Below are 57,671 nucleotides of genomic sequence, written 5' to 3' on the forward strand. Positions count from 1 at the left end.
ACCGGGTAGCCCGCCGCGAGCAGCCGCCGGGCCATGCCCGCGCCCATGGCGCCGAGGCCGAGGAACCCGATCCGGGTGGTCATCGGGCACCGGCGGGCGGGCCGCCCGCGGGCTTGAGGACGCCGATCTCGATCAGGATGCGCGGGAAGTCGTCGCTGATCCACGACTCGACGACCTTGCCGTCCACCACGCGGTGCATGTCGACGCCGGAGACCCGGAAGGTCCTACCGCTCGGCGGCATCTCGCCGAGCTGTCCGGTGTGCGTGCCGGTGGTGCTGAACCGGTGCGCCACGTAGTCGCCGTCGGCGATCATGTGCTCGATCGTGCAGTGGAAGTCGGGGAACGAGCGCCGCCAGAACTCCACCGCCGTCCGGAACGCCCCCGGCCCCGGCGGCAGGTCCAGGTCGCGCGCGTGCACGACGTAGTCCGGGGCGAACACCTCGTCGACGAAGCCGACGTCCCCCTCGTTGAGCCCGCGCTCGGTGATGAAGCGCACGAGCTTCATGTTGTCCTCGGCCGACATCGCACCTCCCGGTACCGGTTTCAGCTGCCGAGCCGATCGTCGCGGCGGCACCGTCACCGCGTCGTGGGCCTGCCGTCCCGCCCGGCCGGGCAACGGGCCCGGTCGACAGAACTGTGAAAGATTTCAGGGAGCACGCGACCGGGCGGCGCACAATCGAGGCATGGACCAGGACAACACCCCCGCCCGTCGGCGCATCCTCGCCTCCACCGACGAGCGCGAGCGGGTGGTCGCGGCCGTCAACCAGGCGGTCGGTGAGGGGCGGCTGACCGTCGCGGAGGCCGACGAACGCACCACCGCCATCTACGCGGTCCGCTACCGCGACGAACTCCTGGCCCACGTCTCCGACCTGCCCGACCAGCTCCTGCGCGGCCTTCCCGGCGCCCCCGACCCGCGCCCGGCCCCGCGCGCGCCGATGCCGTACCGGCGCGGTGTGCCGACCCCGCTGATCGTGCACGCGGCCATCGTGGCCTTCGTCGCGGTCAACATCATCGCCCGCTGGGCGGCCTCGCCGGAGCCGTTCTTCTGGCCCGCGTTCCCGCTGTTCTGGCTGGTCGGCAGCCTCATCGTGCACGCCCGCATCCGCCGCCGCCGCTTCCAGCGCTGACGGGCCGCATTCCTGCCGCCACGGGACGGCGGTCCCACGACGCGGGGATACGGCGCGCTGGACGCTCGGGTCAGCAACCCGCGCCGAGGAGGGCACATGTCCGACCCCCAGCTGTCCGAGATCACCCCGTTCTGCCTGACCCCCACCGAGGGCCGCGCGGTCTGGCACATGGGCGCCCTGATGATCTTCAAGGCCACCAGCGCCGACACCGGCAACCAGTTCTGGCTCGCCGAACAGACCTCGCACCAGGGCTACGCCTCGCCGATCCACCTGCACACCCGCGAGGACGAGACCTTCCACGTCCTGGAAGGCGAACTCAGCATCGAGATCGACGGCGTCATGCACCGGCCGGGTCCTGGTGGGACGGTGTTCGCGCCGCGCGGGCTGGCGCACTCGTACAAAGTGGAGTCCGCCGAGGCGCGGTGGTTGGTGATGGGGACACCCGGGGGGTTCGACGGGTGGTTCTTCGACACGGGGAAGCCGGCGGAGCGGCTGGAGGTGCCCGCGTTCGACCCGGCGGACTTCCCGGACTTCGGCGCGGTGATCGCCTCGGTGGAGGCGTATGGGGGGAAGGTGCTTGGCCCGCCTCGGGCGTGACGTGGTCGAAGGGCCAGGGCTGGTGCCCTGGCCCTTTTTCGTTGTGCGGATTTCGGTTGCGACGGTGTTCATCTCGCTGTCGATTGGTCGGCATTCCGTGCTTTGTCGCTCTGTTCGCCATCAGGACCGCGTACCGTCGCCGGTCGTGGCACTTGATCTGGTGCGTTTGCTGTGGGGATGCGAAGTGGCGGGCGACGGGAATCCGATCGAGGGTGGCGCGACGGTTTCCACGGTCGTATTGGTGCACGGCGGGCTTTGGGAGGAGATGACTGGGGACTGGTTCTGGAAGACGCCGGGGATCGTGAGCGGGCTTCGGCGAGAGGGGTTCGTGGTGTTCGCGCCGGATCGTCTGCGGCGGGCGGTGAGCTGGGGGGATGAGGTCGAGCACCTGGTCGCGAGGCTGCCTGCGGGGCCGGTGACGGTGGTGGCCGGGTCGAACGGGTGCTCGGTGGCTGTTCGGCTCGCGTTGGCTGTGCCCAGGGTCGAGAAACTGGTGTTGGCTTGGCCTGCGACGGCGTCGGATCCGGTTGTGGATGCGCGTGTCCGGGCCGGGATGGTGGTGCGCGGGGCGGCGGAGTGCGAGATTCGTGCCTTGCTGGCTGGCCGGACTCTTCGTGGTGTGACTGATGATGAACTGGGTGCGTTGACTGTGCCGGTTGGTGTGGTTCCGTCGGTGTCGGACAATCCTTTTCACCAGCGGCGTACTGTCGATGCCCTTCTTGAGGGTCTGCCATGTGGTGAGGAGCTGCCAGGGTGTCCGGAGCCGTCTCGGCCTGACTTTCCCGGCTATTTGGAGGGGTTCGTCGCGTCGGTCGCGAAGTTCGTGCGGGGCTGAGTCTTGGCCCTGAGGGTAGGCCGGTGTGGTGCGCGGTTGTTCTCCGAACTGCCGTTTCCAACACAGTCCTGCGCGATTTGCTACGCGCGTTAGGGTCATGTGGGTGACCATGTCGCACTCGCACTCGCACTCGCGCTTGCCGGTGGAGGTCGAGGTCTTCACCGTATCCGTTGTCCGTTTGATCGAGGTCGCCCCACCGGTTGTCCCCGATGAGCACGTGCTGGAGAGGGACCGGTTGTGGGCTGAGACGGCGGGGGCCAACCCGGCATTGTTCGACGGTCCGGTCGTGGCGTGTGCGGACCTGCGGGTGCACGAGGCCGGTGAGGTGGTCGTGTCGTGGGCGCGAGTGACCTATCGGCATTTCGCCTTGCGATGGGTGGTGGGTGCGCGGGCGTGGGGATCGGTGTTCGTGTCGGTCGCACAGCCGACGACGCGTGGCGGCGTGGTGGTAGATCGGATGTCGTCGTCGACCGCGGCGGCCGGGCGGTGGCAGTTTTCCGGCGGTTCGGCCGAGCAACCCGCCGTAGGTGTGGTGTTGGAAGAGGCGCACTTGCGGGCGCACGCGGCTCGGGAGCTGGCCGAGGAGGTCGGGGTGGTCGTCGATCCGAGTGCGCTCAGACTGTGGGTGCTGACTCGTGGCGAGCATGGCAACATCGGTGTCTTCTACCTGGCTCCGCCGCTGCCTTTCGCCGAGATCACAGCCCGATTCGAGGCCACTGTGGCGAGCGAGCGGGCCGCGGGACGCGAGCCGGAGTTCGCGGAGATCAGCACGGTCGATTCGCCGACCGAACTCGCGGAGTTGCCCGGTCGCCGGGTCGACTATCTGGGACCTTTGGTGGACAGGCTTTCGTCGGAGTGATCGGCGTCATTGCGTTCCGGTGATGAGGATGCCGCGGACGCGGTCGTCGAGTTCGACAGCGGCGGGGAGTCCTCTGGCGCGATAGTGCGCGATGTCCATGCGCATTCGGGTGAGGGCTTTGCGGGTGCGGCGAGAGCGGACCCCGTCAAGATGGTCGAGACCGCGGTGCCAGGTGGCGCAGGCTTGTTCGACGGCTCCTCGCTTGAGGTGGTTGGTGCCGCTGGAGATCAGGTCGAGGGTGATGATGCGGGCGTAGGTGTGGTTGGGGCGGGCGGTGGCGGCGCGGGCGTAGTGCTCGGCCGCGGTCCGATGGTCGCCCAGCGTTGGGCCGCGCCGTGCTGATTCGCGTCGTAGTGCTTCCAGCCCAACAGGTGCACGCCGCGGCGGCGACGGAGTAGGCGGTGGTGGTGAGGAAGCGGCGGCGGTCGAGTTCGCCTTGCCACAACGGCATCAACGCGTCCAGCGGGTCGGCAGTGAGGTCGAGCCCGGCGCGTTCGTCGTCGATGTCGGCGGGCAGCCCGAGGTCTCCGGGGGTGAGCAGACGCCTGAGCCGTCGGGAGAGTGCCACGGTGAGGAAGCGGCCGGTCTCGCCACGCGGTGTGGCCCCGGAGATCCGGTGTTCGATGGCGGACTTGTTGGTGCGCAGGGAGCTTCCGCACTCGGCGGCCACGTCGCGGACCGCTTTGGCCAGCGCCGGATAGGTCAAGCCCGACTCGGTGACGAGGTCACGCAGGCGCTGGTTCGGTACGCGTTCAGCCATGGCCACAGCCTCCTCGTATACCCGATATACCGCTCGGCACCCCGCGAACCGGCCACAGGCGCGCGGGTCGTGGGCCACAAGGTGGGCTTGACCTTGAAGGCCATGCAGGAGCTGGCACGGGTGGACACGCCTGATTCGGGCGTGTTGCTCGACGGGATGGTGCTGCCCGATGGCGGCCGGTTGTCGATGGGCGAGTTGATGTGCTCGCGGGTGGAGGCCGAGATCGGGTTCCGATTCGACCGGGACCTGGTCGGTGCGCGGGTCACCGCGCGGGACGTGCGGAACGCGGTGACGGAGGTGATGTTGGCGTTGGAGGTCATCGATACCCGGTTCGAGGATTGGAGGATCGGTTTGGTCGACAGCATCGTCGACAACGCTTCCTCGGCGCGGGTCGTCACAGGGCCCGCGGTCGCGTTCGCGCCCGGTTGGGATCTGGCCGCCGAACGGGTGGGTGTCTCGGTGGACGGTGTGCCGGTCGCCGAGGGGCCGGACCAGGTCCGGGCTTCCAGGACGCTGGTCCGGATGTTCTGATTGCCTTCGCGGCGTCCGTGCTGCGGCTGTGGGAACGCAGGTTTGCCGCTACTGAGGCGACAGCGGCCGCTCGCGTGTGGGCGCGGTATTGAGGTTCCCTCGTATTCGTGTGGTGCGCGGGGCGACTCAGGGGAGTGCTTGGTCCAGTGGTGCGACCCAGAACGTCGACCATGTCTCGACCCGCCCACGACGTGCCTGGCGGCACCGCCGGAAACGACCAAGTACATCCAGTACGAGGCCGTTCCGGCGGCACCGCCGGCCACGCCGTGGACACGCCGATACACGGCCGACGTTCTGGGTCGCACCACTAGGAGGTGGCCCGCGCCACGCTTTCGTTCAACTGGGCCAGTCTGGCGGTGATTCGGGTTGATCTGACGTCGGCGAGTGCCTTGCTTGCACGGCGTGCGAGTGAACGTGCCTGTTCGGGCTCGCCTGTTGTCGCGTGGACCTCGGCCAGGTCGATCATTCGTCCAGCGCGGCCGCGTAGGCGGTCGGTGCCGATGCGGGGGAGGAGGTCTTCGAATCGTCGGATCGCTTCGGTGTGTTCACCGGCTGCTGCCAGTGCTTGGGTGGTGATGGAGTCGAGGTGGTCTGCGGTGAGGAATCCCGCCCACTCGGGGATGTTGCCGCCGCGAGCTGCGAGGGTTTCGGCCTCGCGGATGTGGCGCAACGCTCGTGACCTCTCGCCGGACTTGGCGAGGTGTCCGGCCAGTCCGGCGTGCAGGTTCGCACGTACCAGCGTGCACACTCGGCGGTCGGATAGGGCTGCGTCGACCAGACCGGCGGCTTCGGAGGGGAGTGCTTCGCCGACTTGTGCGGCGACGTTCAGGAGGACGTGCGCACGTAGGTCGGGGTCTACCCCCTCGTCTGCGGTGCGTAGCGCGAGGGTGGAGAGTTGGCGTGCGGAGTAGGTCCGTCCGGCGTCGAAGTGGATCCAGGCGGTCCGGTCCGCGAGCGCCCCGACGGCCGCGCTGAGTGCTATGCGGGTGTCGTCTTGCATGGGCGCGTCCAAGAGGCTCACAGCCCATCGGAGGGCGCCGGTGGAGAGATCGGCGGCGACCGCGCCGCCGAACCGGAGATCCATCGTCGTGTAGACCGCTGTGGCCTGCTGGACGGCCTCGACCTCGGACCTACCGACGTGCCCAGGGTGGTCGCTCGTCGTCAGGCCGTCCAGGAGCCGGGCGAGCGGGTCCGGGGTGTGGCTGCCTGTCAGCATTGCCGCAGCTGCCGCGAGTAGCTCTCGTCGGTTCACATCCTCACCCAACCCTTGAACGCCCAGCGTTCGTTCGTACGCGGCTATCAGGTCCGGCGTCGCTGTCCGCCGCCCGGTCTCCACCATGCCAAGGGTCGACTTGCCGTAGTGAACCCGGCTCGCCATCGTCGCCAGACTGAGCCCGGCACTCTCCCGCGCCGCTCTCAGCACCCGCCCCGTCTCGTGCACGCGGACCGCTCCCCTGGGTTGTGGACGGCTGTGGACGCCAGAGTTCTTCCGATGACACTCCGCGACGGTCACGCTACTACCGAGGCGCAAGCCTTCCGGAAGGGTTGGGGATGACAATCCCCTCAATGTCGTCCCCAACCTATCCGGTTGCCAGCGCATCCATATCCGACATATACAGAAACTCAAGGGAGAGCTATGGCACTCGCTATCGTGCGCAACCCAGCGGATTTGATCGCGCGAGGTCTCCACGATCGTGTGGTGGCGCAACTGATCCGCGAGCACGCCGGGATGACCGGAGACGAAGCAGTTCGTATCGTGGACGCCACCATCGCGTTCTTGACCATCTGTGCCGAGAACCCCGACCAGCAGTTTCGTCCGAGCAAGCGCGTGGACCTGGGGTGGCATATGTTCATCCTCAACACCCGCGACTACGCTGCGTTTTGCACGCGGGTGCCGGGTTTCTCCACCACGTGCCCGACGAGTTCGTCCGCCCGAAGACCACGCGGACCGACATGCGTGTGGCGTTGGCGCCTACGGTGGAGGCGCTGGTCGCTGCCGGGTTCGAGGTGGACGTGGAGTTGTGGGCGACGGGTACGGGTGACTGTTCGCAGTGCCATGCCGGGTGCACTGATTGCGGCCAGGGTGGGGGCGACGGCGGTCTCTGTCGGTAGAGCGAGGGATGTGGATGACGACCCGTCGTGAGTGGGGTGAGCTGCCTGAGCAGGTGAGGGGTGCGGTGGAAAGTCGCACCGGTCCCGTCGTCAAGGCGGAGTCCGCGAGCTCTGGTCGCAACTCGGAGTTTGCCGCCACGTTGTGGACTTCGCAGGCGGTGGTCTTCTGCAAGGGAATCACGACGGCGTCGTCGTTGTCCGTCATGCATCACAATGAGATCAGCATAAGCCCATTCCTTCCCAGGGAACTCGCGCCGCGCTTGTTGTGGCATGTCGAAGAAGAGGGGTGGCTGCTGCTCGGTTTCGAGCACGTGACCGGGCGGCATGCCGATCTGTCCCCAGGGTCGAGTGATATCCCGCTGGTGACCGATGCGGTGAATGTCATCGCCCGTACACCTGTGTCGACGAATCGGCGTGCGATGGCCGTGCAGTGGGCGAGAGTGCTCAAGGCCGAGATCCATGCCGATCCACCTGACCAGGCATCTCCGTGGTCCGTCGAAAACGTGGGTGAGCTCACTGCTTGGGCCGGACGGGCACCGGAGCACATGGATGGCTCGGCGCTCATTCATACCGATCTGAACCCGGCCAACTTCCTCATCTCGGATACGGCGCAGGTGGTCGATTGGGCGTGGTGGCGAACCGGTGCCGCGTGGATAGATCCGGCCTTCGTGCTCATCCGGCTCATCGCCGCAGGACACTCGCCTGCCCAGGCGGAACAATGGGCCAACCGGATTTCGGGCTTTCGGGACGCCGATTCTGATGCGCTGACTGCCTTCGCGGCGTCCGTGCTGCGGCTGTGGGAACGCAGGTTTGCCGCTACTGAGGCCACGGCGGCCGCTCGCGTGTGGGCGCGGTATCGGCTCGGGGAGTCGTAGGCTGGGCTTTGGCGGAAATGCACAAGCGCCTGGCCGGGAAGGCTCAGGCGCTTGTGTGGGTGAAGGTCAGGCGAAGCGGTACTCCGTCAGGTCCTGGACGTGGTGGTAGCCGACCTTCTCCACCACCGCCTGCATCTGCGCGTACTCCAGGTAGTGGATGCACGTGCACGCGTCCGCCCCGTCTTCCAGCGCGCGTGCCGTCGTCTCGCCCAGGAGAGCTGCCGCGTAGCCGCCGGAGCGGTGGTCGGGGTGGACGAAGACGCCGGAGGGGCGGACGACGCCGCCGATGGGGCGGGCTCGGCCTGCGGCGCCGACGATGGTGTCCTTGTCTTCCCAGAGGATGAGGCGGGTGCCTTCGACCTGGTCGGCGACCATGTGGTGCATGTAGCGGAGGATGTCGTCGGGGGACATGCCGGAGTCGCGCATGGTGGTGGAGAACCAGGTGGCGACCTGGTCCACCTCGTCCGCCCGGCCAAGGCGGGGGGAGCCGGGGATCTGCGGGATGCGGTTGGCGTTGGTGCACACCATCAGCCACTGGTCGCGTTCCCGCTTCGCCGTCCTACCCGTCACCTCCGCCCAGCGTCCGGCGAAGGCCGTGGCCGCCTCGGTCGGGCCGTTGACGCCCGGGAGCCAGGTTTCCTGCTTGGCCAGCTCCTCCGCGAGCGCGAGCGCGGCCGGGGTGGGCATGTCGGTGATGGTGGGGCGGTAGGGGGCGTGCACCCAGGCCGCGCCGACGACCTCGTCCGTGCTGTCGACCACCCAGCGCGGGTGGGCGGGGGAGTCGCCGGGGAGGGCGCCGGAGGGGTCGTAGGTGTGGTAGAGCAGGACGTTGTTCTCCACCGGTTTGCGCAGCAGCCACGGGCCGACTTCCGCCCGGAACCGGTCGATGTCCGTGGTCGAGCGCACCCGCATGTTTCCTCCCGGGACCGTCCTCAGTGCTGTCCCGCCCGACGGTATGGACGCCGCGCCGGGGCCCGCAATGGTTCCCGGACCTGGGCTTTCCCAGGATGTCAGGGGTAGGTTCCCAGCCCGTTCGGGACCGTCGGCCGATTCGCCGGGGATGGTCGCGGCGCGAGTCTTGGACGGTCGAGAGGGGGTGCGGACCGTGGAGCCGATCGCGATCACCGGCATGAGCTGCAGGCTGCCCGGACCGGTCGACTCCCCGGACGACCTGTGGCGGTTCCTGCTCGCGGGCGGCGACGCGGTCGGGGAGGTGTCTGCGGATCGGTGGACCGACGCCCCGGGTGTGCCGACGGCGGGCGGGTTCCGGGCGGACGTGCACGGTTTCGACGCGCAGTTCTTCGGTCTGTCGCCGCGTGAGGCCGCGATCATGGACCCGCAGCAGCGGATTGTGCTGGAACTGGCTTGGGAAGCCTTGGTGGACGCGGGTATTCGGCCGTCGACAGTGGCCGCTTCGGATGCTGGTGTCTACATCGGAGTCAACAGCGACGATCATGGTCGCGAGCTGCTCGCCGATCTGTCCGGCATCGAGGCATACTCCGGTATCGGCTCGTCGCTGTGTGCGATCCCGAACCGGGTGTCGCACGCCCTGGACCTGCGCGGCCCCAGCATCGCCGTCGACACCGCCTGTTCGGCCTCGCTGGCCGCCATCCACCTCGCCTGCCAGGCGTTACGTGCGGACGAGGTGCCGTTGGCGGTCGCGGGCGGGGTCATGCTCATGATCGGCCCGGGTCTGACGGCCGTGATGGCGGCTGCGGGTGCGTTGTCGCCCAGTGGCCGCAGCAGGCCGTTCGCCGCGAGTGCCGACGGGTATGCCCGGGGCGAGGGTGCGGGTCTGTTGGTCCTCAAGCGACTGTCCGATGCGGAACGCGATGGCGATCGGGTGCACGCGGTCATCCGGGGCAGCGCGGTCCGGCAGGACGGTCGCACCGACGGCATCATGGCACCCAGCCGTGAAGCGCAGGCCCACCTGCTCCGCGCCGCCCTCGCCGCCGCCGCGTTGGAGCCCGCCGACATCACCTACGTGGAGGCCCACGGCACCGGTACCCGTGTCGGCGACCCGACCGAGGCCGCGGCGCTGGCCGAGGTCTACGGGGACTGCCTGATCGGCTCGGTGAAGAGCAACATCGGCCACCTGGAGGCCGCCTCCGGCGTCGCGGGCGTGATCAAGACCGTGCTGGCCCTCCGGCACGGCGTCATCCCGCCCACGCTGCATTTCGACGCCCCCAACCCGGAGATCCCCCCGGGCCTGCGCGTGGTGGACCGCCGCACCGACTGGCCGGACGGCCCACGCCGCGCGGGTGTCTCGGGCTACGGCTACGGCGGCACCATCGCCCACCTCGTCCTCGAACAGACCCCCGAGCGCTCCACGAGCCGCGTGTCCGACCAGCTGGCCACCTGGTCGGACATCTCCGCCATCCCGCTCGTCGCCCCGACTTCACCCGTGGCCCGGCCGATACCGCTTCGCCCGGTTCGTCGAGCGAGTGTGCGGCCGCCACGGCTCTACCCGCTTTCCGGCGCCTCGCCCGACGCCGTCCTGGCCGAGGCCGAGCGTCTGGCAACCTGGCTGGGCACGTCCGACGCGCCCCTGGCGGATGTCGCGCACACATTGGCCCACCGCCGGGATCACCTGGCGTGGCGGGCGACCGTGCCCGCGATGGACCGGGACGACCTGATCGCCCGCCTGGCCTATGTCGAGCCGGTGCGCGCACGGGCGGCGAAGCCGGTGTTCGTGTTCTCCGGCCATGGCTCGCAGTGGGTGGGCATGGGGGCCGGGATGCTGGCCACCGAACCTGTCTTCGTCGCGACCCTGGAGCGCCTGGACGCGGTGTTCGCGACCGAGGGAGTCCGCCACCCGGTCGATCTGTTGCAGGGCGGCGACACCCCGGACGCCCAGATCGCCATCTTCGCCGTCCAGATCGGACTCGCCGCCGTCTGGGCCCGGTACGGGGTCGAGCCTGCCGCGATCATCGGGCACTCGGTGGGGGAGATCGCGGCGGCCGTCGTCGCGGGCGCGCTGACCGAAGCGGACGGAGCACGCCTGATCTGCCGACGGTCGGCGCTGCTGCGAGAGGTCGCCGGCACCGGCGCCATGGCCGTCGTCCCACTGTCCTTCGAGGACGCCGCGCTTCCGGGAGTCACTCCGGCGATCGCTGCAGGCCCCAAATCCACTGTGGTCTCGGGAACTCCCGAAGTCATCGAACGATTGGTTGCCGAGGGCCGCGCGCGTCGGGTCGCCACGGATATCGCGTTCCACAGCCCGCACGTGCACCCGCTCCTCGATCGCCTCGCCGCGACCACCCTCAACCCTCGATCCCGGCGAATCCCGCTCTACAGCACCACATCCGACGACCCCCGCGACCCAGGCCCCCGCGACGGCGCGTACTGGGCCGCCAACCTGGGCAACCCGGTCCGCTTCACACACGCCATCGAGGCCGCCATCGCCGATGGCCACGGCCTGTTCCTGGAAGTCTCCCCGCACCCGGTCGTCACCCACGCCATCACCGAGACCGACCGCTCGGCCACCACCGCCCATACCCTGCGGCGCAACCGACCCGAGCGCCTCACCCTCCTGGACAACCTGGGCAGACTCCACAGCGCGGGCGTCCCCGTCGACTGGCACACGATCCAGCCCGACGGCACCCTCACCACCCTGCCCCCCACCGCCTGGCAGCACCAACACCTCCGTGTCGACTTCGCCCCCGCGCGCGAGCAGCACACCCACAACCCCGCCACCCACGACCTCCTGGGCCACCGGACCGTCGTGCACGGCCCCACCCCCACCACGCTCTGGCGCACCCGCCTGGACCTGGACACCCGCCCCTATCCCGGCCGCCACCCGGTCCTCGGCGTCGAGATCGTCCCCGCCGCGGTCCTGCTCGCCACCTTCCTCCGCGCCGCCGACACCCGAACCCTGACCGACGTCACCCTCAAGACCCCGGTCCCGGTGGCGGCAGGCCGCGAGATCCAGATTCTGCACACCGCCACCACCCTCCGCCTCAGCAGCGGCGACAAGGACGACTGGGTCACCCACACCACCGCGTCCACGGCCACCACCCCGGAACTCGAAGAACACCAGGTCTCCCCGCTCGCCGAACGGCTCGACCCGGACTACGTGACCACCACGCTCGCCGAGGTCGGCGTCGCCGCCATGGGATTCCCCTGGCGCATCAGCGAACTCTCCCGCCAGGGCGACCGCATGCTGGCCCAGGTCACCCTCGACCCCACGACCCCGCTCGTCTCCGCCCTGGACGCCGCCCTCTCGCTCGCCGCCACGCACGCGTCCGAGGGCCAAGGCCTGCGCATGCCCGCGCACATCCGTGGCGTCACCGTCGCCGACGAGCACTTCCCCGAGCACGTCACCATCGCCGTCCACGGCCAAGACCTGCGCATCCTCCACGACACCACCACCCTCGCCACCCTCACCGGCATCGACTACGGCGCCGTCGACACCACCCCCCGGTCCCGCGACCTGGTCCACCGTCTCGATTGGACGCCCACGGTCCTCACCGGCACCAGGACCGTGACCCGGATCGTCGTCCTGCACGGCGAGACCCCGCCCCCGCGCATCGGGTTCGACGTCCCCACCCGCTGGGTGACCCACCCCGAAGACCTCACCGACCTCACCCCCGACACCGTCGTCCTCGTCGCCCCCGGCCACGGCCCGCACGTCGGCGTCAGCGCCTTCCAGTCCTCCTGGCTCCTGCTCCGCGCCGCCGCCCACCTCGCCCGCAGGCCCCCGGAGCGCCGGCCGACCCTGTGGTGCCTGACCAGGGGCGTCCTCGAAGCCACCGCGCTCGACCACTCCTCCCTCTGGGGCGTCGCACGCGTGCTCGCCGGGGAGCACCCCGACTTCTGGGGCGGCCTCGTCGACCTCCACCCCGACGCCGACGCCGCCCAGCTCCTCGACGTCTTCCGTGCAGGACCCGCCCCCGACATCCTCACCATCCGCGACGGTGAGACCCGCACCCCGCGCCTCATCACGGTCACCACCCCGGCCCGCCCGCTCGTCTGCCGCCCCGACGGCACCTACCTGGTCACCGGCGGTCTCGGTGCCCTCGGACGCGAGGTGGCCCACTGGCTCGCCGACCGGGGCGCGCGCAGGCTCGTCCTGGTCGGCAGGCGTGGCCTGCCGCCGCGCGAACTCTGGGACGACGTGACGGACCGGGAGGAACGGGCCCGCGTCGACTGTGTCCGGGAGCTGGAGTCCGCGGGCGTCACCGTCCGCGCGGTCGCCATGGACCTCACCGACCGGCTCCAGGCCAAGCTGCTCACCGGAAGCGAGCTGGGCCTGCCCCCGATCCGCGGTGTCGTGCACGCGGCGGGCGTGCTGGACACCGGGTTCGCCGTGGACGTCGACGCGCTCTCGCTGATCCGGGTCATGCGCCCCAAGATCGCGGGCGCGCTCGTGCTGCACGAGATGTTCCCCCCCGGCACGCTCGACTTCCTCACCCTGTTCTCCTCCGCGGGCCCCCTGCTCGGCCTGCCCGGCCAGGCCGCCTACGCCGCCGCCAACGCCTTCCTCGACGCGCTGGCCACGCACCGCGGGCACGACACCGTCAGCCTCGCCTGGACGTCCTGGCGCGGTCTGGGCATGTCCACCACGTCGGAGTCCGTCGACGCCGAACTCCGCGCCCGCGGCACCGGCGACATCACCGCCGCCGAGGCCTTCGCCGCCTGGGACCAGGCCAACGGAACCGACACCGCCAACCTGGCCATCCTCCGCACGATCCCGGACGTCCCCGGCACGCACCGCCCCCCGCTGCTCGCCGGACTGACAGCCCCCGAGACCACGACCGGACCCGACATCCCCGACGACATCCCCGCGGCGGTCGCCGAGGTCGTCGCGGCCGAGCTGCGCGTCGAGCGCGTCGACCAGGGCGGCGCGCTCGCCGAGGCGGGCGTGGACTCCGTGCTGGCCCAGGCCATCCGGGTCGCGCTGGAGCGCCGGTTCGGCGTGAGCCTGCCCGCGACCCTGTTCTGGGACCGGCCCTCGGTCCGCGCCGTCGCCGCACACCTGGACGCCCTGCTGCACCCCGAGCCGGAAGGAGAGCGATGACCAGCCCCGGCACCCGACGCAAGGGCACCGTCCCGTGGCCGGAGGAGGCCGTGCGCCGCTACGTGCGCGCGGGCCACTGGCGCGGGCGGCCACTCGGCGACTACGTGTGGGACTGGGCCGCCGCGCACGGCGACCGGGTCGCCGTGGTCGACGGCGAGACCCGCTGGACCTACCGCGCGCTGGCCGAACGCGTGGACGCGCTGGCCGACCGACTGCTCGGCCTCGGCCTGGCCGACGGCGACAACGTGCTGGCGCAGCTGCCGAACACGGCCGAGTCGGTGGTGTTCTTCCTGGCCTGCCTGCGGATCGGCGTCGCCCCCGTGCTCGCCCTGCCCGCGCACCGCGAGCACGAGCTGGGCTACCTCGCCGACCTCGCCGAGGTCAAGGCGATCGCCACCCCCGACCGGCTGGGCGACTTCGCCCACCAGGTCCTCGCCGCCGAGCTGGCGAAGGCACGCAAGCGGATCGTGCTCGTCCTCGGCGACGAAGTCCACAAGGGACACCACGGCGTGCGCGGGCTGATGGCGGTCGACGGGGACGCGGCCGCGCGCAGGCACCGGCTGGACCGGCTCGGCGTCGGCTCCCGCGAGGTCGCGCTGTTCCTGCTCTCCGGCGGCACCACCGGCGTGCCGAAGATCATCCCCCGGACGCACGACGACTACGAGTACAACGCCCGCCGCAGCGGTGAGGTCTGCGGGTTCGGCCCGGACACCGTGTTCCTGGTGACCCTGCCGGTGGCGCACAACTTCCCGCTCGGCTCGCCCGGCCTGCTCGCCACGCTGATGGTGGGCGGCCGTGTGGTGCTGACCCGATCGCCGCGCCCGGAGGTGGCGTTCGCCATCATCGAACGGCAGCGGGTCACCACCTGCCCGCTGGTCCCGGCGATCGGCCAGCGCTGGGCCGAGGCCGCCCGGACCACCGGGCACGACCTGTCCAGCCTCCGCACAGTCCAAATCGGAGGGTCGGTGCTGCCCGCGGGCTTCGCGACCACGCTCGCCGACGCGCTGGGCTGCCGGGTGCAACAGGTCTACGGCATGGCCGAGGGCCTGCTCAACTACACCCGCCTCGACGACCCGCCGCAGGTCGCCGCCACCACCCAGGGCCGCCCGATCAGCGCCGACGACGAATGCCGCGTCGTCGACGACGAGGGTCGCGACGTCCCCGCCGGTGCCGCGGGCGAGCTGCTGACCCGGGGCCCCTACACGCCACGCGGCTACTTCCGCGCCCCGGAACACAATCTACGCGCGTTCACCCCCGACGGTTGGTATCGCACGGGCGACATCGTCCGGGTCGGCGCAGGCGGCAACTTCGTCGTCCTGTCCCGGATCAAGGACCTGGTGAACCGGGGCGGCGAGAAGGTCTCCGCGCCCGAGGTCGAGGACCTGGCGCTGGAGCTGCCCGCCGTGCGGCAGGCCGCCGTGATCCCGATCCCGGACCCGGAGCTGGGCGAGCGCGTCGGTCTGTGCGTGGTGCTGCACGCGGATCAGGAACTCACGCTTGAGCAGCTCAGGTTGGCGTTCGAGGCGCGCGGCGTGGCCAAGTACAAGATCCCGGAACGGCTGGACGTGCTGGCGGAGCTCCCGCTCACCGCCGTCGGGAAGGTCGACAAGAAGCAGCTGCGCCGCCAGGTGGTCGACGGCGCTGCCCCGGTGCGGGCGTGAAGGCGGAGGAGGACGCGATGACCGAGACGGTGGCCGCGCGGCCGGGTGGGCTCGCCCCCTGGCAGGTGCGGACCGTGCTGGTGGTGCTGCTGTCCGGGCAGCTGCTGTCGGCGCTCGACCAGACGATCGTGGGCACCGTGCTGCCCACGATCGTCGGGCAGCTGGGCTCGCTGGACGACTTCGCGCTGGTCGTGACCGCGTACCTGCTGACGTCCACAGTGTCCACTGCGCTGTACGGAAAACTCGCGGACCTGTACGGGCCCAAGCCGATGTACCTGGTGGCGATCGGCGTGTTCACGGTCGGCTCGCTGGCCGTGGGGCTGAGCCAGGACATGACGCAGATGGTCGCCTTCCGCGCGCTGCAAGGACTCGGCGCGGGTGGGCTCGTGGTGCTGGCGTTCACGATCAGCTCCAGTGTCGTGCCGCCCCGGCAGATCGGGCGGGTACAGGGCATGGTCGGCGCGATGTACGCGCTCGCCTCGCTCGCCGGGCCGCTGATCGGCGGCGCGTTCACCGCGTACGTGTCGTGGCGGTGGGCATTCCTGGTGAACGTGCCCATCGGCGTGCTCGCGCTGGTGGCCGTGGCGACCTCGCTCAAGCTGCCGGTGGTTCGGCGCGAGCACACCGTGGACTACCTCGGCGCGGTACTGCTCGGCGCCGGAGTGTCCACTTTGGTGCTCGCGACCGTGCGCGGCGACTGGACCTCGACCACGACGATCGCCCTGCTGGCCGCGACGGCGGTGTTGACCGTGGCGTTCATCCTGCGGCAACGCAGCGCGCCGGAACCCTTGGTGCCGTTGGACCTGTTGCGTGGCCGGGAAGTCGGCATCGCCATGGTGGTGACCTTCCTCGTCGGCGTCGCCATCATCGGCGGCTACTTCTTCCTGCCCATCTACCTGCAGGTCGTGCGCGGCCAGGACCCGGTGGACGCGGGCCTGAACCTCCTCCCGCTGATGATCGCGGTCATGATCGGCTCCGGCCTCAGCGGCTGGCTGATCTCCTCGGTGCTGGGCCGAATGAAGCCGGTCGTGGTGGCGGGCTGCGCGATCATGACGGTGAGCCTGTACCTGTTCTCCACGTTGGACGCGCACAGCGGGGTATGGTCGGTGTGGGGCGCGGAGGCGGTGCTGGGCGTCGGCATGGGCATGGTCATCTCCAAGCTGATCGTGGCCGTGCAGAACGCCGTCCCGCGCGAGCACATGGGCACGATCACCGCGCAGGCCGCGTTCTTCCGCACCATCGGCTCGTCCATCGGCGCGGCCGTCTTCGGTGCCCTGGTGGCGTCCCGGGTCAGCGGCGCCGACCGGGTCGTCTACACCGACCCGCGCGCCCTGCCCACCGGTCTGGCCGAACGCTTCGCCGACGCGCTGCGCGTCGTGTTCTGGGCGGGCGTCCCGGTGATGCTGGCCGCCGTGCTGCTGACGTTGCTGCTGCCCAACACCCGGCTCCGCGCCGATGTCAGTCCCTGGGGCGAGGAGGGACAGCAATCCGAGCAAGAGGAAGCGAAGGAGAAGGGGATCCGATGAGCGTCTTCACCTGGGGTGACAACTCCAACGGCCAACTGGGCGACGGCGGCCCGGGCAGCCGTGCCACGCCAACCGGGATCGCGGCGCCCGACGACATCCGCCAGGTCGAGGCGGGCAGCGGCCACGTCCTCGTCGTGCTGGACGACGGTTCCGCGCTGTCCTGGGGCCGCAACATCTTCGGCCAGACCGCCACCGGCGGTACCGACAACCGCGACCGCCCGGCACCCGTCCGCGGCCTGCCCGCCCCGATCCGCTCCGTCTCCCTGGGCGGTGGCCACACCCTGTACCTGTTGGCAGACGGCACGGTCTGGGCCTCCGGCGCCGGTTTCTTCGGCTGCCTCGGCGACTCCGCCCACCAGATCAGCCCCGTCCCGATCCCCGTCGAGGGCCTCCCCGGCCCGGCCACCCAGGTCGTCGCGGGCGGCGGCCACAGCCTGGCACTGCTGGCGGACGGTTCGGTGTGGACCTGGGGCCGGGACGACTACGGCCAGCTCGGCGACGCGGGTGAGCTGAAGCCCGGACACGCCACCCAGGAACACATGGGCAAGTCCTACCCGGTCCGCTTCATTCCCGCCCGCGTCGAAGGCCTTCCCGAGGTGGCGTCGCTGTACGCGGGCGGCGGCCAGAGCCTCGCCCTCCTGGCCGACGGCTCCGTACTCGCCTGGGGCTTCAACGACTGTGGCCAGCTCGGCGACGGCACGACGACCCACCGCGCCGCCCCGGCCAAGATCGACGCGCTGAGCGGTGTCCGCGCCCTGGCGGGCGCCTACCACCACACGCTCGCCCTGCTGGAGGACGGCACGGTCCGCGCCTTCGGCCTCAACGACCGTGGCCAGCTCGGCAACGGCAGGACCACCAACAGTTCCACCCCCGTCGCCACCCTGAATCTCACCGACATCACCGCCATAGCCGCTGTGGGCGGCGGTTCCGACGCCGAGCCCGGGAACGCGGGCCACAGCGTCGCCCTCCGCGCCGACGGAACCGTCTGGTCCTGGGGCTGCAACGACAACGGCGAACTCGGCGACGGCACCACGGAAAGCCGCGCGACCCCGGTCCAGGCGGCAGGCTTGTCCGGCGTCCGCCACATCACCGTGGGCGGCGAAGTGCCCCAGTTCCGCGAGAACCCCGGCGGCGGCTACACCGTCGCCCTGGCCTGAGGGAGCCCGTTCATGACCACGGTGACCGGCAATACCCAGGCCGTCGCGTCCTGGCTCACCGCCAACGCCCATCCACTGCCCGGAACCAACGCTTCGCAAGCCCGGCCCGCGTTGTCGCCGCTGCGGGACGTCGTGGGTGACGCCCGGATCGTGGGTATCGGCGGGTCGGTGTATGGCTCCCACGAGCAGTTCACCCTCACCACGGCCGTGATCCAGTACCTGATCGAGGAACTCGGCTTCCGCACGGTCGCGACCGAGGAGGACTGGGACGTCGCGCTCCCCATCGACGAGTACGTCGGTGGTGGTACAGGCGATGTGGACGCCCTGGTCGCCGATTCGGGGATGCCCTGGCGCACGCGGGAGACCCGCGAGCTGCTGGAGTGGTTGCGGGACTACAACTCCCGTGCCACCGAGCGAGTCCGGTTCGTGGGTGCCGGGGTGATCGACACCCGGGCCGAGGTCTACGACCTGGTATCCGACCACGTGGGCCGCGTCGCCCCTGAGCGGGCTGCGGATCTGGCCGCGCACTTCGGTCCGATCCGGCCGACCGGGCCCGACCACGTGGGGTGGTTCTTCACGCAGGCACAGGACAAGGACGCATTGGTGGCGCACGCGCGAGCCGCGCTGGAGCTGGTGGAGTCACTGCCTCGTACCGCGGGGGACCAGACACACGAACTGGCTGTGCAGCACACGCGGCAGATCGTGGGCTTCTACGAGCACTACACCCATCACGTGGTGGAGGATGGGTATCGAGACCGGTTCATGGCGGACAACCTCGCTTGGTGGCATGAACACACCGGACACCGGATCGCCTACTGGTCCACCACGGCGCACAGCTTCCGGGCCGATGAGCTCGCCATTGCCATTCCACCCAAGGGGACCATCCGATTCCGGCCCACCGGGCGGCATCTCCGGGATCGGTTCGGGGACGGGTATGCGTCATTGGCGTTGAGCTATGGCGAGGGGGAGGTCGTCTCCGGTTGGGGGCTGCCGCCGTTCCAGCGGCGCGTCGTGGGAACTTCGTCGGTGCCGGATGGGTTCGTGGACTCCGTGTTGAACTCGGTGGAGCATGAGAGTTATCTGGTGAGTTTCCGGGGAGAGTTGCCGGACGAGGTCCGAGAGTGGCGGGCGAGGCAGGGACAGGCCAGGGTGATCGGCTCGGTGGCGTCTCCCGATATCCCCTCGGAGTCCTACTGGCTCACCGGCGGCACCCAGACCGACTGGTACGACGCCGTGATCCACACCCGCACCAGCACCCCCACCCGGGACCTCTGACCCCAAGCGACAAGAGTGGTTCGTGGTGGTGGGGCTAGTGGTGCGAGTCCAGGTTCAGCTTCATCAGGTCGCGCCGGGACGAGATATCCAGCTTCCGGAAGATCTTCCGCAGGTGGTAGTCCACCGTGCGGGGACTGATGAACATCTCCGCCGCCACCTCCCGGTTGGTGGCCCCCCGCCCCACCGCCCGAGCCACCTGCATCTCCTGCGGCGTCAACCCCTCGGCCACCCCGACGGAAACCCCACCCACGGACTCTCCGGCGGCCCGCAACTCCGCCCGAGCCCGCTCGGCCCAGATAGGCGTCCCCAACCGGGCGAACGCGTCCATCGCCGACCGTAGATACCCCCGAGCCGCCCCCCGATGCCGTCCCCGCCGCAAGAACTCCCCATACAGCAACTCGGTACGCGCGTGATCGAACGGCCGATCCGCCAAAGCGTGCAACCGCAAAGCCTCCCGATAGTGTCCCGAGGCTTCCTCGGCGGAACCGGCCACCAACGCCTGACTTCGTGACGCGAGAGCGGTCAGCTCGGCCGAACCGACGGACTCGGCCCAACTCAGGTACCGCCCGACGAGTCGTTCCCCGACCTCGGGCGCCCCCGCTCGCACAGCCGCCTCGACGTGATCGGGCACCGCGCTCACGGCCATCACCGGACTGCCGGGAACCGGCCCGGAACCGTCCAACTTGGAGAAAGCCACCAAGGCATCCGCCGACCGGCACTCGGCCAGGGCCAACAGCCCCAACGACCGCTGCGCCACGTCGGCCACCTTCACCAACCGACGCGGCACAGCCTCGGACAGGGCCTGCTCGGCCATCCGCCGCGCATCCGGCCCCCGGCCGCGCAAGCCGGTGGCCGTGCTCAACAAGGCCAGATGCAGACTCGCCGAGTTCCGTCGACCGGTCTCCTCCGCCAACCGGAGCCCCTCGTCGGCGAGCGCCTCCGCGGCCGCGTACCGGGCCCGGCTGATCTCGTCCGGTACCAGGTATTCCAGCGTCAACGCCAGTGTCCCGGCAGCCCCGAGAGCGCGAGCACGAGCGACAGCACGGGCCCGCAGACGAGCCGACAGCCCGTACTCGCCGACCGCCCACGCCATGCCCCCGGCCGCGAGCAGCAGTTCGGGATCGTCGGAGGACTCGACCTCCACGAGCGCGGCCGTCACCGAGTGATGGTGGGCGGCGTGCGGCGCCAGGAACGTGTCCAGCAGGAACGCCATCTGACGGTCGGCGGGCTGGTTCAGCTCGGGCAACGACCGCAGGCTCTGGGCGAGGGCGTCCATCGCCTCCGGATGCGCGGCCGTGAACACCGCCTCCCGGGCCAGCAGCAGGATCTTCAACGCCAGCGTCGGATCGACCGACACGGCCTGACGCGCGGCGGGGACCAGGATCGACACCGATTCGGCAGGCGAACCGGCGCGCAGCTCGACCGAGCCGCGCAGGTACTGAGCCTCCAGGCCGACCGTGCCGCCGGGGGAGAGGGCCCGCACGCGGTCCAGCAAGGCCAAGGTCGTGGTCGTGTCCCCGCCTCGCCAGGCGGCCTTGGCGGCGTCGGTGAGGCGGCGCGCGCGGGCATCGACCTCGTGGCTGAGTTCGGCGGCGCGTTCCAGGGCCGCCGCTGCCGCGAGGTAGCCGGAGCGGTGCAGGGCCTCGGTGGCGGAGCGTTCCAGCTCGATGGCGACTTCCTCGTCCGGACCGGCGCTGGCCTTGGCGCGGTGCCAGGCGCGGCGTTCGGCGTGCGTGGGGTCGTCGGCGAGGGCTCGGGCCAGGGCGTCGTGGACGGCACGGAGAGTGTCGGGCGGGGCCGAGCCGTAGAGGGCGGACAGCACCAAGGGGTGACGGAACGACAGCGCGTCGTCCTCCAGCCGCACCAGGTCCGACACCTCGGGGGAGCGCAGCACGCCCGGGTCGACGCCCAGGTAGCCCGCGGCGCGTTCGACGGCGGCGATCCCGCTGGTCCCGGCGGCCGCGGCGACCAGCAGCATGGCCGCGTCGGGACCGATGCGGTGGATGCGGTCGAGGAAGGCGCGTTCGAGACGGCCGGTGAGCGGCAGCCCGTCGCCGTCGAGACGGTCCGCCAGCTCCAGCAGGGCCAGCGGGTTGCCGCCGGTGTCGCGGACCAGGGTGGGCAGCAGGGCGGCGGAGACGCGGTCGCCCAGCAGCTCGGCGGCGGTCGCGTCGTCGAGGCCGGTGAGGTGGAGCTGCCGGAGTCCGGCGGCGTCGATGTCGCGGCCGGTGTCGTCCCGGACGGCGAGCAGCATGGTGATCGCCTCGGCCTCCAGGCGGCGGCCGACGAAGGCGAAGGCGTCCTGGGAGGCGGCGTCGCACCACTGGGCGTCGTCGATCACGATGAGCAGGGGTTTCTCGACCGCCAGCTCCGACAGCAGGGTCAGCGCGGCGACCGAGACCAGGAACGGCTGCGTGGGCGGTCCGGACGCCAGCCCGAACGCGACGCGCAGGGCGTCGGCCTGCGGGTCGGGGAGGCTGTCGACGCGGTCACGGACGGGGAGCAGCAGCTGGTGCAGCGCAGCATAGGTGAGCGTGGACTCCGACTCGACGCCGACCACGCGCAGTAGCCGGGTGTCGGGCGCGGTGGCCGCCGCGGTGGTGAGCAGGGCCGACTTGCCGATGCCCGCCGCACCCCGCAGGACCAGCGCGGACCCGCGGGCGTGCCGGGCCTGCCCGATCAGCCGACCGATCGCGGCCAGCTCGACGGTCCGGCCCAGGAACATGACCACCGATCCTACCGGTGATCGGACCGGCACGGACTGGTGATGTGCGTGGTGCGTACCGGCGATCACCGCCCGTAACGTCGGTCGGAGTGACGCGGACGGCGCACCCCATGCGCCGCCCCCCGGCGGCTCGTCCCCCCAAGCGCGCGCCGGGGCCCGGCAACCCCCAGGCGCCGTCCGCGTCACGTCCGCAGCGGGTGAGAGGAAGGTCCGAGGGTGTCCCAGAACCGGGCGGCGGGCGCGCCGCCGCCATTGGAGCGGCACGTGCTGGTCATCGCGGGGGTGGTCGCCCTCGGCGCGATCATGACCGTGCTGGACTCGACGATCGTCAGCGTCGCCATCCGCGCGCTGTCCGAGCAGTTCGGCTCGCCGCTGGCCACCATCCAGTGGGTTGCCAGCGGCTACCTGCTGGCGCTGGCCGCGGTCATCCCGCTCACCGGCTGGGCCGCCGAGCGGTTCGGCGGCAAGAACCTCTGGCTGTTCTCGCTGGCGTTGTTCCTGGTCGGGTCCGTGCTCTGCGGGCTGGCCTGGTCGGTGCCCAGCCTGATCGTGTTCCGGGTGATCCAGGGCATCGGCGGCGGCATGGTGCTGCCCGCCGGGCAGGCGCTGTTGGCGAGCATCGCCGGACGTGAGCGGGTAGGCCGGGTGATGAGCCTGGTCGGTGTGCCGCTGCTGCTCGGGCCGATCCTGGGCCCGGTGGTCGGCGGCGCGCTGGTCGACTCGTTCTCCTGGCGCTGGATCTTCTTCGTGAACATCCCGATCGGACTGATCGCGCTGCCGCTGTCGATGAGGCTCATCGACCGCACCGAGGGCAGGCCGGGCCGTCGGGTCGACCTGTTCGGCCTGCTGCTGCTCTCGCCCAGCCTGGCCCTGCTGGTCTATGGTCTGTCCACTTTGGTCAGCCCGGGTCCGGTCCCGGCCGCGGTGCCGATCATGCTCGGGGCGGGCGGGCTGCTGCTGGTCGGGTTCGTGGTGCACGCGCTGCGGGCCGAGGCGCCGCTGCTGGATCTCAAGCTGTTCGCCGACCGCTCGTTCACCTCGGCGAACCTGGTCAACGTGCTGTCCGGCGCGTCCATGATCGGCGCGATGTTCGTGCTGCCGCTCTACTACCAGACCCTGCGCGGCGAGTCCGCCCTGGTCGCGGGCCTGCTCACGGCCCCGCAGGGGATCGGCGCGGCGATCTCCATGCAGGTCGGCGGCAGGCTGGTGGACAAGGGCAAGGCGGGCGTTGCCGTGCTCGTCGGCTCGGTCCTGATGGCCGTCGGCTACCTGGCCTTCGTCCGCGACCAGGAGAACGCGAGCTACCTGCTGCTGTCCGGCGCGCTGTTCGTGGTCGGCCTCGGCGTCGGCCTGACGATCACGCCCGCGATGTCGGCCGCCTACCGGACGCTGCGCCGCGAGGCCATGGCGGGCGCGACGGCGGTGCTCAACATCGTGCAACGTGTCGGCGGCCTGCTCGGCACCGCGCTGTTCGCCGTGTTCCTCCAGTACCGGGTGTCCGACCTGGTCGACGGCGACACCATGCTCGGCCGACAGCCACCCCCGGCCGCGCGTCCCGGCATGACCACCGCGTTCGCCGAGACGTTCTGGTTGCCGCTGGCCTGCGCCGCGCTGGCGATCCTGCCCGCGCTCGCCCTGCTGGCCGCCAACCGGCGCGCCGCCCGGGAGCAGGCCGCGCAGGGTGACCGGAAGGCGGACCCGAAGGAGATGCCGCAGCCCCGATCGGATGGCGACGGGCCGTCGGTCAACGCCAAGTCACTGCGCGGCTCGGGCACGACCCGCCGCTGAACCAGGATGACGACCGATGGCTGGTGCGCCCACATCTGGACCGGTGATCGCGGTGTCGTCGTCCGCGCCCGCACTGACGCCTTGGTGGGGTTGCGGTTGCCAGGTCGGGAACGATGCCGGGCGGGGACGTGGGGGTGGGTGGCGGGAGGAATCAGGCACGACCGAGGGAGCGGAAGCCGGGGTGCACGCCGGGCGACAGTCCGGCGTGCGCGGCCAGTCGTATCAGCATGTCCACCAGCTGCCTGCGTTCCTCGGTGCTCAGCGGCGCGGTCACCTCGTCCTCGTGCTCGGCCATCGCCCGACCCACCGCGTCCACGGTCCGCTCGCCCAGCTCGGTCAGCGACACCGTGCGCACCCGCCGGTCGTGCGGGTCCCGGCCGCGAGCGGCCAAGCCCAGGTCCTCCAGCTCGTCCACGAAGGTCACCACCCGGCTGGGCTGCAGCCCGAAGTGCCTGGCCAGCGCCTGTTGACTCTGCCCAGGCGACTGCCGCAGCCACCACAGCACCCCCAGCTGCGGCGGGGTCACCCCCAGCCGGGTGGTGCGGTCGGCGAACCGCTGCGCGACATGGGTCCCCAGCTGGGTGAGCAGGAAGGCGGCACCGCCGCGGGCCTCGGGGCGCGCGTTCGCGGGCGGCGCCTCGCTCGTCTTCTCCACCACAGGCCGATGGTAGCCCGTAGTCATCAGAACTGAATAATATCGGACATGTAATGGTTCTATCGGTGGAATGATGCGTAGTGTGAAACCATCGTGACCCACCGGATCGGCCGGTCCGGTCGACGTGCGAGACCCCGGGGTTCGTCGAGCTGAGGGAGTGGTCAGGGTGTCCGTGCAGGTACAGGACGTGAAGGTGGTGCGCTGGCCTGCCGAGGCAAGCACCCTGGACCGCTACCGGGAGGAGGGCGCGCTGCGCCTGCTCGTCCTGGAGGGCAAGGCCGAGCCGCCGATCACCGCCGACGTCAAGGAGGACTGGGTCCGGCTGCCGGTCAGCAAGGCCGACCTTCTTGCCCGTATCGCCGCCCTCCGCGCGCGGGCCGACGTGCACGTGGTGCCCCGGGTCGACGAGGGCGGCGTGCTCCGCTACGGCGGCCGCGCGGTGGCCATCTCCCCGGTCGGCGCGGGCGTGCTGGCCCGGCTCGCCCAGGACTTCGGCGTGCTGGTGCCGCGCGAGGTGCTGCAGCACTGCCTGCCCGGCAACGCCGAACAGCGCAACGCCCTCGACCTGCAGATCATGCGGCTGCGCAGGCGGATCCGGCCGCTCGGACTGGCCATCCGCACCGTCTGGTGCCGCGGCTACCTGCTGGTGGCGCAGAGCGCGACCGAGGGCCCCGGCAGGCGCGACCCGCTGGACGAGGTGGCCGGGTTGGCCGCCGAGCGGGCGGGCTGACCCGTGGCCACGCTGGTGTCCTTCCACGCCCACCCCGACGACGAGGCCATCTGCTGCGGCGGCACGCTGCGCAAGGCCGCCGCCGACGGCCACCGGGCGGTGCTGGTCGTCGCCACCCGGGGCGAGCTGGGCGAGGTCGTGCCGGGCGTGCTCGAACCGGGCGAGTCGCTCGCGTCCCGCCGGGTCGCCGAGACCGAGGAGGCCGCGCGGCTGCTCGGCGTGCACCGCGTGGAATTCCTGGGCTACCGCGACTCCGGCATGATGGGCGCGGCCACCAACACCGAGCCCGGCGCCTTCTGGGCCGCCGACCTGGACGAGGCCGCCGAGCGGCTCGCGGCGATCCTGCGCGCGGAGGCCGCCGACGTGCTGACCGTCTACGACAGCCACGGCGGCTACGGGCACCCCGACCACATCCAGGTCCACCGCGTCGGCCTGCGCGCCGCCGACCTCGCCGGAACGCCCCGCGTCTACCAGCAGACCGTCAACCGCGACCGGATGCGCCGCGGCCGCAAGGCCTTCGCCGCTCGGGCCGTCCAGGCGGGCATGGAGCTGCCCGGCCCGGCCGACGAGGAGTTCCTGGACACCTTCGGCTCCCCGGAGTCCGAGATCACCGCCGCCATCGACGTGTCCGCGCACGCCCTGGACAAGCGCGCCGCCATCCGCGCGCACGCCAGCCAGGTGAGCGAGAAGTCCGTCTGGCTGGCCATGCCGGAGGAGGGCTTCCGCTTCGCCTTCGGCACCGAGTTCTACATCCGCGCGGGCCAGGGGCCCGGCATCACCGAGACCGACCTGTTCGCCGGACTGCCCGGCTGACCGGGTCACCGATCCCAGCGCACCCGGGATCGGTGACCCACGACGGGCGGACCGCGGACCAGCACCCTGGAGACACGCCCGCGCGTCCCGCGGGCGGCAGGCGACAGCGAGGGAGTCGACCCGTGAACCCCGACCGGACCCTGCTGCTAGTCGGGCACCCGACGGAGGCCGTCCGCACGGCCAAGGAACTGGGCCTCGGGGTGATCCTGCTACAGCACAAGAGCAAGTTCGAGCCCGCCCAGGCCGAGCTGGCCGACGAGACGTTCCTGGTCGAGTACACCGACTGGACCGTCAGCGGCCCGCTGGCCGAGTTCGCGCACCGGCGCTGGGGCTTCGCCGCCGCGGTCTCGCTCACCGACCCGGGGCTGGAGATCGCCGGTCGGGTCAACGACCGCTACGGCCTCGGTGGCACCGGCTACGACGTGAGCCACCTGCTGCTGAACAAGGCCGTCATGCGGGAACACCTGCGGGACAAGGGTTTTCGGGCGACCATCGGTTTCGAGCTGGTGCGTGACGAACGCAGCCTGCTCGCCTTCGGCGCCGACCACGGCTACCCGTTCATCGTCAAGCCCACCGACACCGCGGGCGGCTTCGGCGTCAAACGGGTCGACGGGCCCGCGGACGCGGCGGCGCTGTGGCAGTGGATCGCGCACACCCGCGAGCACGGCATGGACCGCGGCCCGGCGGCGCTGTTCACGATCACCGACTTCATCATGGAGGAGTTCGTCGACGGCCCCGAGTTCAGCGTCGAGTCGTTCAGCTTCGGCGGCAGGCACATCGTGGTCGCGGTGACCGAGAAGGACATCGCCCCCGGCCACTTCGCCGAGCTCGGGCATACCCTGCCCGCCCGGATCAAGCCGGAGCTGGAGTCCGAGATCGTCGCCGTCACCACCGAGTTCCTGGACACCGTGGGACTGCGCGACGGCGTCAGCCACACCGAGATCCGGTTCGGCGCCGACGGGCCGGTCGTGATCGAGGGGCACAACCGCGGCGGCGGCGACCGCATCCTGGACCTGGTCCGGTCCGCGTATGGCATCGACCTGGTCGGCTATGCCCTCGGCTGGCCGTTCGGCCTGGTCGAGCCGTTGGCCGAGCGGCCGACCCCGAACGGCGGTGCGGCGGTGCGGTTCCTGCACGGCGAGTCCGGTGTGGTCGGTGCGATCGCGGGGGTCGACGAGCTGAAGGAGCGGCCGGAGGTGATCGCGGCCGAGACGTATGTGTCGGTGGGCAGCCGGGTCGGCCCGCTCCAGGACGACTTCGACCGGTTCGGCCTGGTCGCGGTGTCCGGCGCGGACTCGCACGCGGCCGCCACCCAGTGCGAGAAGCTGATCGCCGAGTCCGTGCGCATCACCGTCGAGGCGGAGGTGGGCGCGTGAGCACCCTGATCCTCGATCGCGCCGACGGCCCGCTGCCGCCCTACCGCGACTGGCTGGACGACGGCGACGACCTGATCCTGTTCACCGACCGCGCCGCCGACGACATCCCGACGCACTACTCGGCCGTCCGCACGTTCGCCGACTACGCCACGTCCGGCGCCGTCGAGCTGGCCGCTCTCGACCAGCCGGTCACGGCTTTGGTCGCTCTCGCCCCCGCCGACGCGATCCGCGCGGGCGCCCTCCGCGACCACCTGCGCCTGCCCGGTCAGGGACGGGCCGCCGCGATCGCGGCCGTGGACCTTCTCGTGCAGCGCAAGCGCTTGAGCCGTGTCGGTCTGCCGGTCGTCCCGTACGGACAGGTCGACCGTGCCGCCGATCTGCACTGGTACGCCCATCTCTGGGGCTACCCGCTGCGCGTGCGGTCCACTCGCGACCGGGGTTGGCCGGTCCTGGCTCGACTGTCCACCGAGGACGAGATCACCGCGTTCGCCGCCGCCACCTTCACCCCGGACCTGCGTTACCTCCCGGGTCTGGTGGCCGAACCCGGCACGATCGAACCCGCTGTCCGCTACCGGGTCCCCGGCCCAAATCTCGTCCATGCCGCCATCGACGCCCTGCCCGACCCGGGCGGGCCACCCGTCGTGCACGTGGTCCTGTTCGACGGCGAGCCGCACGTGGATGTCGTCGACACCTGGGCGTCCGGCCGTGACGCCGCCCGACAGCAGGCAGGTCTCGCGATCGAGGAGGTGACCGGATGAGCGTCCTGATCCTGCACCTGCGCAACTCCCTCAAGGACACCCCCTACGACCGGTGGCTGGCCGACTACGACGGCGACCTGCTGCTGCTCGCCTCCCGCGAGCACCTGGAGCTGGGTGGCGAGGAGCTGCCCGGCCCGGACAGCGGCTACACCCATGTCGAGGCGATCAGCGGCTACCAGTTCGGCGGCGGCGTCGAGGCCCGCGTGCTGGAACTGGCCCGGAAGTACGACATCCGCCACATCATCGCCCCGCAGGAGCAGGACCTGGAGCGCGCGGCTCGCCTGCGCGAGATCCTCGACCTGCCGGGCCAGCGGTACGAGAGCGTACTGCCGTACCGCAACAAGATGCTGATGAAGGACACCGTGCGTGCCGCCGGGGTCGAGGTCGCCGCGTACCGGGACCTGGAATGCGCACTCGACCTGCTGACCTTCGCCGACGAGCACGGCTACCCGGTGGTGGTCAAGCCGCGCGACGGCGCCGGGTCGCTCGGCGTGCGGATCCTGCGCACCCCCGAGGCGCTGCACGCGTTCCTCGCCGACGAGGGCGAGCCGATCATCGGCGGGCACGGCAACCTCAAGGTGGAGAACTTCGTGTCCGAGACCATGTGCCATGTGGACGGTCTGGTCGTGGACGGTCAGATGATCTACGCCTGGCCCTCGCAGTACCTCTACGCCCTCGCCGCCTTCCAGGGCGACCGGGGCGGCAGGCTGGACGTCACCCTCGACGCCGACGACCCGCTGACCCCGCGCCTGCTGGACTGCGCGGACAAATGCATCGCCGCGCTGCCCGCACCCCGCGACTTCGCCTTCCACGCGGAGATCTTCCACACCGAGGACGACCGGGTCGTGCTCGGCGAGATCGCCTGCCGTACCGGCGGCGCCGCCCAGCGCGACATCCAGCGCGCGCTGTTCGACATCGACCCGACCGAGGCGTGGATCCGCGCCCAGGTCGGCCTCCCGCTGCCGTTCACCCCCGGCGCGCCCCGGCTCGTCCCGCTGACCCTCACCGGCCAGCTCGCCCTGCTCAAACGGCCCGGCGTGGTCGAGGAGATGCCAGGGGAGCCGCCGTTCGACTGGGTGCGCAAGCAGAACCTGTTCATCCGCGCCGGGGACGTGCTCGACGAGCCCGCCTACGCCGCGGACTTCCTGGTCACGTACGTGATCGCCGCGCCGACCCGCGCGGAGAGCGTCCGCCGCATGCGCGAGCTGGAGGACTGGTTCCTCGGCGCGCTGCGGCTGGGCGCGGGCGGCGTGGAGCCCACGGCCCGCCGGGCGCGCCTGGCGGGCATGAGCGAGGGGACCGGAAATGCCCGATGACCGCCGCTACGCCACCCGCCTGGAGGAACTGGTCGGCCGCACGCCGCTGGTCCGGCTGTCCTATCCGGACGTCCCGGCCGAGACCAGGCTGCTGGCCAAGCTGGAGCTGTTCAACCCGATGTCGAGCGTGAAGGACCGTCCCGCGTTGCACATGCTGGTCGCGGCCGAGCAGGCCGGGCTGCTCGACCCGGCGGGCGGCACGGTGGTGGAGTACTCCTCCGGCAACATGGGCATCGCACTGGCCGGGCTGTGCGCGGCGCGCGGCCACCGGTACGTGCTGGTCATGCCGGACAACGCGACCGAGGAGCGGCGCGGCATCGCGCGGGCGTTCGGCGCGGAGCTGGTGACCACCCCGCACGAGGAGGGCCTGCCGGGCACGATCGCGCGGGCGGAGGCCGTGGCGGCGTCGATCCCGGGCGCGTGGCTGGTGAACCAGGCGTTCAACCCGGACAACACGGCCGCGCACTACGACACCACCGGCCCCGAGGTGTGGGAGGCGACCGGCGGCGAGGTCGACGTGCTGGTGTGCACGGTCGGCACCGGCGGCACGTTGACCGGGATCGCGCACTACATCAAGGAACGTCGGGACCTGCACGTGGTCGCGGTCGAACCGGCCAAGTCGCCGGTGCTGTCCGGGGGCGAGCACAGCATCCACCGGATCCCGGGGATCGGGCCGGGGTTCGTGGCCGAGGTGACCGACGTGGGCAGCATCGACGAGATCATCACCGTGTCCGATGAGGACGCCGGTCTGGCGACGAAGGAACTGGCCGCGAAGGCGGGGATCTTCGTCGGGGTGTCCGCGGGCGCGGCGGCGTTCGCGGCCCGTGTGGTGGCGCGGCGCCCGGAGTTCGCGGGCAAGACCGTGGTGACCGTGTTCCCGGACACCGGCGAGCGGTATCTGTCCATGTGGGAGTCACTGGGGGAGGAACAGGCGTGAGCGGGTTCGCTTCGGCGTTACGGGAACGTCGCCGGATGATCGGCACCTGGGTCGTCACGGACAACGCCATCGGCGCGGAATCGTTGGCGGGCCTGGGTTTCGACTTCCTCTGTGTGGACGGTCAACATGGACTGTTGGACGAACGCGCCTGGCTGACCGTGTTGACGCACATCGCCACCCGCGACGGCGCCGTGGGCATCGCCCGCGTGCCGGGCAACGACGCGGTGACCATCGGCCGGGCGCTCGACCTGGGCGCCGAGGCCGTCGTGGTGCCGATGATCGACAACGCCGCCCAGGCCGCGGCGGCCGCCCGTGCCTGCCGCTACGTGCCCGAGGGGAACCGCAGCTACGGGCCGATGCGGGCGGAACCGCGCGGCGCAGGCACGCCCGCCGAGGCGAACGGCCGGGTCGCCTGCGTGGTGATGATCGAGACCGCCGAGGCGCTGGCCGACATCGACGCCGTCTGCGCGGTCGACGGGATCGACGGTGTCCTGGTGGGACCGTTCGACCTCACCCTGGCCCTGGGCGGCACCGGTTTCGGCGACCCGGCCGTCGCCGACCGCCTGACCGAGGCCCTGGACCGGGTGGCTGCGGCCGCCGAGCGGGCCGGGATCGCGGCGGGCGTGCACTGCCCGGACGCGGCCACCGCCGCCAAGCGCCTGGCGGACGGATTCACCTTCGCCACCGTGTCCTGCGACCTGATGCTGCTGGAGGAGGCGGCGACCGCGGCATTACGCGGCGTGCGCGGCTGATCCCACCCGCGCGGGACCGTCGGCCCATGACGCGGGGAAACGACCGGACGAGCATGGTCCGCAGACCCAGTCTGGCGAAAGGACACACCGTGGCAGGCTTCGACATCCACCGGATCGGCGGCCGTATCGGCGCGGAGGTCGTCGGCGTCGACCCCGGTGGCCCGCTCGCCGACGACGTCGTCCGCGACCTCAACGCGGCCCTGCTGGCGCACAAGGCGTTGGTGTTCCGCGGCGCGAACCTCACCGACGAGTCCCAACTGGAGTTCGCCGCCCGCTTCGGCCCGCTGACCAAGGCCCACCCGACCGGCGTGCCCTCGGTGGACGGAAAGCCGGAGGTACTGCCGATCGACGGCGACGACCACCGGGCCAACCACTGGCACACCGACTGCACGTTCGTGCGCACCCCGCCCAAGGCCAGCACCCTGCGCGGCATCGTCATCCCCGCGTACGGCGGCAACACGCTGATCGCCAACCAGGCCGCCGCCTACCTCGACCTGCCCCGCGAACTGCGCGAGCTGGCCGACAAGCTGTGGGCGGTGCACACCAACGACGCAGGCCAGCCACTGCTGTCGACCGACCGCGCGGACGAGTACCGCAAGATGTTCCTGGCCACCATCTACAAGTCCGTCCATCCGGTCGTCCGCGTGCACCCGGAGTCGGGCGAGCGCGGCCTGTTCGTCAGCGGCTTCGCCCAGCAGCTGGTCGGGTACTCCATCAGCGAGTCCCGCGCCATCCTGGACATGCTCCAGCGCTACGTCATCCGCCCGGAGAACGTCCTGCGCGTCCGCTGGACCCCGGGCGACCTCGTCCTGTTCGACAACCGCAACACCCAGCACTACGGCCCCGACGACTACGACGACCAGCCCCGCATGCTTCACCGCGTCACCATCGCCGGGGATGTGCCGGTCGGTGTCGACGGCGGCAAGAGCTACCTGCTCGAAGGCGACGACGCCGCGCACTACACACCCCCGGTGGAATGACGACAGCGAGGACCGCATGACCAGATCGTTGGCCGACCGCCTGGCCCTGCCGTCCATCCGCGGCCACGGCGGCCTGGTCGCCGCCCTCGCCGTGGACAGCGTCGGCACCGGCCTGTTCATGCCCTTCGGCGTCGTCTACTTCCTCTACACCACGGACCTGACCCTGCCCGTGGTCGGCGTCAGCCTCACCATCGCCCGCCTCCTGGCCATCCCGATGTCCCTCGTGGTCGGCCCGCTGATCGACCGCTACGGCGCCCGCGCGGTGCTGGTGTGGGGCAACCTGGTGGGCGCGGCGGCGTTCGCGGGCTACCTGTTGGCCGACACCGTGTGGCTGGTCGTCGTGGTGACCTTCCTGGCGGGCGCGGGCCAGAGCACCTTCTGGACGGCGATCCGCACTCTGGTGGGAACGGTGATCCCGGCCCCACAACGCACGAGCTGGTTCGCCTTGCAGTCGATGACCCGCAACGCGGGCTTCGGCCTGGGCGGTCTCATCGGCGCGGTCGCGGTGGGGTCGGGCAGCCAGTGGGTGTACTACCTGTTCGCGGGCCTGAACGCGGCCAGTTTCGTGCTGGCGGCTTTTCTGGTGCTGCGGTGGCGGACTCCGGATGCGGCGGGGGAGTCCGCTCGACAGAGTGGGTCGAACCCGTTCGGGGGCTATCGACAGCTGGTCCGAGATCGTGCCCTGGCGATGGTGACCGCGGTGAACCTGGCGTTTGTCATGTGCGCCAACGTTCTCACGATCCTGTTGGTCGTCTATGTGACACAGGAGCTGCACCAGCCGCCGTGGGTGGGCGGTGCGTTGTTCACGGTGAACACGGTTCTGGTGTCGACGACCCAGACTCTGACTACCCGGGCCCTGCGCGCCTTGTCCCATCCGGCTGTGTTGCGGTTGGCGTCGGTGCTGTGGGCGGGGTCGTTCGCGTTGATGTGGTTGATGTCGGTGGTGCCTGAGTGGATGGTGATCCCGGGGATGTTCATCGCGCTGGTGACCTTCACGGTGGCGGAGATGGCGCAGGATCCGATCCTGAACACACTCCTGTCGGAGATCTCCCCACCCGGCATGACCGGCCGCTACATGGCGGCGTTCCAGTTGTCGTGGAGCTTCGGGGGAGCGGTGGCGCCGTTCCTCCTCACCTGGCTACTCTCCCTCGGCCTCGCGACGACCTGGCTCACCATGATCGTGATCTGCCTGGCCGCCGTCCTGGGCACCACCCGCCTCAAGCTCCCGACCACGGAACCCGGTCAGGCAAAATCCGGTTAACCTCTCGCTTGCCACCCCCTGGCCCGCCTGTCCCTATCGTGCCGATGTGACCCACCTGAGCTACCTGGAAGCCATCGTGGTCGGCGCGTTCCAGGGCGTAACCGAACTGTTCCCGGTCTCCAGCCTGGGCCACAGCATCCTCATCCCGGCCATCATCGGCGGCCGCTGGGCGGAAGACCTCTCCGTCTCCACGCCGGAGTCCCCCTACCTGGCCTTCATCGTCGGCCTGCACGTGGCCACCGCCGCCGCGCTGCTGGTCTTCTTCTGGCGGGACTGGGTCCGCATCGTCGGCGGCCTGGTCTCGTCGGTCCGCCACCGCCGGGTCACCACGCCGGACGAACGCCTGGCCTGGCTGCTCATCATCGGCACCATCCCGGTCGGTGTCTGCGGCCTGCTCCTGGAACACCTCTTCCGGACCACCCTGGGCAAACCCATCCCGGCCGCCGCGTTCCTCATCACCAACGGCCTGCTCCTCCTCCTGGGCGAACGCCTTCGCCGCCGCACCGAACCGCAGGCCCCCGCGCCGACCGACCAGGACACCCGGCTGAGCACCATGACCACCAAGTCCGGCCTCCTCATCGGCACCGCCCAGGTACTGGCCCTCCTGCCCGGCCTGAGCCGCTCCGGCCTCACCATGATCACCGGCCTGGTGCGCGGTCTGTCCCATGAGGACGCCGCCCGCTTTTCCTTCCTGCTTTCCACCCCGGTCATCCTGGCGGCGGGCCTGCTCAAGATCCCCGACCTCTTCGGTCCGCTCGGTGCGGGCATCGGTGGTCAGGTCATCGCGGGCAGCATCGCCTCCTTCGCCTCCGCCTACCTGGCCGTCAAATATCTCACCGCCTACTTCCACTCCAAAACCCTCACCCCGTTCGCCATCTACTGCGTCCTGGCCGGAACGGCGGCACTGACATGGCTATCGTTCTCCTGACCACCGGCGGCAACACGAAAAGAACCGGCGAGCCGTCCGGCGCGACAACCCCTTCACCCCCACACTGACCCAGTGCGAAAACGCATCATCCTTCTGGCCCTGGCCGCGGCCATCCTCGCCACCACCCTCTTCGGCCTCCCCCTTGCCCTGAGCATCGCCAAGTACTACCTCCACAACGAACGCGCGGAACTCGAACGCGTAGCCGCCCGGGTGGCCATCTCCCGCACCACCATCCCCGCAGAGTTCCAAGACGACACCATCGCCTGGTACAGCCCATCCGGCATCCGCACCCTCGGCTCCGGCCCACCCACCGCCGACCAGGCCGTCCAGGAGGCAACCGAGCACAACGAGGTGACCCACCACACCACGACCACCGAAATGGTCGTAGCCGTCCCAGCGGAAACCGGCACGGTCCGCGTCGCCACCCCCATAGGCGAGGTAATCCGCCAGACCGGTCTCACCTGGCTGGCGATGACCGTCCTGGCCGCGCTGGCCCTGACCCTCTCCTGGCTGGCGGCCCGTCGCATGGCCGCCAGACTCGCCCACCCGCTCGAAACCCTCACCACCGCGGCCCGATCCCTCGGCAATGGCGACTTCACGGTGCGAACCGCTCGAACCGGCATTCCCGAAATAGATTCCGTAGGCGCCTCCCTCGATTCCACCGCCCACCGCCTGGGCGAAACCCTCGACCGAGAACGCGCCTTCTCCGCCAACGCCTCCCACCAGCTCCGCACCCCCTTGACCGGCCTCCGCCTACAACTGGAGTCCGCCCTCCAAGACCCCCACACCGACCCCTACGACACCATCCGCGCCTGCCTGGAGACCACCGACCGCCTGGAGCGCACAGTCGACGACCTCCTCACCCTCGCCCGCGCAACTCCCACGGCCGCGGAAACCGACCTCCCCACCCTCCTGGCCGAGACCCGCACCGCCTGGGAGGCCCACCACGACCGCCCCCTCCACATCACCGCCCACGGCGCCCCCGACCCCCACGCCTCCTCCGCCGCCGTCCGTCAGATCCTGCAGGTCCTCCTCGACAACGCCCAGACCCACGGCACCGGCGCCGTCACGATCACCGCCCGCGACGCGGGCGAGACCCTCGCCATCGACGTCGCCGACGAGGGCGCCTTCCCCGACCTGGACCCGTTCGCCCCCGGCGACGGCATCGGCCTCCCGCTCGCCCGCCGTCTCGCCGAGGCCGAGGGCGGCCGCCTGGTCCTGGCCTCGACCACCCCGACCAGGTTCACCCTGCTCCTGCCGACCCACTAGTGGTGCGACCCGGGACGTCGACCGCGTCTCGACCCGCCCATACCCGGCCGACATCCTGGGTCGCACCACTGGATGTTGACTTGTTGAACGACCGACCGGCGCGGGCCGACCACCACTACCCTCGGCACGTGCCGCATGTGTTGCTCGTGGAGGACGACCCGACGATCGGTCAGGCCCTGGAGTCCAGCCTGCGCCTGCACGGCCACGACGTCACCTGGGTCACCACCGGCGCCGCGGCCCTCGCCGGGCACCCGGCCGTCGACCTCGTGCTGCTCGACCTCGGCCTCCCCGATCTCGACGGCGTCGACCTCTGCCGCAGGTTGCGCGCCGTCCTGCCGCACGCCGTGCTGGTCATCCTCACCGCCCGGCAGGACGAGATGGACGTCGTCGTCGGCCTGGAGGCGGGTGCCGACGACTACCTCACCAAGCCCGTCCGCCTCGGTGAGCTGCTCGCCCGCGTCAGCGCTCACCTGCGGCGCGGTCCCGTCGGCCTGCCCGGTCAGCCCGCCATCGCGGTCGGCGCCCTGCGCGTCGACCCGGCGGGCAGGCGGGTCAGTGTCGCGGGCCAGGAGATCCCGTTGCGCGCCAAGGAGTTCGACCTGCTGGCGCGGCTCGCCGCCGAGCCCGGCGTCGCGGTCAGCCGAGACACGCTGATGACCGAGGTCTGGGACGCGCACTGGTACGGCTCCACCAAGACCCTCGACGTCCACATCGCCGCCCTGCGCCGCAAGCTCGCCGTCAACCCGCAGACGCCGGAGATCTCCACCGTTCGCGGCCACGGGTACCGCTTGGAGCGGCCCCGGCAGTGATCAGCGGGAGAGGGCGGCGTGCAGGCCCTTGCGGAGGATTTCCAGCTGACCCTCGTCCAGATGCCCCAACGGTCCCGCGGCGGCGGTCAGCGAGCGCATGAAGTCCACGCGCAGGCGTTCGCCCTCCGCGGTGAGCATGAGGGCCTTGACCCGGCGGTCGACCTGGTCGGGCCTGCGGATGACGGCGGCGCGGTCCTGCAGGCGGTCGATCAGCGTGGTCAGGTTCGACGGGTCGTACCGGAGGCGTTCGGCGAGCTTGCGCATCGGGACCGCCTCGCCGGGTTCGAGCGCCATCAGCACCTTCGTCTGCGCCCCGGTCAGGCCCAACCGGGCCGCGCACGCCGCGAAGTCGTCCTGCAGGCGGTCGGCGACCGCCAGCAGCAGTCGGGACACGTCCTGGACCAGGCGGAGGTGCTCCGTCGGGGAATCGGCGGCGGTCACCCGTCAACAGTAACGCCCCCGACCTGGCCGGGCCGGGTCAATGGTTGTCCTATATGGACCGACCGGGCCGCTTCGCGCCGGGATAACGGCAGGTCAGCGTCGAGCGGAAGCGCGCGTGGTGAACGGGCACTTCGGGAGCGTGGCAGTGGGTGCCCACGGGAGTCGCTCCCGTATGCGAACTCGCCGGTCTGGCAAGCGAACCCGTCAGAGCCCGGGCGCGCCGGTCAGTTCGAGGCTGCGCCGCCACAACAGTTCCCGCGCCTCCCGGTCGTAGGCCTGCGAGTCGGCCGTGCTCTCGGCCAGTCGGTCGAAGAACGCGCCGCTGGTGTCCGCTACGTCCGGGTCGACGGCCAGCCGCCGGACGGCGTTCACGCCAACCGAGAGCTCCTCCAGGTGGCTGCCGCGCTCCAGCAGCACCATCTTCGTCGGCATGTACGTGGCCGGGTGCAGGCTGTTGACCGTGACCTCGGCCGCGGGCACGCGCTCGGCCAGCGAGATGCCGAACATGATCTGGGCGAGCTTGCTCTGGCAGTACGCGCGCGATCCGTCGTAGCCGCGTTCGAGCATGAGGTTGTCGAAGTCGAGCGCCCGCTGGCCCAACGACGACACCAGCACCACCCGCGCCGGGGACGACGCGCGCAGCAGCGGGAGCAGCTCCAGGGTGAGCAGGAACCCGGCCAGGTGGTTGACCGCGAACCGCAGCTCGTGGCCGTCCGCGCTGACCCGGCGGTCCCGCCCGTCCGGCTCGCCGCCGCCGATCCCGGCGTTGACGACCAGCACGTCGAGCCGGTCGGTGGCGGCGCGGGTGTCGGCCGCCAGCGCGCGGACCTGGTCCAGCTCGGCGAGGTCCGCCCGCAGCCGGTCGCCCGCCGGGATGCCGAGCTCCACGCCCACCCGGTCGAGCCGTGCGGTGTCGCGGCCGTGTGCCAGCACGCGGTGCCCCTCGCGCGCGAGCGCCTCGGCCAGTCCACGGCCGAGCCCGTCGGTCGCGCCGGTGATCAGGATCGTCTTGGTCACGGGTACGACCCTACCCCCGGGGCCGACACTCCACTGTGGACACCGCTCAGCGCCGCGGCCGGTCGGTGCCGAACATCTCGTCCAGGGTCACCGGCACGAGGGCGCGTTCCTTGAGCAGGTCCTGGATCTGGCCGAACAGGCCCAGCACGGTCGGGTGGTTGGCGTGCCCGAGCATGATCGTGCCCGGGGTGAGGTACTTGCGCGCCTGGTCCATCAGGAACTCCGGGGTGATCGCCTCGGAGTCGCTGTAGGAGCCGTTCCACAGGACCATGCTGGTGAACCCGCTCCGGGTGGCGACGGCGTCGACGCGCGGGTTGTGGAACCCGAACGGCGGGCGGTAGTACGGGCGGGTGGTGGTGCCGAAGGTGCTGTTCACCCACTGTTCATTGCGGTCCAGCTCGCCCTCGATCTGGTGGTCGTTGAGCTTGCGCAGGTCGGGGTGGCTGAACGTGTGGTTCATGATCTGCACCTGGCCGCGCTCGACCAACGGCCTCAGCGTGGCCGCCTGCGGCGCCCAGGCGTGCGCGTACGTCCCGTTCGGACTGAACGTGAGGTGGATGCCGGTGCGGCGGGCGAAGTCGACGTACCCGGCCACGCAGTCGTCGCAGTAGCCGTCGTCGACGGTGAGGGCGATGTCGTGGGTGCCCGCCGGGCCGCGGGTGACCTTGCCCGCCTGCGCGGTCTGGCCGTGCTTGCGCGACGACGGGCTCGGCGTGGCGACCGGGTCGGAGGACGGGGGCGGGGCGGCGGTGGGGTCGGTGGTGTTCGTGGGCCGATCGGGGTTCGTGGCGCACCCGGCCACCGTGGTGGCGAGTCCGAGACCGAGCATTCCGAGAAACGACCGGCGGTTCAGGCCGTGGGCGGGGCATCGCACCGGTTCACGGTAGAGCACCGAGGGCGGGCCGGGGCGGCCGGGTGGAGCTTGGGAATCCGATGACGAAGCCATTACCGGTGCTGTGCGGTCGATCCCGACCGTCCACAGTGGTCATTTGGGGGTTTGGGAGTGCGCTCACCCGGTCGGGGCTGTGTCCAGGTCCGTGACGGCGCGGCGGCGGACCGGTATACAGAACCCGATCACTGGGGTGTTTTGTCGGATCGGAAAGGTTTCTCCCTTGGCACGCTTCCTGACCGCTCGCGGCCGCCGCGCGCTCGGTGCCCTGTTCGGCGCCGTGCTCTGCGCGGCGGCCGCGCTGCCCGCCGCCGCCAAGCCCACGGCCGCGGTACCGCACCTGACCTGGGCCGATTGCCAGGACGGCTTCCAATGCGCCACGGCCACGGTGCCGCTGGACTACGACCGGCCGCTGGGCGCCCGGATCGACCTGGCCGTGATCAAGCTGCCCGCCACCGACCCGGCGCACCGGATCGGCACACTGTTCGTCAACTTCGGCGGCCCCGGCGGCTCCGGCCTGCAACGGCTGCGCGAGCGCGGGCGGTGGCCGTGGCTGTTCTCGGCGGAGCTGCGCGCCCGGTTCGACGTGGTGTCCTGGGACCCGCGCGGCATCGCGAACAGCGCGGCCGTGCGCTGCTTCGACACGCTCGCCGAGCAGCAGGCGTTCCTCGGATCATTCCCCGAGATGCCCGGCGACCCGGGCGGCGAGCAGGCGTTCTACGACGCGTCCAAGGAGCTCGCGCTCCGCTGCGAGCAGCACGCAGGCCCGATCCTGCGGCACGCGTCCACCGCGAACACCGCCCGCGACCTGGACCTGCTCCGACGCGCGGTGGGCGACCAGAAGCTGACCTACCACGGCATCTCGTACGGCACCTACCTCGGCGCCACCTACGCGAACCTGTTCCCGGACCGCGTACGCGCGATGGTGTTCGACGGCTCGATGGACTTCATCGGCAACGCCACAGGTCGGGGCAATGGTCGGACCGTGCCGCTGGACACTCGCCAGGATGTACCGCGCGGCATCTCGGAGACCTTCGACCAGTTCCTCCGGCTGTGCACCGAGGCGGGCCCCCGGTGCGCCTTCTCCTCGGGTGACCCGCGGGCCAAGTGGACCGAGATCATGACCCGGGCAGGCCAGGCCCCGATCACGATCCAGGGCGATGACGGTCCACAGACGTGGACGTACTCCGGGATCCTGAACACCGCCGCCGACCTGTCCGCGGTCAGCGGCTGGCCCGACATCGCCACCCTCCTGCAACGCCTGTACGACACGCCCGCGGCATTGGTCGCCCCGCGTGGCGAGCCGTACACGTCGAACCGCACCGAGGCGTTCAACGCGATCCAGTGCGCCGACAGCGACGTCCCGACCGATCCGGCCGTCTACAGCGCGTACGCCCGGTCCGAGGACCAGCGCGTCCCGTACTTCGGCCGGATCGGCGCCCTGGACATGATGACCTGCGCCTACTGGCGGCCCGAGGACACCGACCGGTACACCGGCCCGTGGAACCGCCGGACGTCGGCGGAGATCCTGGTCATCAACAACCGCTACGACCCGTCGACCCCGCTGCACGGCGCCCGCGACGGCGCCGCCGAGCTGGCCCGCGCCCGCGTCTTCGTGACCGAGGGCTATGGCCACTCGACGATGCTGTCGCCGAGCACCTGCACGGAACAGGTCAAGCGCGAGTACCTGATCGACGGCACGTTCCCGGCCCCGGACCAGGTCTGCGCGATCGACGCCAACCCGTTCCTCGCCACCACCTGACACGCGGGCGCGCGGGCAGCCCGCCCGCGCGCCACGCTCGTCACCGAACGTCGGGTGGTCGGCTCGGGAGGCGGATTGTCGGTGCTCGGACGCATCATGGGCGCGAAGGAGGAACCCATGACCCCGACCACCGCGCTGATGCCCACGAGCATGGTCCTGCCCGTGACCGCGCCCTTCGACTTCACCGCCACCCTGCGGTTCATCGGCGCGTTCCCGGCCACCGCGGGTGAGCAGACGGTCGCGCCGCGTGCGTTGACCAAGGCATTGCGGGAGAACGGGACGGTCGTCGGGGCCCGACTGTCCGCTTCGGATGGTGCGCTGCGGTGCGAGCTGACCACGGCCGACCCCGACACCGTCGAGGCGGTGGCCAACCGGCTCACCTCCCACCTGGGTCTCGACGACGACCTGACCGAGTTCTACGCGCGCGCCGCCGCGGACCCGCCGTTCGCCCGGGTCGTGGCGCGGTTGCACGGGTATCACCAGGTGAAGTTCCCGTCACCGCTGGAGCTGTTCTGCTGGGCGGTGCTCTGCCAACGGGTTCCGCTGCCGTTGGCCCGCCGCACGAAACAGGCCATCGTCGACCACTTCGCCAACACCGTCACCCTCGATGGCGTGACATTGTCCGCGTTCCCGGACCTGGACCAGCTGCTGTCGCTGGACGAGCCCACCCTGCAACGCCTGATCGGCAACCCCCGCAAGGCCGGTTACCTCCACGCGGGCCTGCGCGGCTGGGCCGAACTCGACGAGGAGTACCTGCGCACCGGCGCCTACGTCCGGGTGCGCGACAGCCTCCTCGCCCTGCCCGGCATCGGCCCCTGGTCGGCGAACTTCATCCTGATCCGCGGCCTCGGCCGGATGGACCGGGCGGAACCGGACAAGGAGGCCCTCCGCGCCGCGGCGAAGGTCTACGGCCCGGTGACCGCGTCCGAGTTCACCCGGCTCGCCACCCACTACGGCCCGCACCAGGGCTACTGGGCCCACTACCTCCGCGCCGGTTCCTGATCGGCCGGGCTCATCCGTGCCGCTAGGCGCTGTCCGGCAAGTCCGGCGCACGCTATCCGCGCCCGCGCGGCCTCCGGCCGCACGGGCGGAAAGCCCAAGTACAACCCGGTACGTGCGGCTTCCCGCCCGCACGCCCAGAGACCACGCGGATCACGGATCCCGCGCACCAGACTCACCGGACTAGGGGACCAGCACCTGGGTGGCGCCCGCGTCGATCAGGTCGACCATGCTCACCACGCACAACGCCAGCAGCACCAGACCCACCAGCACCCGCGCGGTTCTCATCGCCCGCGACGCTTGCCGGGCGGGTCGTCGAGGCGCTCGACCTCGATCGACCACTGGCGGGTGTACCCGGCGATGGCCCCGAGCGCGGTGACGACCGGCGCCGCCAGCGCGGCCACCACGCCCGCGGTCACCGGGATCTCCAGCAGCGTGCGCCCCCGCTCGTTCTTGATGAGCACCCGCCGCACATTGCCCTCGTGCACGATGCGCTTGACCTGCGTCACCAGCGCCTTGCCCCGTTCCTGCGCCGACTGCGTCCCGCTCACGACACTCTCCCTCGATGACGACGGTTCCCGCCGACCGTCCCACGGCCCCACACCACCGCAGAACCCGGAAAACCCGACGACCCGCCCGATTCAGGGGCGCGTCCGCATAGGGGTGGACGAGGGAGCCGTGCTCGACTACCGCGAGCCGAGTACCTCCGCGTAGCGCTCCACCAGCGAACCCCGGTCCTGCTGTCCCGTCTTCGCCAGCAGGTTCGACACGTGCGAGTCCACCGTGCGCTGGGACAGGAACAGCCGCTCGCCGATCTTCCGGTTCGTCAGCCGGTCCGCCACCAACACCAGCACGTCGTACTCCCGCGCCGTCACGCCCAACAAACGCAACTCCGATGGAACAGCATCGGTACCCCGACGCCGTTGCCGCACCGACTCGCCCGCGCGCCGCAACAACCCACGGGCCGCCGCGGCCACCCGAGGCGCGGGCAGGGCGTGGAAGTACGCCTCCGCCTCCCGCAACCAGCGCGCCGGGTCACCCCAGCCGCCGTCGATCGCGGTCTCGGCGAGGAGGCGCAGGCCGAGGTTGCGGGCGAGTGGGAACGGTTCCGCAACGACCTGGAACTCGTCGACCAGCCGGGACGCCTCGTCGAGTCGGCCCGCGCGGGCGGCGAGGACCACGTCGGCCGCGGCCAGGAACGACCGGTTCCACCGGGCCTGCCCGCTCGCCGAGTGCCGTACCGCCTCGACGTCCGCGTCCGCGCCGGTCAGCACCGCCAGCAGCAACCGCGGCCCGTGCGCGAACGACACATACTGCGGCGGCCGGTCCGCCTCCGCCGCCATCGCGCGCTCGAACTCGGCCAAGGCCCGCGCGCGGTCCTCTTCCAGCAGCGAGCAGAACGCCATGCCGAAACCCCACAGCGCCGACGTGAAGTCGCAGTCCGCGCCACCGAGCCGTTCGTACTCCTCGAACAGCGCCATCGTCTCCGCCCGCCGCCCCTGGTGAGCGCTGACGCAGACCCGCAACCCCAACGCCGTCACCGCCATGTCGCCCAGCCGCAGCCGTCGCGCCGTCTCCTCGCACTCCCGCGCACCGCGTTCCGCCGCGACATGATCGCCACGCGTCAGGTGCACGACGGCCAGTTCCGCGACGATGTCCAACGCCGTCACCAACGCCCCGGCCGCCAACGCGGCGTCCCGCGCCTCGACCAGGCCCGCCGGGTCACCGGAGCGGATACCGGCCTGCGCGCCCAGGTCGAACAGCAGCCGGATCCGCCACAGCACCAGGTCGTGCCCGTCGGCCAGGTCGAGCGCCCGGCTGAACAGCGACTCCGCCTCGTCCAGGTCCCGGACGCGCGCGCAGGTCCCGAGCACCTCCAACGCCTCGCACGCGGTGTCCGGCAGGTCCGCCTGGGTCGCCGCCCGCAACGCGCGGGTCGCGAGTTCCTCCGCGCGGGCCAGCCGTCCCGTTCCGGGATCGGTGAACGCGAGTTGCGCGGCCACGACGTCGACCCGGGCCGCGAACCCCGGATCCGCCACGACCGGCAGCGCGCGGGCCAGGTCGAGTTCCCGCCGTCCCACCTCCCACTGCCCGCTCGCCGCCGCGGCTCGTGCGAGCCGCAGGTGCACCGCGGCCCGCACGTCCGGCGTGGCGCGCACGGTGAACCGGGTGCCGAGCTCCGCCGCCCGCACCACCTCGCCCGCCGCGACGAGCGCGTCCAGCAGCGGCGCCAGCACCGGCGTCGGATCGGAACCCCCGAGCAGGTCGAGACCACGTTCCAGCAACGCGATGGCCGTCCCGAGACCGCCCTGACCGGCCGCCCGACGTCCCGCCGTGGCGAGCAACTCGGCGGCCCGACCGGTCTCTCCCGCCCGCTCCCACAACTGCTCGGCGAGCAGACACCACTCATCAGGCAGATCGGGACGGGCCTGTTCCACCGCCCGCGCGGCACGGGCCGCCAGTGCGGCGTGTTCCTGGGGCAGCAACCCGGCCCGCAACGCGTCCGCGGTCAACGCGTGCCGGAACGCGTAACCCCCGTCGTCCACCACGACCAGGCGTGCCCCGACTGCCGCGCGCAGTACGTCGAGCAGGGCGACCTCGTCCACACCGGCCACGACGTGCACGAGTTCCGCCGGGAACCGGTGCCCGAACACCGCAGCCGCGCGCAACACCCGTGACCCGTCCGGCCCGAGCCGGTCCGCCCGGGTCGTGACACAGGACAGCACCGCGGGTGGGACTCCCGGACCGGACGCGCGGGCCGGACCCGTGGGTCCCGGGCCGCCGCCGACGATCTCGGCCAGCAGTTCCTCCACGTAGAACGGGTTGCCCTCGCCGTCACCCACCAGCCGGGCCAGCTCGGCGACCTGCGCGGCGGCCGGGTCCAGCCCCAGGCACCCGGCGACCAGCAGGCGCACCCCGGTCTCGTCCAGGTGCGACAGTTCCAGCGCGGTCGCCACCCCGCGCCTGCGCGCCGCCCGGACCAGGTCGACCGCCGGTCCCGGGTCGGGCCGGAGGGTGCCGACGAGCAGCACCGGCTCGGCGGCGAGGTTGTCCACCAGGTAGTCGACCACGGCCAGGGTGTCCGCGTCGGCGTCGTGCAGGTCGTCCAGGGCCAGCAGGCACCCGTGGTCCGCGCCGAGCAGCCGCAACAACCGCAACACCGCCTCGGCGAGCACCACCAGCGAGTCGTCCGCGCCCGGCACCCGGTGCGCCCGCCATTCCGGGACCAAACGGGACAGAGCGGGACGGTAGGGGGCGAGTTCCGCGGCATCGAGCACCGTCCCGTGCCGCAGCACCGACGACAACGCCTCCGACAACGGCCGGAACTGCGCCGACGACGTCGTGGCCCGTCCACGCAGCACCGCGGCCCGTCCCGCCGTTCCCGTCACGTCCCGCAACAGCCGCGTCTTGCCCAGCCCGGCCTCGCCTGCCAGGAAGACCGCCGAACCCCGTCCCCGCCGGGCCGCCCCGAGCGCCGACCGCAACAGGGCCGACTCCTCGTCCCGTCCCACCATGTCCGGAGTCCCGATTCTCCGTACCGGCAACGCCAGGTCGGCCCCACTCGTCAACCCCATGCCCCCTGCTCCTCCTCCTGCTCCATGGAGGTCATCGCGCGATCCCGCATGTTCGTGAGTGGGCGACCCTGTTCCCCATCGGACGGTAAAACGTCCACCAGGGTGGACGCGATTCTCGGTGGTCCGCGCCGGGAATCTCGGCATCCATCGCGGATCTCCGCGACCCCTCATCGGCCGAACATTGTCCGAGGACGCGCACTGGATCCACAGTGCACGAGAGAGGGGACTACCCATGGACAAGAAGACCGTGCTGCGCCGGATCGCGGCACCGGTGCTGGCGGGTGCCGCGATCATGGTCGGCGTCGCGGGCCCGGCCGCCGCGGCCCCGGTCCACGCGAACGCCTCGGGCGCCACGCTGCGGTCCGCGTCGATCACCTTCACCACGCTGACCGACGACAAGGACTCCGACACGCTGGTCACCGTCCTGGTGAAGGACCGCGACGGCCGGGTGGACGCGCAGACCACCGGGTTCTTCGGCCAGTTCAAGGACCAGACCTCGAAGACCCTGCCGCTGCGCATCCGTTCCGGCGCCGCCTGGGACGCGCTGGAGAACGGCGGCTCGATCACCATCACCATCGCCCCGAACGGGCACGACACGTGGAACTTCGCCTACGAGGTCGACCTGTCCTACTCCGACGGCGACGCGGGTTTCCACCTGAACCCGGGCACCTCGCTGAGCGAGTCGCACAAGTCCCTGACCAACCCGCTGAACTAACAACCCCCGGCGGCGGGTCGGATCCACTCGGGGCTCCGTATTTGGAGCCCCGAGTGGGCGCTGCCTGTCCGCTATCGGCCAGTGGGCACCTGAACGGGCTACCGGCGCTCCGAGGTGGTGCGTCGGAATATCGGTGTGCCCCGGGGTGAATCTCGGTATGGATCTCGGTGCGCTCGGTCCCCTGTGCCGGGCACGATCGTGGGGTAAGCGTCGCGTCGTCGGGGAGGACGGTCGCGGCGGTAAGGCACAGCAGGGGAGTTGTTCCGATGGTGAAATCCGATGTGTCCGCCCTGTCCTCGGTGCGGTTCGACACCCGGGTACGGGTGCACGGCACGTCCGAGTTCCACGGCGCGCTGGCGGTCTCGGCCGACGAGATGTGGGCGGTGGGCGGGACGGTCGACCCGGGCACCGGGCTCGATGTCGCCCTGGTCGGGCGCTGGGGGCAGGACTTCCGTTTCGTCCCGCCCGCGGACTCGGGACAGGGCGTGCGGCTGTTCGGGGTGGACCAGGCCGGGGAGGATGTCTGGGCGGTCGGCCGGATCTCCGACGGTCGCGTCGGCAGCCGACCCCGGATCGAGCGCCACGCCCGGCACACCGACTCGGCGACGGCGGTGGACGTCCCGGCGGTGGACCACGACAGCGCGTTGCACGATGTCGCGATGCTCTCGGCCACCGAGGGCTGGGCGGTCGGCGGTTCCGGCCCCGACACCGACTTCAGCCACAACCTGATCGTCCGCTGGGACGGGACGGGATGGAACGAGATCCCGTGCCCGAACCCGGGAACCGCGACCAACCGGCTTGACGCCGTCGCGGCCCGCGCGAGCGACGATGTCTGGGCCGTCGGACACAGCGGCGACGGCACACACACCGACGCCGTGGTGCTGCACTGGGACGGTTCGGCATGGAGCCAGGTCGCGATCCCGGGAGCGGAGATCGAACTGCTCGACGTCGCCGTCGTCGCGCACGACTCGGTGTGGGTCGTGGGTACGACGACGGCCCCCGGCAAGTCGGACGAGCACGTCGGCGTCGTGCTGCACTGGAACGGCTCGACCTGGACCGACGTCCTGCCCGACCCCACCGCCGTCACCCAGATGACCGGCATCGCCGTGCTCGGCCCGGACGACATCTGGTTCGCGGGCTACGCCGAACTGCCGGGCCTGCCCGACACCGAGCACCTTGCGCACTGGGACGGCACCCGCTTGCGGGACGAGGCCCCGGCCGCGTCGACCACCGAGAACGTCGCCTCCGCCCTGCACCGGATCTGCGCCGTGGGCGACCGGCTCATGGCCGTCGGCTGGCGCGCGAGCTCCACCGACCCGGCCGCCCGGTCGGCGGCCGCGCTGCTCGGCCGCACCGGCAAGCGGGCCTGACCGGCACGGGTCTCCGGGCAGGCAGGCCCGGAGACCCGTTGCGGGAGTCCCGGTTGCCGGTCTGGGAGTTCGAGGTGGGTCAGGCGCTGGGGACAGCGGAGCGGCGGACGGTTCCAGTGCGTCTGTCGTCGGTTCGAGCGTTCATGGCGGCCTGCCGGGGGACGGCGCGTTTCCGCGCGGGCGAGGGGCCGTGCGGAAACGGTGCCGGACGGCGATGAAACCCGGCCTTCGGCTCGTTCAGTCCAGGAGCTCGGCGAGGATGGCGAGGCGGGTGTCGTCGGCGGCGCGGTGGACGGCGCGGCCCGCATCGGTGATGCGGACGAAGACGCCGCGGCGGTCGGACTCGCAGAGGGCGCGTTCGACCAGGCCCGCGCGTTCCAGGCGGGCGACGGTGCGGGAGAGGGCGCTCTGGCTCAGGTACATCTCGCCCGCCAGGTCCTGCATGCGCGGGACCCCGCACTCCAGGGCGGCGAGCCGGTCGAGGGTCTCGAACTCGTTCATGCTCACCCCGTGCGCGGTGTCCAGCTCGCGGTCGAGGCGGCAGGCGATCTCGTTGTAGCGCAGCGTCAGCGTGCGCCAACGGTCCACGAGCTCGGTCTGCCTTGGCATGGCGCGCATCTTATCATGCCACTGCATAAGATGTCTACGCATCTTATGCAGTGAAATAAGATGTTGCAGAATTAGATGCCGTTGCATGTAGTTTGACGCTGTGTCTCTCACCGATACGTCCTTCACGCCCGCCCCCACGCGGGCACCCGTCTGGTCCGGCCGGCTCTGGGGAGTGCTGGCCGTGTTGTGCGTCGTGCTGTTCCTCGACGGCATGGACGTCTCCATGGTCGGTGTCGCGCTCCCGTCCATCGGGACCGAGCTGGGCATGCCGGAGTCCGCGCTGCAGTGGCTGGTCAACGGCTACGTCCTGGGCTACGGCGGCCTGCTGCTGCTCGGCGGCCGCACCGCCGACCTGCTCGGCCGCCGCCGCGTCTTCCTCATCGCGCTCGGCGCGTTCGCCGCCGCCTCGTTCGTCGGCGGCCTGGTCGACGACGGCACCCTGCTGGTCGTCACCCGCTTCATCAAGGGGCTCGCGGCCGCGTTCACCGCGCCGACGGCCATGTCCATCCTGACCACGACCTTCCCGGAGGGCCCGGCCCGCAACCGGGCGCTGTCGATCTTCACCGTGTTCGGCGCCAGCGGTTACTCCTCCGGCCTGATCATCGGTGGCCTGCTGACCAGCGTCGGCTGGCGCTGGACCTTCCTCACCCCGGTGCCGCTCGCCCTCGCCGCCCTGTTCTTCGGTCTGCGCCTGATCCCCCGCGACAACGGCCGCGCCGAGGGCGGCCACGACCTGTGGGGCGCGCTCACCCTCACCAGCGGCATGCTGCTGGCCGTCTACACCGTGGTCACCGCGCCGGAGCGCGGCTGGCTGTCCCCGCTGACCCTGGGCTCGGCGGTCGTGGTCGCCGCCCTGCTGACCGCGTTCGTGGTGATCGAGAACCGGATCGCGCACCCGCTGATCCGCCTCGGCATCCTGCGCGTCGGCACGGTCGTGCGGGCCAACCTGAGCCTGATCGCGCTGATGGGCTCGTACGTCAGCTTCCAGTTCATGATGACTCTCTACCTGCAGAACGTCCTGCACTGGGCCCCGCTGGCGATGGCGTTCGCGCTGCTGCCCGCGGGCCTCGTGGTGGTCGTCGGCTCGCCGGTGGTCGGCAAGCTCATCGACCGGTACGGAACGGGACGGCTCATCCAGCTCTCGATGGTCTCGCTGAGCCTCGGCTACGTGTGGTTCCTCGCGACCGCGGGCAACGCGCCCGGCTACCTGGCCACGATCCTGCCCACCATGCTCCTGCTCGGCGGCGGGTTCGGCTTCGGCTTCAGCGCGATCATGGCGCAGGGCACCGAAGGCATCGACGACGCCGAACAGGGCCTGGCGGCGGGCCTGTTGCAGACCTCCGGGCAGGTCGGCTCCGCGCTGATCCTGGCGGTCGTCACGGCGGTACTGGCGGGCAGCGAGCACGCGGTCGACCTCGGTTCATTCCGCCCCGGACTGAACCTGGTCACCGCGGTAGCACTGATCGGCCTGCTGCTCAACCTCGTCCCATTGCTCCGACGGCGCCGCCGCGCGTGATCAACCCGAGGTAGCCTCGATTTCGTCCGATCGAGGCTGCCTCGGTCCAATGGGGGAGGTCCAATGGGGGAACAGACATGATCCTGGTGACCGGCGCGACCGGCACGATCGGCCGCGCATTGATCCGACGCCTGGACGACGCCGTGGCCTTCGTCCGAGATCCCGCGAAAGGGGCGGAACTCGGTTGTCGCCACGTGGTCGGCGACTTCGACGACCCTGCTTCCCTGGCCGCCGCGATGCCGGGCGTGTCCCGTGTGTTCCTGAACGCGGGCGGCGCTGTGCCGGTGGCGGGGGAGCAGCCGATGATCCGACAGCAGCGTGCGGTGATCGATGCCGCTGTGGCTGCCGGGGTTCGGCATGTGGTGAAGCTGTCCGTGTGGCACGCGCGGCCCGAGGGGCGGCTGGCCGAGGGGGCGCACGGGGTGATCGAGGAGTACCTCAAGGGGGCCGGGGTGGGCTGGAGCGTCCTCCAGCCCAACGGCTTCATGCAGAACTTCCTGACCGGGGCGGCGGTGTTCACCGAGGGCGGGCATCTGCTCGGCGCCTATCGGGACAGTCGAGTGTCCTATGTGGATACCGAGGACATCGCGGCTTGTGCGGCGGAGTTGTTGACCGGGGATCCGCGCGCTGGACGGACGTTTGTGCTGACCGGCCCCGAGGGGCTCACGCACGCGGAGATCGGTGCGAAGCTGTCGAAGGTGGCGGGGCGGGAGATCCGATATCTGGACCTGCCCGCGTCCGACTTCGCCGCGCGGCTCGGAGCATTGGGGGTGCCCGGCGGGTTCGCGGAGGACGTCGCCGGGTTGTTCGCGGAGGTGACCACCGGGAGACTGGCCCCGGTCACGGATTCGGTCGCGGAACTGACCGGGCGTCCGCCGCGCTCCTTCGATGCGTTCCTGCAGGACAACGCCGCTGTGATCCGTGAATCCTGGGCCTGAGTCCTCCGCGGGCGAACCGCGTCAGACGGTGCGGAGCACCGAGACGACCGTGCCGAGAATGACAGCGTTGTCCCCGTCGATCACGTCGTAAGCCGGATTGCGCGGCTCCAGGTAAACATGCCCGTTGCGACGCCGGAACACCTTCACCGTCGCCTCCTCCTCGATCATCGCGGCGACGATCTGCCCCGAATGGGCCTCCGACCCCTGCCGCACCACCACCATGTCCCCGTCACAGATGGCGGCGTCGATCATCGAGTCCCCGCGCACCCGCAAGGCGAACACCGTGCCCCGCCCGGTCAGATCCCGCGACAACGTCAACACGTCGTCCACGTGCTCCTCGGCCGCGATCGGCACCCCGGCCGCGATATCACCCACCACCGGCACGGCCACCGAGTCCCCGGAGACCGGAGCCGTCTGACCGAGAAACGCGCGCACGTCGATCGGCCGCGACACCGCCGACCCGCGCCGAAGGAAACCCTTGTCCTCCAACATCGCCAGGTGCTTGGACACCGCCGACGCCGAGCGCAGGCCGACCGCGTCGGCGATCTGCCGGGTGCTGGGGGAGTAGCCGTGCTGGCCGACCCAGTCCCGGATCACCAGGAGGATGCGTTGCTGTCGCTCGGGCAGCAACGACGGGTCAAGTCCTCCGAACAGCTCGTCATCGGTGATCACCCGGGCGATCATAGAGATGCGAACGGGGCGCCCGGTGCACCGGGCGCCCCGTCCACTCACAACGTCACGCCACGTCGTACCGGTCGAGGTCCATGACCTTCGCCCAGGCGGCGACGAAGTCGGTCACGAACTTGTCGGTCGCGTCCGAGCTGGCGTAGACCTCGGCGACGGCGCGCAGCTCGGAGTTCGAGCCGAACAGCAGGTCGACGCGGCTGCCGGTCCACTTGACCGCGCCGGTGGCCCGGTCCCGGCCCTCGAACAGCTCCGCTTCCTCGGTGGTCGGCTTCCACTCGGTGGCCATGTCGAGCAGGTTGACGAAGAAGTCGTTCGTCAGCTTGCCCACCCGGTCGGTGAGCACGCCCACCTTGGCCTCGCGGTGGTTGGCGCCCAGCACGCGCAGGCCGCCGACCAGGACGGTCAGCTCCGGCGCGGTCAGGGTGAGCAGGTTGGCCCGGTCGACCAGCAGGAACTCGGCGGGCAGGCGGTGGCCCTTGCCCAGGTAGTTGCGGAAGCCGTCCGCGGTGAGCTCCAGGTGGGCGAACGACTCCGCGTCGGTCTGCTCGGCGGTGGCGTCGGTGCGGCCCGGGGTGAACGGGACCGACACGTCGTGGCCCGCGGACTTGGCGGCCTGCTCGATCGCCGCGGCACCGCCCAGGACGATGATGTCGGCCAGCGAGACGCGCTTGCCGCCGGTCTGCGCCTCGTTGAACCGGGTCTGCACACCCTCCAGGATGGACAGTACGGCCGCGAGCGCGTCCGGCTCGTTGATGTCCCAGCCGCGCTGCGGCTCCAGGCGGATGCGGGCACCGTTGGCGCCGCCGCGCTTGTCGCTGCCGCGGAAGGTGACCGCCGACGACCAGGCGGTGCGGACCAGCGGGGCCACCGACAGGCCGGAGGCCAGGATCTCGCGCTTGAGCGCGGCGATGTCGTCGGCGTCGACCAGCTCGTGGTCGACCGCGGGCACGCGGTCCTGCCAGAGCAGCTCCTCCTGCGGCACCTGGGCGCCCAGGTAGCGCTGGATCGGGCCGAGGTCGCGGTGGGTCAGCTTGAACCACGCGCGGGCGAACGCGTCCGCGAACTCGTCCAGGTTCGCCGCGAACCGGCGGGAGATCGGCTCGTAGATCGGGTCGAAGCGCAGCGACAGGTCGGTGGTGAGCATTGTCGGCGGGCGGGTCAGCTCACCGGACTCCGGGTCCGGCACGGTGTTCGCACCAGCGCCGTCCTTGGGCTGCCACTGGTGCGCGCCAGCCGGGGACTTGGTCAGCTCCCACTCGAAGCCGAACAGGTTCTCGAAGAACGTGTTGTCCCACTTGGTCGGCGTCTGCGTCCAGGTGGTCTCCAGGCCGCTGGTGATCGCGTCCCGGCCCTTCCCGGAACCGAAGCTGTTCTGCCAGCCCAGGCCCTGCTCCTGCAGCGTCGCGCCCTCCGGCTCCGGGCCGACGTGCTCGTCGGCCGGGGCCGCGCCGTGCGCCTTGCCGAAGGTGTGGCCGCCCGCGATGAGCGCGACGGTCTCCTCGTCGTTCATCGCCATCCTGGCGAAGGTCTCGCGGATGTCGCGGGCCGCGGCCAGCGGGTCCGGGGTGCCGTTGGGGCCCTCCGGGTTGACGTAGATGAGTCCCATCTGGACGGCGGCCAGCGGGTTCTCCAGGTCGCGGTCGCCGGTGTAGCGCTCGTCGCCCAGCCAGGTGCGCTCCGGGCCCCAGAACACGTCCTGCTCCGGCTCCCACACGTCGGCGCGCCCGCCCGCGAAGCCGAACGTCCTGAGCCCCATGGTCTCCAGCGCGCGGTTGCCGGTGAAGACCATCAGGTCGGCCCAGGAGACCTTGCGGCCCCACTTCTGCTTCACCGGCCACAGCAGACGGCGGGCCTTGTCCAGGTTGCCGTTGTCCGGCCAGCTGTTGAGCGGGGCGAAGCGCTGCATGCCCGCGCCCGCGCCGCCGCGGCCGTCGTGCACGCGGTAGGTGCCCGCGCTGTGCCAGGCCATCCGGATCATCAGGCCGCCGTAGTGGCCGAAGTCGGCGGGCCACCAGTCCTGCGAGGTGGTGAGCACCGCGTCGACGTCGGCGGCCAGCTCGTCCAGGTCCACGGTCAGGAACTCGGCCGCGTAGTCGAAGTCGGCGTCCATCGGGTTGCTGGCCGCGGAGTGCTTGCGGAGGATGCCCAGGTTCAGCTGGTTGGGCCACCAGTCGCGGTTGCTGCCGCCCTCGGTCGGGTGGCTGAACCGCCCGGTGGACACCGGGCACCCGCCGGCGCCCTCCTCGTTCATGTCACCGACACGGGCGTTGTGGGGCTCGGACACGCGAATCCTTTCGGGACGGGAGATCTATCAGCTTGTTGCGGTGGAACATCCGGGACAGAGACCCCGGTAGACGACCTCGGCCTCGTCGATGACGAAACCGTGGTCGTCGGAGGCGGTCAGACAGGGGGCGAACCCGACGGAACAGTCGACATCGGCGATCGCGCCGCAGGACCGGCACACGACGTGGTGGTGGTTGTCCCCGACCCGCGCCTCGTAGCGCGCCACCGAGCCGGGCGGCTCGATGCGCCGTAACAGTCCGGCGGCGGTCAACGCCCGCAGCACGTCGTACACGGCCTGGTGGGACACCGCGCCGAGGGAACCACGCACGGCACCGATGATGGAATCCGTGTCGGCGTGCGGTTCCGCGTGCACGGCGGACAGCACGGCCAGCCGAGGGCCGGTCACGCGCAGTGACACCGCACGCAGCATCTGCCGGAAGTCGGAGTCCGTGGGCACGCGGGAAGTCTCGTCCATCTTCTGGAATCAGTCAAGTTAACGTTCGTCGACCGGCCGGATTCGGTACTCTCGGTCACTGGTCGTGTTCGTGGTGGTGTCCTGGGGAGGGGTTGTTGTGGCGGAACGGGTGATGGACGGGCGTAGTGAGCGCGGAGTGTGTTACCGGCTGCGTGGTGACGGACCGTTACTACTGTTGATCCCGGGTGGGGTCGGCTCGTCTGCTTCGTACGGTCCGTTGGCGGCCGCGCTCGCCGATGAGTACCGGGTGTTGACGTTCGATCGCCGGGGTCACTTCGGCAGTGCCGGGTCCACGGTGGCGGACCTGTCGATGTCCCGGCACGCTGCGGATGTCCGGGCGCTGCTCGACGAGGTCGGTGGGGGTCCCGCGCTGGTGTTCGGCAGTAGTGCGGGGGCGGTGATCGGGCTGGCGTTGGTGGCGGAGCATCCGGAGGTCGTGGCCGGGGTGGTGGCACATGAGCCGCCGGTGGTGGGGTTGCTGCCGGATGCCGCGCGGTGGTCGGGGTTCGCCGCGGAGATCGGGGAGCTGTATCGGGTGGAGGGGGTTGGGGCTGCTTATGCGAGGTTCGCGGGGACGATTGGGGGTGGGGGGCTTTCGGTGGAGTTGGAGCGGGAATGGGACGTGTTGTTTCGGTGTGAATGGGAACATATTATGGGATATGTTCCGGATATTGCGGCTTTGGCGCGGGCTGGGCGGGTGGTGATTCCTGCGGTGGGGGTGGATAGTGGGGACCAGTACTATGCGCGGGCTGCTGGGGTGCTTGCTGGGCGGTTGGGAGTGGGGTTGGCGGAGTTGCCTGGGGGGCATTTGGCGCCGCGTGAGTCTGCGGGTGAGTTTGTTGATGCGTTGCGGGGAGTGCTGGCTTTTGTGCGAGGGTGACGGGGTGCTCTGCCGGCCATTGTCGGTCGGCCTGCTTCCGGGTTGACGGAACGGACTTGACTGTCCTATTCGGACTTCGGGCCCAGGCCGTGGAGAAGGGTGTCGAGGACGAGAGTGGCCAGGGCGTCGGGGTCGTGCTCGGTGGTGGCGTGGGCGGCTTCGCCGAGGAGGGCGTAGTAGACCTGGCGGGTCCAGGTGAGGTCGGCGGTTGGGGCGAGGAGGCCGTGGTCCCGGGCGCGGCGCATGAGGTCCTCGCAGCGGTCCGCGATCCGGCGCTGGCCGTCGGCCATGGGGGAGGTCGGGTCCATGGATGAGGCCATCGCGAATGGCCAGGCGAGCTTCAGTCGTAGTACGCCCGCTGTGATCCGGTGCAGTGCGACCATCGGCGGCGCTGTCTCCGGTCGTCCCTCGTCGATCAGTGTGTCGAGTTGTCGGACGACGTCGGTGGCCATCGCGTCGAGCAATGCCTGGCGGGTGGCGAACCGGCGGTGCACGGTGGCTCGGGCCACCCCCGCCGCCTCGGCGATCTGTTCCATCGACGCCGCCGGGTCCCGGGCCAGCACCTGTTCGGCCGCCTCCAGGATCGCGCGGACGCTCCGCTCGGCGTCGGCCCGCAGCGGGCGCGGTCTGGTCACCCGGTCATCCTCCCTGCTGCCCGTTCGGACCTGCGAGTCAGGCGTGAAATGATACATAAGTGTTGCAGTTAGCTTGGCAATGGTGTCTACTCTGTATCAGATACTCGCCGAACTCAAGGAGAAGACATGCGACCCGTCGCACTGGTGACCGGGGCGTCCGCGGGCCTGGGCACCGAGTTCGCCGAACAACTCGCCCGTCGCGGCTACGACCTGGTCCTCCTCGCCCGCTCCGAGGACCGTCTCCGCCGCCTCGCCGCGCACCTGACCGGCAGTCACGGTGTCGAGTGCACCGTCCTCGCCGCCGACCTGGCCGATCCGGACACCCCCGCCCGCGTCGCCGACGACCTTGCTCGCCGGGGCATCGTCGTCCACACCCTGGTCAACAACGCGGGTTTCGGCTCGGTCGGTCGCTTCGAGGACATCGGCGCGGGCGTCGACCAGACCCAGGTGATGGTCAATGTGGCCGCGCTGGTCGGGCTGACCCGGGCATTGATCCCCGACATGCTCGCGGGCGGCGCGGGCGCCGTGATCAACGTCGCCTCGACCGCGGCCTTCCAGCCCTCGCCTTACTTCGCCACCTACAGCGCGGGCAAGACCTTCGTCCTCAACTTCAGCCTTGCTCTTCGGCAGGAATACCGCGGCCGCGGCGTGAAGGTGTTGTGCGTGTGCCCGGGGGCGACGAAGACGGAGTTCTTCGACGAGATCGGCACCAAGGCCGCCATCGGCCCGATGATGTCGGCGAGCACGGTCGTCGGCACCGCCCTCAAGGCCCTGGACCGCGACCGCGCCTATGTCACCCCGGGCCTGCGGAACTCCCTCAACGCCCACCTGCTCCCACGCCGCCCCCGCACCCTCGTCGCCGCCATCGCCAAGCTGGTGACCCGCTCAGCCGCCTAGTGGTGCGACCCAGAACGTCGACCATGTCTCGACCCGCCCACGACGTGCCTGACGGCACCGCCGAAACGACCAAGTACATCCAGTACGAGGCCGTTCCGGCGGCACCGCCAGCCACGCCGTGGACCCGCCGATACACGGCCGACGTTCTGGGTCGCACCACTAGGAGGCGACATCCTCGTAGGAGATCACCGTCTGCACGGAGCGCACGATCCCCGCCGGATCCCGCCCGATGCCTTCGAAGCACCTCGGCGCGCTCCGCGATGTAGGACACCGGGTTGTGCGGCGGCTCGCGTCCTGTATTTCCGGAATGTCGTCCGCTTCCTGCCAGACCCGGAGAATGTCGTCGTAGTCGACGTGCATCGGGGTCGCGGGTATTCGTCCGGTTTGACCCGCTGGCATCATCGACGGCGTGGCTGAATACCGGGAACCGAGTTTCGGCGTGGGTGCGGGTTTCGCCCGCTATCGCGGCCCGGCCTTCGACACCGCGGCGCACTGCCATGCCGCGTTCCAGATCGCCATCGCGCTCGACGGCGAGGTGGCCATGGTGGACGCGGACGGGGAGTGCCACCGTGGGGCGGCCCTGGTCGTGCCGCCGATGGCCCGGCACCGGATGCTCGCGGGCACGGACCTCGTCACGTTCTTCATCGAACCGCACAGCGCCTTCGCCGACCGCCTGCGCGGACTCTGCGGCGACGGTGTCACGGTCGTCGACGAGCTGCGCGACCTCGACGAGGCGGAGGTCCGTTCCGGTCTCCCGTCCCGTGCCATCGACCCGCGGCTGCTGGCCGCCATGGACGCGGTGACGACGCCGGGCTGGTCGATGCCCGAGGTCGCCGCCCGGGTCGGCCTGTCCCCGCAGCGGTTGCGTGCCCTGGCCCGTCGGCAGCTCGGCATGCCGCTGCCCCGGTGGCGGGTCTGGGTCCGTCTGCGTCGAACAGCCGAGGCCCTGGGTGCGGGGGACTCGCTGGCGGACGCGGCTGTCGCGGGCGGGTTCGCCGATCAGGCGCACCTGTCCCGTTGGATGCGGGAGATGATGGGACTGACGCCGACCGAGACGCTCCCGGCCCTTCGCGCCAGGCCGGGACGTGCGGGGTAGGGCTTGCCTGCGTGTCCCGGTCTGTTCCGTCGTGTTGCGGTTTCGCCCGGGACGGCCCCGGACACGCGGTCAGGGGCGGCGGCCGGTGTAGATGGAGATCGTGCCGGTGATCGTGGGAACGGCCGCCGCTTCCCGCACGTTCCGGAACCCGGCCTGGGAGATGAGACAGGGCAGCACACCCTCGGCGTTGGGCTGGGTGTGCTCGATGCCGTCGGCGAGTTGCACCAGCCGGAACCCGAGCCGCGCCAGCGTCGTGCGTTGCAGGCCGTAGTCGGCGATCACCAGGCGGCCACCGGGGCGCAGGGCCGCGAACATCGACGCCAGCATGGCGCGTTTCATCGACATCGGGCACTGGTGCAACACCAGACTGGACACCACGACACTCGCCGCGCCCGCGCCGACCGCGTCCTGGACCGCGTCGCCCATGCCGACCCGCCACTGCACCGCCACCCCTGC

At 71.0% G+C, this 57,671-nt stretch carries 51 protein-coding genes (2 of these 51 only partly in view); 33 read left to right on the forward strand and 18 right to left on the reverse strand.

The features are described 5' to 3' along the window. A protein-coding gene (locus C503_RS0107440) for an NAD(P)-dependent oxidoreductase (protein ID WP_018681555.1) crosses the window boundary here: on the reverse strand, positions 1-83 show its start. It extends 787 nt beyond the left edge of the window; 83 of the gene's 870 nt are visible here — the first part of the coding sequence; its start codon is at positions 81-83; the stop codon falls past the left edge of the window. After that, positions 80-523: an ester cyclase gene (locus tag C503_RS0107445; RefSeq protein WP_018681556.1), complete on the reverse strand. Its 444-nt coding sequence runs from the start codon at positions 521-523 to the stop codon at positions 80-82. Before C503_RS0107445 ends, C503_RS0107440 begins: the two co-directional genes overlap by 4 nt. 160 nt (positions 524-683) lie before the next feature. Between C503_RS0107445 and C503_RS0107450 the strand changes: the two genes are divergently transcribed. The 4 genes from C503_RS0107450 (at position 684) to C503_RS0107465 (ending at position 3,418) form a co-directional block, all read left to right on the forward strand. Next, positions 684-1,127, forward strand: a complete 444-nt coding sequence (locus C503_RS0107450; protein ID WP_018681557.1) for a DUF1707 SHOCT-like domain-containing protein — start codon at positions 684-686, stop codon at positions 1,125-1,127. A gap of 96 nt (positions 1,128-1,223) precedes the next feature. Further along, complete coding sequence (locus C503_RS0107455) at positions 1,224-1,724, forward strand: cupin domain-containing protein (RefSeq protein ID WP_018681558.1); 501 nt, start codon at positions 1,224-1,226, stop codon at positions 1,722-1,724. 64 nt (positions 1,725-1,788) lie between these two features. After that, positions 1,789-2,559 carry an alpha/beta hydrolase gene (locus C503_RS0107460; protein WP_211222337.1) on the forward strand — a complete coding sequence of 257 codons (771 nt, stop codon included), beginning with the start codon at positions 1,789-1,791 and terminating at the stop codon, positions 2,557-2,559. A gap of 103 nt (positions 2,560-2,662) precedes the next feature. Beyond that, positions 2,663-3,418: an NUDIX hydrolase gene (locus C503_RS0107465; RefSeq protein ID WP_211222338.1), complete on the forward strand. Its 756-nt coding sequence runs from the start codon at positions 2,663-2,665 to the stop codon at positions 3,416-3,418. 145 nt (positions 3,419-3,563) lie between these two features. Here the strand turns inward: C503_RS0107465 and C503_RS44375 are convergent, their stop codons facing one another. Continuing rightward, positions 3,564-4,178 carry an NsdA family TPR-like regulatory protein gene (locus C503_RS44375; RefSeq protein ID WP_211222339.1) on the reverse strand — a complete coding sequence of 205 codons (615 nt, stop codon included), beginning with the start codon at positions 4,176-4,178 and terminating at the stop codon, positions 3,564-3,566. 87 nt (positions 4,179-4,265) lie between these two features. Between C503_RS44375 and C503_RS38460 the strand changes: the two genes are divergently transcribed. Beyond that, positions 4,266-4,709, forward strand: coding sequence for a 2-keto-4-pentenoate hydratase (locus tag C503_RS38460; RefSeq protein WP_156893048.1), 444 nt, complete (start codon positions 4,266-4,268; stop codon positions 4,707-4,709). A gap of 307 nt (positions 4,710-5,016) precedes the next feature. Here C503_RS38460 and C503_RS0107475 read toward each other — a convergent pair whose 3' ends face one another. Next, positions 5,017-6,222 (reverse strand): helix-turn-helix domain-containing protein, encoded by a 1,206-nt coding sequence (locus tag C503_RS0107475; protein ID WP_169514510.1) that lies wholly within the window; start codon positions 6,220-6,222, stop codon positions 5,017-5,019. 613 nt (positions 6,223-6,835) lie between these two features. On the opposite strand from C503_RS0107475, the gene C503_RS0107485 reads away from it, so the two are divergent. Continuing rightward, positions 6,836-7,696, forward strand: coding sequence for a phosphotransferase family protein (locus tag C503_RS0107485; protein ID WP_026316057.1), 861 nt, complete (start codon positions 6,836-6,838; stop codon positions 7,694-7,696). Between the two features lie 66 nt (positions 7,697-7,762). Here C503_RS0107485 and C503_RS0107490 read toward each other — a convergent pair whose 3' ends face one another. Continuing rightward, on the reverse strand, positions 7,763-8,608 hold the full coding sequence (locus tag C503_RS0107490) for a GNAT family N-acetyltransferase (protein WP_018681566.1): 846 nt from the start codon (positions 8,606-8,608) through the stop codon (positions 7,763-7,765). Positions 8,609-8,801: 193 nt separating this feature from the next. Between C503_RS0107490 and C503_RS0107495 the strand changes: the two genes are divergently transcribed. From C503_RS0107495 to C503_RS0107515, 5 genes are read left to right on the forward strand one after another with little or no spacing between them, the layout of a single operon-like run. Next, positions 8,802-13,715 (forward strand): type I polyketide synthase, encoded by a 4,914-nt coding sequence (locus C503_RS0107495; RefSeq protein WP_245572425.1) that lies wholly within the window; start codon positions 8,802-8,804, stop codon positions 13,713-13,715. Continuing rightward, on the forward strand, positions 13,712-15,376 hold the full coding sequence (locus tag C503_RS0107500) for a (2,3-dihydroxybenzoyl)adenylate synthase (RefSeq protein WP_018681568.1): 1,665 nt from the start codon (positions 13,712-13,714) through the stop codon (positions 15,374-15,376). Before C503_RS0107495 ends, C503_RS0107500 begins: the two co-directional genes overlap by 4 nt. Before the next feature lie 17 nt (positions 15,377-15,393). Next, positions 15,394-16,902, forward strand: coding sequence for an MDR family MFS transporter (locus C503_RS38470; RefSeq protein ID WP_156893049.1), 1,509 nt, complete (start codon positions 15,394-15,396; stop codon positions 16,900-16,902). Then, a complete protein-coding gene (locus C503_RS38475; RefSeq protein WP_018681570.1) occupies positions 16,899-18,059 on the forward strand; it encodes an RCC1-like domain-containing protein in 1,161 nt (386 codons plus the stop codon). The genes C503_RS38470 and C503_RS38475 overlap by 4 nt, the downstream gene beginning before the upstream one ends. Before the next feature lie 12 nt (positions 18,060-18,071). Next, positions 18,072-19,334, forward strand: coding sequence for an erythromycin esterase family protein (locus tag C503_RS0107515; protein WP_018681571.1), 1,263 nt, complete (start codon positions 18,072-18,074; stop codon positions 19,332-19,334). Positions 19,335-19,368: 34 nt separating this feature from the next. On the opposite strand, the gene C503_RS0107520 is transcribed toward C503_RS0107515, so the two are convergent. Further along, complete coding sequence (locus C503_RS0107520; protein ID WP_026316059.1) at positions 19,369-22,059, reverse strand: helix-turn-helix transcriptional regulator; 2,691 nt, start codon at positions 22,057-22,059, stop codon at positions 19,369-19,371. A gap of 216 nt (positions 22,060-22,275) precedes the next feature. On the opposite strand from C503_RS0107520, the gene C503_RS0107525 reads away from it, so the two are divergent. Then, positions 22,276-23,847, forward strand: coding sequence for an MDR family MFS transporter (locus C503_RS0107525; protein ID WP_018681573.1), 1,572 nt, complete (start codon positions 22,276-22,278; stop codon positions 23,845-23,847). 151 nt (positions 23,848-23,998) lie between these two features. On the opposite strand, the gene C503_RS0107530 is transcribed toward C503_RS0107525, so the two are convergent. Further along, entirely contained in the window at positions 23,999-24,505 is a 507-nt protein-coding gene (locus C503_RS0107530) for a MarR family winged helix-turn-helix transcriptional regulator (protein WP_018681574.1), read from the reverse strand. A 163-nt stretch (positions 24,506-24,668) separates the two neighbouring features. On the opposite strand from C503_RS0107530, the gene C503_RS38480 reads away from it, so the two are divergent. The 12 genes from C503_RS38480 to C503_RS0107590 all read left to right on the forward strand — a co-directional run bounded on the left by C503_RS38480 (position 24,669) and on the right by C503_RS0107590 (position 36,431). Continuing rightward, on the forward strand, positions 24,669-25,232 hold the full coding sequence (locus C503_RS38480) for a helix-turn-helix domain-containing protein (protein WP_245572426.1): 564 nt from the start codon (positions 24,669-24,671) through the stop codon (positions 25,230-25,232). 3 nt (positions 25,233-25,235) lie between these two features. Next, positions 25,236-26,045 carry a PIG-L family deacetylase gene (locus C503_RS0107540; protein ID WP_018681576.1) on the forward strand — a complete coding sequence of 270 codons (810 nt, stop codon included), beginning with the start codon at positions 25,236-25,238 and terminating at the stop codon, positions 26,043-26,045. Positions 26,046-26,167: 122 nt separating this feature from the next. Continuing rightward, on the forward strand, positions 26,168-27,421 hold the full coding sequence (locus C503_RS0107545) for an ATP-grasp domain-containing protein (RefSeq protein WP_018681577.1): 1,254 nt from the start codon (positions 26,168-26,170) through the stop codon (positions 27,419-27,421). Further along, on the forward strand, positions 27,418-28,179 hold the full coding sequence (locus tag C503_RS0107550) for an ATP-grasp domain-containing protein (RefSeq protein WP_018681578.1): 762 nt from the start codon (positions 27,418-27,420) through the stop codon (positions 28,177-28,179). Before C503_RS0107545 ends, C503_RS0107550 begins: the two co-directional genes overlap by 4 nt. Continuing rightward, positions 28,176-29,495, forward strand: a complete 1,320-nt coding sequence (locus C503_RS38485; RefSeq protein ID WP_018681579.1) for an ATP-grasp domain-containing protein — start codon at positions 28,176-28,178, stop codon at positions 29,493-29,495. Before C503_RS0107550 ends, C503_RS38485 begins: the two co-directional genes overlap by 4 nt. After that, entirely contained in the window at positions 29,485-30,432 is a 948-nt protein-coding gene (locus C503_RS0107560; RefSeq protein ID WP_018681580.1) for a PLP-dependent cysteine synthase family protein, read from the forward strand. Before C503_RS38485 ends, C503_RS0107560 begins: the two co-directional genes overlap by 11 nt. After that, positions 30,429-31,184 (forward strand): HpcH/HpaI aldolase family protein, encoded by a 756-nt coding sequence (locus C503_RS0107565; RefSeq protein ID WP_026316060.1) that lies wholly within the window; start codon positions 30,429-30,431, stop codon positions 31,182-31,184. Before C503_RS0107560 ends, C503_RS0107565 begins: the two co-directional genes overlap by 4 nt. Positions 31,185-31,237: 53 nt before the next feature. Then, on the forward strand, positions 31,238-32,164 hold the full coding sequence (locus C503_RS0107570) for a TauD/TfdA dioxygenase family protein (protein WP_051114769.1): 927 nt from the start codon (positions 31,238-31,240) through the stop codon (positions 32,162-32,164). A 16-nt stretch (positions 32,165-32,180) separates the two neighbouring features. Further along, positions 32,181-33,425: an MFS transporter gene (locus C503_RS38490; protein ID WP_018681583.1), complete on the forward strand. Its 1,245-nt coding sequence runs from the start codon at positions 32,181-32,183 to the stop codon at positions 33,423-33,425. Between the two features lie 46 nt (positions 33,426-33,471). Next, positions 33,472-34,353 carry an undecaprenyl-diphosphate phosphatase gene (locus C503_RS0107580; protein WP_018681584.1) on the forward strand — a complete coding sequence of 294 codons (882 nt, stop codon included), beginning with the start codon at positions 33,472-33,474 and terminating at the stop codon, positions 34,351-34,353. Positions 34,354-34,425: 72 nt separating this feature from the next. Next, on the forward strand, positions 34,426-35,622 hold the full coding sequence (locus tag C503_RS0107585) for a sensor histidine kinase (protein WP_018681585.1): 1,197 nt from the start codon (positions 34,426-34,428) through the stop codon (positions 35,620-35,622). Between the two features lie 128 nt (positions 35,623-35,750). Further along, positions 35,751-36,431 carry a response regulator transcription factor gene (locus C503_RS0107590; protein WP_026316061.1) on the forward strand — a complete coding sequence of 227 codons (681 nt, stop codon included), beginning with the start codon at positions 35,751-35,753 and terminating at the stop codon, positions 36,429-36,431. Here C503_RS0107590 and C503_RS38495 read toward each other — a convergent pair whose 3' ends face one another. From C503_RS38495 to C503_RS0107605, 3 genes are all read right to left on the reverse strand, one after another. Continuing rightward, positions 36,432-36,872, reverse strand: coding sequence for a MarR family winged helix-turn-helix transcriptional regulator (locus C503_RS38495; RefSeq protein ID WP_018681587.1), 441 nt, complete (start codon positions 36,870-36,872; stop codon positions 36,432-36,434). A gap of 204 nt (positions 36,873-37,076) precedes the next feature. Continuing rightward, positions 37,077-37,889: an SDR family NAD(P)-dependent oxidoreductase gene (locus C503_RS0107600; RefSeq protein ID WP_018681588.1), complete on the reverse strand. Its 813-nt coding sequence runs from the start codon at positions 37,887-37,889 to the stop codon at positions 37,077-37,079. Between the two features lie 46 nt (positions 37,890-37,935). After that, positions 37,936-38,763 carry a polysaccharide deacetylase family protein gene (locus C503_RS0107605; RefSeq protein ID WP_245572427.1) on the reverse strand — a complete coding sequence of 276 codons (828 nt, stop codon included), beginning with the start codon at positions 38,761-38,763 and terminating at the stop codon, positions 37,936-37,938. Positions 38,764-39,001: 238 nt separating this feature from the next. Here C503_RS0107605 and C503_RS0107610 point away from each other — a divergent pair, with 238 nt between their 5' ends. Next, complete coding sequence (locus C503_RS0107610; RefSeq protein ID WP_018681590.1) at positions 39,002-40,540, forward strand: alpha/beta hydrolase; 1,539 nt, start codon at positions 39,002-39,004, stop codon at positions 40,538-40,540. A gap of 117 nt (positions 40,541-40,657) precedes the next feature. Then, positions 40,658-41,542, forward strand: a complete 885-nt coding sequence (locus C503_RS0107615; protein WP_026316062.1) for a DNA-3-methyladenine glycosylase family protein — start codon at positions 40,658-40,660, stop codon at positions 41,540-41,542. Positions 41,543-41,823: 281 nt separating this feature from the next. Here the strand turns inward: C503_RS0107615 and C503_RS0107625 are convergent, their stop codons facing one another. After that, the gene (locus C503_RS0107625; protein ID WP_018681593.1) at positions 41,824-42,090 is read right to left on the reverse strand and encodes a DUF4342 domain-containing protein; all 267 of its coding nucleotides are present in this window, start codon (positions 42,088-42,090) and stop codon (positions 41,824-41,826) included. Positions 42,091-42,225: 135 nt separating this feature from the next. Further along, positions 42,226-45,114, reverse strand: coding sequence for a helix-turn-helix transcriptional regulator (locus C503_RS0107630; RefSeq protein ID WP_084476861.1), 2,889 nt, complete (start codon positions 45,112-45,114; stop codon positions 42,226-42,228). 232 nt (positions 45,115-45,346) lie between these two features. Between C503_RS0107630 and C503_RS46725 the strand changes: the two genes are divergently transcribed. Together C503_RS46725 and C503_RS0107640 are read left to right on the forward strand one after the other, a co-directional pair. Next, a complete protein-coding gene (locus C503_RS46725; RefSeq protein ID WP_018681595.1) occupies positions 45,347-45,829 on the forward strand; it encodes a hypothetical protein in 483 nt (160 codons plus the stop codon). 266 nt (positions 45,830-46,095) lie between these two features. Then, on the forward strand, positions 46,096-47,199 hold the full coding sequence (locus tag C503_RS0107640; RefSeq protein WP_018681596.1) for a beta propeller repeat protein: 1,104 nt from the start codon (positions 46,096-46,098) through the stop codon (positions 47,197-47,199). A 237-nt stretch (positions 47,200-47,436) separates the two neighbouring features. Here C503_RS0107640 and C503_RS0107645 read toward each other — a convergent pair whose 3' ends face one another. Then, the gene (locus C503_RS0107645) at positions 47,437-47,808 is read right to left on the reverse strand and encodes a MarR family winged helix-turn-helix transcriptional regulator (protein ID WP_026316064.1); all 372 of its coding nucleotides are present in this window, start codon (positions 47,806-47,808) and stop codon (positions 47,437-47,439) included. A gap of 172 nt (positions 47,809-47,980) precedes the next feature. Here C503_RS0107645 and C503_RS0107650 point away from each other — a divergent pair, with 172 nt between their 5' ends. Both C503_RS0107650 and C503_RS0107655 read left to right on the forward strand, forming a co-directional pair. Beyond that, entirely contained in the window at positions 47,981-49,324 is a 1,344-nt protein-coding gene (locus tag C503_RS0107650) for an MFS transporter (RefSeq protein ID WP_018681598.1), read from the forward strand. Positions 49,325-49,401: 77 nt separating this feature from the next. Then, the gene (locus C503_RS0107655; protein ID WP_018681599.1) at positions 49,402-50,262 is read left to right on the forward strand and encodes an SDR family oxidoreductase; all 861 of its coding nucleotides are present in this window, start codon (positions 49,402-49,404) and stop codon (positions 50,260-50,262) included. A gap of 21 nt (positions 50,263-50,283) precedes the next feature. Here the strand turns inward: C503_RS0107655 and lexA are convergent, their stop codons facing one another. The 3 genes from lexA to C503_RS0107670 are packed head-to-tail and all read right to left on the reverse strand — an operon-like array spanning position 50,284 to position 53,707. After that, positions 50,284-50,946, reverse strand: coding sequence for a transcriptional repressor LexA (gene lexA / locus C503_RS0107660; protein ID WP_018681600.1), 663 nt, complete (start codon positions 50,944-50,946; stop codon positions 50,284-50,286). A gap of 52 nt (positions 50,947-50,998) precedes the next feature. After that, positions 50,999-53,200: a catalase/peroxidase HPI gene (katG, locus tag C503_RS0107665; protein WP_211222349.1), complete on the reverse strand. Its 2,202-nt coding sequence runs from the start codon at positions 53,198-53,200 to the stop codon at positions 50,999-51,001. A 60-nt stretch (positions 53,201-53,260) separates the two neighbouring features. Next, positions 53,261-53,707 carry a Fur family transcriptional regulator gene (locus tag C503_RS0107670; RefSeq protein WP_018681602.1) on the reverse strand — a complete coding sequence of 149 codons (447 nt, stop codon included), beginning with the start codon at positions 53,705-53,707 and terminating at the stop codon, positions 53,261-53,263. A gap of 112 nt (positions 53,708-53,819) precedes the next feature. On the opposite strand from C503_RS0107670, the gene C503_RS0107675 reads away from it, so the two are divergent. Further along, positions 53,820-54,587: an alpha/beta fold hydrolase gene (locus C503_RS0107675; protein WP_033400367.1), complete on the forward strand. Its 768-nt coding sequence runs from the start codon at positions 53,820-53,822 to the stop codon at positions 54,585-54,587. Between the two features lie 65 nt (positions 54,588-54,652). Here C503_RS0107675 and C503_RS0107680 read toward each other — a convergent pair whose 3' ends face one another. After that, entirely contained in the window at positions 54,653-55,222 is a 570-nt protein-coding gene (locus tag C503_RS0107680; protein WP_018681604.1) for a TetR/AcrR family transcriptional regulator, read from the reverse strand. 126 nt (positions 55,223-55,348) lie between these two features. Here C503_RS0107680 and C503_RS0107685 point away from each other — a divergent pair, with 126 nt between their 5' ends. Continuing rightward, positions 55,349-56,119 carry an SDR family NAD(P)-dependent oxidoreductase gene (locus tag C503_RS0107685; RefSeq protein WP_018681605.1) on the forward strand — a complete coding sequence of 257 codons (771 nt, stop codon included), beginning with the start codon at positions 55,349-55,351 and terminating at the stop codon, positions 56,117-56,119. A 409-nt stretch (positions 56,120-56,528) separates the two neighbouring features. Further along, on the forward strand, positions 56,529-57,215 hold the full coding sequence (locus C503_RS0107695) for an AraC family transcriptional regulator (RefSeq protein ID WP_026316069.1): 687 nt from the start codon (positions 56,529-56,531) through the stop codon (positions 57,213-57,215). Between the two features lie 69 nt (positions 57,216-57,284). On the opposite strand, the gene C503_RS0107700 is transcribed toward C503_RS0107695, so the two are convergent. After that, positions 57,285-57,671, reverse strand: the 3' portion of a protein-coding gene (locus C503_RS0107700; RefSeq protein WP_018681608.1) for a class I SAM-dependent methyltransferase. 267 nt of this gene lie beyond the right edge of the window; the window shows 387 of its 654 coding nt (coding positions 268-654); its start codon lies beyond the right edge, outside the window; the stop codon is at positions 57,285-57,287.

The sequence above is a fragment of the Actinokineospora enzanensis DSM 44649 genome (assembly GCF_000374445.1).
In the GTDB taxonomy this organism is placed as follows: domain Bacteria; phylum Actinomycetota; class Actinomycetes; order Mycobacteriales; family Pseudonocardiaceae; genus Actinokineospora; species Actinokineospora enzanensis.

Excerpts from the sequence above, each read along its gene's own strand:
- C503_RS0107445 (WP_018681556.1), bottom strand. The coding sequence starts at position 523 with ATGTCGGCCGAGGACAACATGAAGCTCGTGCGCTTCATCACCGAGCGC.
- C503_RS0107450 (WP_018681557.1), top strand. The coding sequence starts at position 684 with ATGGACCAGGACAACACCCCCGCCCGTCGGCGCATCCTCGCCTCCACC.
- C503_RS0107455 (WP_018681558.1), top strand. The coding sequence starts at position 1,224 with ATGTCCGACCCCCAGCTGTCCGAGATCACCCCGTTCTGCCTGACCCCC.
- C503_RS44375 (WP_211222339.1), bottom strand. The coding sequence starts at position 4,178 with ATGGCTGAACGCGTACCGAACCAGCGCCTGCGTGACCTCGTCACCGAG.
- C503_RS0107485 (WP_026316057.1), top strand. The coding sequence starts at position 6,836 with ATGACGACCCGTCGTGAGTGGGGTGAGCTGCCTGAGCAGGTGAGGGGT.
- C503_RS0107490 (WP_018681566.1), bottom strand. The coding sequence starts at position 8,608 with ATGCGGGTGCGCTCGACCACGGACATCGACCGGTTCCGGGCGGAAGTC.
- C503_RS0107500 (WP_018681568.1), top strand. The coding sequence starts at position 13,712 with ATGACCAGCCCCGGCACCCGACGCAAGGGCACCGTCCCGTGGCCGGAG.
- C503_RS38470 (WP_156893049.1), top strand. The coding sequence starts at position 15,394 with ATGACCGAGACGGTGGCCGCGCGGCCGGGTGGGCTCGCCCCCTGGCAG.
- C503_RS38475 (WP_018681570.1), top strand. The coding sequence starts at position 16,899 with ATGAGCGTCTTCACCTGGGGTGACAACTCCAACGGCCAACTGGGCGAC.
- C503_RS0107515 (WP_018681571.1), top strand. The coding sequence starts at position 18,072 with ATGACCACGGTGACCGGCAATACCCAGGCCGTCGCGTCCTGGCTCACC.
- C503_RS0107520 (WP_026316059.1), bottom strand. The coding sequence starts at position 22,059 with ATGTTCCTGGGCCGGACCGTCGAGCTGGCCGCGATCGGTCGGCTGATC.
- C503_RS38485 (WP_018681579.1), top strand. The coding sequence starts at position 28,176 with ATGAGCGTCCTGATCCTGCACCTGCGCAACTCCCTCAAGGACACCCCC.
- C503_RS0107560 (WP_018681580.1), top strand. The coding sequence starts at position 29,485 with ATGCCCGATGACCGCCGCTACGCCACCCGCCTGGAGGAACTGGTCGGC.
- C503_RS0107570 (WP_051114769.1), top strand. The coding sequence starts at position 31,238 with ATGGTCCGCAGACCCAGTCTGGCGAAAGGACACACCGTGGCAGGCTTC.
- C503_RS38490 (WP_018681583.1), top strand. The coding sequence starts at position 32,181 with ATGACCAGATCGTTGGCCGACCGCCTGGCCCTGCCGTCCATCCGCGGC.
- C503_RS0107615 (WP_026316062.1), top strand. The coding sequence starts at position 40,658 with ATGACCCCGACCACCGCGCTGATGCCCACGAGCATGGTCCTGCCCGTG.
- C503_RS0107630 (WP_084476861.1), bottom strand. The coding sequence starts at position 45,114 with ATGGGGTTGACGAGTGGGGCCGACCTGGCGTTGCCGGTACGGAGAATC.
- C503_RS46725 (WP_018681595.1), top strand. The coding sequence starts at position 45,347 with ATGGACAAGAAGACCGTGCTGCGCCGGATCGCGGCACCGGTGCTGGCG.
- C503_RS0107640 (WP_018681596.1), top strand. The coding sequence starts at position 46,096 with ATGGTGAAATCCGATGTGTCCGCCCTGTCCTCGGTGCGGTTCGACACC.
- C503_RS0107645 (WP_026316064.1), bottom strand. The coding sequence starts at position 47,808 with ATGCCAAGGCAGACCGAGCTCGTGGACCGTTGGCGCACGCTGACGCTG.
- C503_RS0107655 (WP_018681599.1), top strand. The coding sequence starts at position 49,402 with ATGATCCTGGTGACCGGCGCGACCGGCACGATCGGCCGCGCATTGATC.
- lexA (WP_018681600.1), bottom strand. The coding sequence starts at position 50,946 with ATGATCGCCCGGGTGATCACCGATGACGAGCTGTTCGGAGGACTTGAC.
- katG (WP_211222349.1), bottom strand. The coding sequence starts at position 53,200 with ATGAACGAGGAGGGCGCCGGCGGGTGCCCGGTGTCCACCGGGCGGTTC.
- C503_RS0107670 (WP_018681602.1), bottom strand. The coding sequence starts at position 53,707 with ATGGACGAGACTTCCCGCGTGCCCACGGACTCCGACTTCCGGCAGATG.
- C503_RS0107675 (WP_033400367.1), top strand. The coding sequence starts at position 53,820 with ATGGACGGGCGTAGTGAGCGCGGAGTGTGTTACCGGCTGCGTGGTGAC.
- C503_RS0107685 (WP_018681605.1), top strand. The coding sequence starts at position 55,349 with ATGCGACCCGTCGCACTGGTGACCGGGGCGTCCGCGGGCCTGGGCACC.